The organism is Frankia sp. CgMI4, from assembly GCF_001756285.1.
GTDB lineage: Bacteria > Actinomycetota > Actinomycetes > Frankiales > Frankiaceae > Frankia > Frankia casuarinae.
This window is the reverse complement of record NZ_MAQZ01000014.1, coordinates 1-57,671: the sequence shown is the minus strand read 5'-3', so window position 1 is coordinate 57,671 and position 57,671 is coordinate 1. Positions and strand designations below refer to the sequence as shown.

The window sequence follows — 57,671 nt, the reverse complement described above, 5'->3', positions numbered from 1 at the left end:
CAGGACCGGACCATCGGATCGGTAGGTTACGGGGCGGTGGCCGAGCGGTTCCGCCATCCTGACCGCAACAATGACGTGGGCCGGTTCCGCTGATGCGCCCACCTGCATGAACGGCGCCCGTTGTCCCCGGCGACCGGGCATCGACACGGCAGAGCCACGGACAGGCACCGGTGAACGGCCACGGACCCGGACATGCCCGGCCACAAGGGGGGGTACGGACGATGGACGGTGCCACGGGTGTCGGTACCGGTACCGACGCCTTCGGGGGCATCCCCACCGGCGGGGGTTTCGGCCCGCGTGCCGGCGGACAGCCGGTCGAGGTGTCGGTCGTCATGCCGTGTCTGAACGAGCAGGAGTCGGTCGGCGTCTGTGTGCGCAAGGCCCTTGCGGGACTGGCCACMGCGGGTGCCGCGGGCGAGGTCGTCGTTGTCGACAACGGATCCACGGACCGGTCGGCGGACGTCGCCGCAGCCGCAGGTGCCCGGGTCGTCCGCGAGACCCGGCGCGGCTACGGCAACGCCTACCTGGCCGGGTTCGCCGCCGCCCGAGGCCGGCTGATCGTGATGGGCGACGCCGACGACTCCTACGACTTCTCGGATCTGGGCGTCCTGCTCGCTCCGCTGCGCGCCGGGCGGGCCGACTACGTGCTCGGGTCGCGCTTCGCTGGAGAGATCCTGCCGGGAGCGATGCCCTGGCTGCACCGTTACGTCGGCAACCCTGTGCTCACCGGCATCCTGAACCGGCTGTTCGACGTCCGTTCCTCCGACGCGCACTCGGGCATGCGGGCCTTCAGCCGAGAGGCGTACCTGCGTATGCAGCTGCGCTGCGAGGGGATGGAGCTCGCCTCCGAACTGGTGATCGCCGCGGGCCGCGCCGAGCTTCGGATCGAGGAGGTGCCGATCACTTACCATCCGCGGGTCGGGGCCTCCAAGCTGCACTCCCTGCGGGATGGTTGGCGGCACCTGCGGTTCATGCTGCTGCTGGCGCCGAGGCACCTGTTCGTGCTGCCCGRCCTGGTGCTGCTGGCGCTCGGGATCGTGGGCCAGGCGGCRCTGCTGCCCGGCTCGCTCAATCTCGGCTTCCACCGGCTGGACCTGCACTTCTCGATCCTGTTCGCGCTGCTGGCGCTACTCGGCTGGCAACTGGTGCTGCTGGGGGTCTGCGCCGACGTCCACAACCACGCCCTCGGCTGGCAGGRGCGCCGCCGCTGGCCGCTGCCGCTCATCCACCGCCTGTTCACCCTCGAACGCGGGCTTGCGCTCGGCGCGGGCCTGTTCATCGTCGGATTTGTCGTGGACGTGGTCGTCCTCGTCCGCTGGCTGGTCAACAATCTCGGACCGCTCAACGAGATGCGCCCGGCCCTGYTCGCGATGACGCTGATGGTGTTGGGCGCGCAGACCGCCTTCGGATCCTTCTTCCTGCGGCTGCTGACCGCCGGACCCAGCGGGGGGCATCAGCGGGCGTCGGCCCGCGGTACCCGTGCCGGCACGGGTACCGGCACGGGTACCGGCACGGGTACCGGCACGGGTACCGGCACGGGCCCTGACGCGGGTGCGGGTGCGAGTGCCGGCGCGGGCTCCACCCAGGCCGAGGCGAGCGGTCCACGGGCCGACACGCCCGGCCTCGGCCTGTGCTTCGAGGCGCCGGAACACCCGGCCGAGGTCGTCAGGTTCTGAGAACGGCGGATATTCATCATGGCCGTCCTGGGCAGAATGGTCGTCTCGGGCAGACGCCGCTTTCCACCGCTGCCCGGTGACGCCGCGCCCGTCTCCCTATGCGATCCCGCTGTCTTCGGGGATGACCCCGCCTCCGGGAATGACCCCGCGGATGACCTCGCCGCCCCGGGCCGGGTGCCGTCCGGGGAGCACCCCGGCCCGCTCTACGGCCCGAACGCGCGGCGCCGTGAATCGGGTCCGGCCTCCGCCCAGCCGGCCCGACCCGCCCGGCCGGCCCGACCCGCCCGGCCGGTCGCGCGGCATCTGCCCTTCGCGGTTCTCCTGGTCGCCGGGATGACCCTGCGGGTGGTCACCGGGTACGCCTACCGGCCGGCGTTCGAGTTCAGCGGAGACTCCTACGCCTACCTGCGACTTTCCACCCTGCACGCGCCCGACCCGATGCGGCCGGCCGGATACCCGGCCTTCCTGCGCCTGCTGTCGCACACCGGCGACCTGTGGTGGGTGACGGTGGTCCAGCACGTCGCGGGCCTGGCGCTCGGGGTGGGGATCTACGTCCTGCTGGTCCACCGCCGAGTGGCGGCCCCGGTGGCGGCCCTCGCCGCCGCGCCGGTCCTGCTGGACGCCTACCAGCTGGTCCTCGAGCACTACGTGATGGCCGAGACCCTGTTCGCGGTCCTGCTGGTCGCCGCGATGATCGCCCTGACCTGGTCGGCACGACCGTCGGTGTGGGCGTGCGGGCTCGCCGGCCTGTTACTGGGCGGGGCGGGCCTGGTCCGCACCATCGGGGTCGCCATGGGTGTGCTCGCCGTGGGCTACCTGCTTCTTCGTCGCGTCGGATGRCTCCGGCCCGCCGCCTTCGCCGTGATGCTCGCCGTTCCACTCGTCGGATACGCGGGCTGGTTCYACCACGCGCACGGGAAGTACGCGCTCACCGGTGGGGACGCGGTGTGGATGTACGGCCGGGTGGCACCGATCGCCGAATGTGATCGCCTACACCTGAGCACGCGCCAGCTCGTCCTGTGCTCCCCGCATCCGGTGGCGGGGCGGCCCGATCCCAGCTACTACGTCTGGAACGGCAACAGCCCGCACTGGCGGCTCGACATGCCCGACGACAAGCGGGACGCGCTGCTGCGCGACTTCACCCGCCAGGTCATCCGGTATCAGTTCGGTGACTACGCCCGGATGGTCGGCGGGGAGATCGCGCACTACTTCGCCCCGGGCCGACCGGTCGGGCACCGTGACTGGCCGGACGCGACCTGGCGGTTCCCGACCGGTAACGAACCGCGCTACCTGCACAACGGCGAGCCACTGCTCGGCTTCCACGGGGACGCGCCCAGCCGCGTCATCCGCGAGCCGTCCGCCGGTTTCCTGCGGAGCTACCAGCATCTCGTCTTCACGCCCGGTCCGGCCCTGGCCGGGATGGTGATCCTTGCCGTCGTCGCGATCATGATCCCGGGACGGGACCGCCGTGCGCCGCCGGGGAACCGTGGCTCCCGGCGCCGGAGAGGCCTGCGGGACCGGGCCGCCGAAGATCGACGGCTGCGGGCGGACATGGCCCTCCTCGTGGCGGCCGGGGCCGCCACGCTCATCGTCCCGGCCGCGACGGTGTGCTTCGACTACCGCTACCTGCTCCCCGTCCTCGTGCTCTTCCCGCCTGCCGCCGCGCTCGCGACCCGCCGGTTCGTGCTGCTCAATCGATCGCGCCGGGCGCCCGCGGAGGAGCCGGGGATCAACGGCTCCAGCCGAGCCCCAGCCGGGGTGCCTCCATCGCCGGGCAGGTGTCCATGACGACGTCCAGCCCGGCCTCGCCCGCACGCGCCGCGGCAGCCTCGTCCCGCACACCGAGCTGGAGCMAGACCCCCTTCGCGCCGATCTTCACCGCCTCGTCGACGAGCGGGCCGGCCAGCTCCGACCGGACAAACAGGTCGACGACGTCGACGGGAAACGGGATCTCKCTCAACGTCGCGTATCCCTGCTCCCCCGCGACCACGGGTGCCGAAGGATGCACCGGCACGACGTGCTTGCCGTGCCGTCGCAGGTAGTCCGCAATGCTGTAGGCGGTCCGGCGGGTGTCGTTGGACAGCCCCACCACCGCCCAGACCTCGGTGTYGGTGAGCATGCGGCGAATGGTGTCGTCATCTCCGAAGCGCATACCCGCATAACCGCCCATGCCGCCCGGTTCATCCGGACCGCGGAAGGACTTCTCAGTTCCCGGCAACGATTCCCGGCAACGGGGGCGAGAAGCACGAGCCCCGGTGGAGGCGGGCGCATAGGATCTTCACGTGGAGAACGTGGAGCTTTCCCCGCTTCCGGCCGCCGGGGGACGGCTGGCCGCCGGGGCTGGAGCCGGCGGTGAGTGACAAGCACGAGGTGACGCTGTCCGCCTCGGCCGAGCGGGACCTGTCGAAGCTGGCCGAGCTCACCCGCGGCGAGGTCCGTCGGTTCCTCGACGGTGCCCTGCGCGACGATCCGCGCAAGGCCGGCACTCCGATCCCCGGCGAGYAGGTCGGCATGCACGAGGCCAGCGGGCGGACCTGGCGGATCCTCTACCGGATCGACGCCAACACACGCTCTGTGCGCGTTATGGTCGTCGCGCCGCGAGGTGCCCGCTCCCGGATCGTGCCAACGATCGGCAACGCCCGCCCCGCAACCGGATGGCGCCGGGTCTGAGCCCGGGCGGTCACGAGGCCCGGGCGGTCAGGAGACGTTGACGCCGAAGTCCAAGGCGATCCCGCGCAACCCGGAGGCGTATCCCTGACCGACAGCGCGGAACTTCCATTCCCCACCGTAGCGGTACAGCTCACCGAAGATCATCGCCGTCTCCGTGGAGGCGTCCTCGGTGAGGTCGTAGCGGGCCACCTCCGCGCCGTTCGTCGCGTCCGTCACCCGGATGAACGCGTTGCGGATCTGGCCGAAGGCCTGCCGACGCGAGTCGGCATCGTAGATGGACACGGTGAACACGACCTTCGCCGCMTGCGGGGTCAGCATCCGCAGGTCGACGTTGATCTGCTCGTCGTCACCGCCGCCGCCACCGACCAGGTTGTCACCCAGGTGCTTCACCGCACCGTCCGGACTCACCAGATTGTTGAAGAACACGAAATAGCCGTCGGAGAGGACCTGGCCGGCGTCATTCACAATGATCGCGCTGGCGTCGAGATCGTAGGCGGCACCGGTGGTCTGCCGCACCTGCCACCCCAGGCCCACCGTCACGGCAGTGAGGTTGGGGGCGACCTTACTCAGCGAGACATTGCCGCCCTTGGACAGCGACACGGAGGTCATATCCTCACCTTAGTACGAATGGTCCCCGCCCTGCCGACCGGCGGGCCCTACGGCTCGATCAGGCGCCACCGGTCTGGTGTTCCCGGCTCGGAACGCGCCGCGCCGGTTGCCTCCAGCGTCGCGAGGTACGACATCGTGTCCATCACGGCGTTCTGCAGCGCCACCCCCCGCAGGTTGCGGAACGGCCGATGCCAGGTCACGTATCCGGCGACGTCCCAGACCCGCGAGGCACCCGCGCGCAGTCCCTCGACGACCTCGGACAGCCGGCCGGCGTGATGCGCGTCGAGCTCCGCGAGCCGGCGCTCCAGCCCGGTGAACCGGTACTCGTGCGCCGGCAGCACCTCCTCGGCCGGCAGGCTCCGCAGCCGGGCCAGCGAACGCAGGTAGTCCCCCAGCGGATCAGGAACGGCCTCCTCCGGCGCGGATACCCCGACCGCCGTCGAGGGCAGGACGTGGTCCCCGGAGAACAGCAGCCGGTTGGTCGGCTCCCAGAAGCAGAGGTGTCCCGGCGAATGGCCCGGTGTCCACAGCGCGGTGAGATCCCAGCCCGGGATGTCCGGCCGGTCGCCGTCTTCGAGGAGGATGTCGGGTCGCGATAGGCCCGGGGCCGGCTGCTGGTAGCCCGCCAGCAGCCGCTCGGTCATCTCGGCGGGCGCCCCGGCCCGGATCATCAGCTCGGAGATCCGGTCGGCGTAACCATGTTCGAAGTGCCGGAGCATCGCCTCGTCCAGGCGATGCAACGAGACCCACGCCCCGGATGCCTCCCGGATCCGGTTCGCCAGGCCGTAGTGGTCCAGGTGCGCATGGGTCACCACGACGCCCCGCACGTCGGCCACCGACATCCCGATCATCGCCAGTCCGGCCTGCAGCTCGTCGAACGCCTCGTCGAAGTCCCAGCCCGCGTCCATCAGGAACGGGCCCGTGGAGGTCTCGAAAACGTACACGAACACGTGCGCCGGTTTGGCCCAGGGCAACGGGACGGGAATACTCCACAGTCCCGGACGCACCTGCTCGACCGGTGGCAGGGGCCGACGCCACCGCGCGGCACCGTCCCGGCCGGCCCGCTCCACGGCCGGCTGCGGCCCGGTCTGACGCGGCACACCGACATCCCCGAGAGCAGCGTCCACGACCTCACCCACCCGTTTTCTCCGGCGCCCGACGGCGCGTGCATCGCGTACCGCGGCGCCCCGGGCCTGCGGCACCCGTCTCTGGGCCTGCGCCACCCGACGGAACCTTGGCGCGTCCCGGCCAACCTGTCACGCTATACCGCGCCGCCCGGTACCCCCCGAACCGGGCGGCGCCATACTTTCCCACCGCCGTCACCGCCGTCACCGCCGTCACCGCCGTCACCGCCGTCACCGCCGTCACCGCGCCGGTCAGGAGGGGCAGGGCAGAACGGTGAGGGATCCCGGTGCCCGGGAGCGCCGCCCGTCGAGATCGGTCACCGTGGCCGTGTAGGTGATCGCCCCGGCCACACGGGCCGGGCCCACCGGGCCGGACCACGTCGACCGGTTACCCGTCGCCCGGTCAAGGACCAGCGACACACTAGCCCTGCCTCCGTCGGGGAGGTTCACCACGAGCTCCGCGGCGAAGATGCCGGTCGCGTCCACGACGGACACCGTCACCGTGGACACCGTCACCGGAGACGCGGTCACCGGGGACGCGGTCACCGGGGACGCGGTCACCGGGGACGCGGTCACCCTCGCGGCCAGCGCGCAGCCGGACGGGTACAGCGTCGTCGGCGCCGCGACCATCGACACCACCTGTGGCGAGCCGTCGACCCTGGCGGTGACCCGCACGTCGCCCCCGCCATCACCCTTGCGGGGCCTGACTGGAACGGTCACATCGATCGGTCCGGACGGTGCCGCCGCCCGATCAAGAGTGATCACCAGGGGGACGACGGCCCCCGGATCGATCCGCGACCGGCCGGGCACCACGGTTAGCCAGGACGGGCTGGCGCCGATCACGACGTCGACCGGCGCCGTGCCCTCGCCACGCAGGTCAAGCCGCCAGACGGAGTCGACGTCACCCAGGTCGACCCTGGTCGAGCTCAGGCTTAGGGCCGGGCCGGCGGGCCGCGCAGCGACCGGGACGGCCGGTGACCCGGGCGGCGGTCCGGTCCGCGGCCTCGCGGCGGTCGGGGCAACCCGTGGCGAAACCGACCCGATGCCGGTGCTCGGGGAGGCCGCGGACGCGGTGGAAAGGGCCGGACCGGCACCCGGCCGGGCAGTGACCGGGGCCGCCGTCACGTCCGCCGGCCCGTCCTCGTCACCGGGCGTGGGTGCCGGCGCTGCGACCGGCGCACCCGGCCTGCCTCCGGAGGAACCCGCACGATGGTCGCCGGCCATCCGCCCACGCACAACCACCAGACCCGCAACGATGACGACCAACACAGCCACCACAGCGATGATGCGTCCCCACCGGATCGGCAGGATCCGGCCTGAACGCCCCCAGGGAGAACGGTGACGTCCCGGCGATCCCGGGCCCCCCGCACCATCATGCGTCATCGTGACGAGATTAAGCCGACGGATTCTCGCTAGGGGACCAATTCGCTCGTTTCCGTCACGAAGTACGCCGAGATCTCTCTCGGCCCTCGGGTCGAGACGGGATGCCCCGATTCTCCCCATTGACCCCGTTGTCGCCGTTGTCGCCGTTGTCGCTGGCCTCCCGGCTCTCCCCGGTCCGCCGGCTGCGAGGCCTGCCGGGCGGCCCGCCCCGCAGCCGGCGCCCCCACCAGACCCACCATGCCAACGTCTGGGTCACCAGCGCGAAGCCGAACAGCAGATCCTCGACCGGAGCGTGCGCGATCCGCGGGCCGAGGATCCGGCGGGGGTCGTAGACGACGATGCCGAACCCGGTGAGGATCCCATTGGAGATCAACTGGAACAACGCGATGATCGCATAGGAAGTCCAGAAAACCCGCCGGGTCAGCAGCCGGGTCCGCAGGACCCACAGGTCCATCGCGATCGCCAACGCGACCCCGACGACCGCCAGGGCCGTGTAGCTCACGGCCGATCACCATCGGGAGTCCCATCGGAACGCGTCGCGCTCGGATGGGCGGGCTCGTCGCCGACGTCCCAGCCCCGCACCGCGCGCACGGCCTCCAGCGTCAGGATCGCGCACATCGGCACCACGGCGAAGAACAGCAGCTCCTCCAGGGGAAGGCCCCCCGGAAGCAGGATCCCGGTGATGCGGCGCCGGTCGAAGCTCCAGTGCCCCGCGGAGACGGCGAACAGGTCCCAGACAACGAAGATCACGATGACGGGGGCGAGGGTCAGCAGCAGCCGAACCGGCCGGGCGTACACCCGGGTGCCCAGAAACACCTCAAGCGGCGCCGTTCCGAGCAGGCATCCCGCCAGGACCGCGAGGTAGCTCAGATGGCGCATCGGCGGCTCGGACGGCGCATCGACAACTCTCAGACAGCTCTCAGACGCCGAGCGAGGGCAACAGCGCTCGCGGCCGGATCCTCGACCCCGGTGAGGCCCCGCACGACCRCCACGCGGCGCGCTCCCGTCGCAAGAATCTGATCCAGGGTATCCGGACCGACGCCACCGGTGACGAACCACGGCTTCACGCCCGGAGCGAACGGAGGAGCGTGCCGCGCGGCCAGCCGGGGCAGACCCAGGCCGACCGGCGGCCGGCCCTCCTTGGTGGGCGTGGCGTGCACCGGCCCCACGCACACGTAGTCGACGTCGGGGTCGGCGAGCGCCGCGAGGAACTGGTCGGGATCGTGCGTCGACTGTCCGATCAGCACGTCCGGGCCCACCAGGCGCCGGGCAAACCGCGGCGGGATGTCGCCCTGWCCGACGTGCAGGATGTCGACCCCGGCGAAGGCGGCGAGGTCGGCGCGGTCATTCGCGCTGACCAGCACTCCCCTGGCGCCRGCGGCGGCCTGCACCCGCCGCAGCCCGCCGAGCTCCTCGTCCCATTCGAGCCCCTTCTCCCGGAGCTGGATCAGATCGACCCCGGGGGCCTCGGGCGTGCCGACCACGGCGCTCAGGAAGGCGTCGAACTCGGCCCGACGCGGCGTGCACAGGTACAGGCGGGCGTCGGCCAGCCRCCGCAACCGGTCCGCCCGGGCTGGCCCACCGGCGCGCGGCGACGATCCCTCAACCTCCGGCGACAGCACGCACGATCTCCAAAATGTCGCCGTCGGCGAGCCGGACGGCGGGAATCTCGGACGGCGTCAGAGCCACGCCATTGTGCTCGACCACCACCGAACCAGACGGCAGGCCCAGCTCGGCGAGCAGGTCGGGCAGCGGCTGGCCACCCGGGATGCCCCGCGGCGCACCATTGACGACGACCCGCGCCCGGGCGAGCGGCTCCGRGTGCGCACGCGGGTGCAAGTGCGGCGGACGATCGACCATTTTTCGACCCTACGGGAGCAGCGCCCGCCGTGCGGGCGGTGGGTACGGCCGGGACCGGGCCGGGGCTAGAAGGCCGACGCCTGGGCCCGCCGTTTGACCTCCTTGCCACGGTTCTCGATAAGTGCCTGCATGGGGGTGCCCGGCAGACTCGGATCCTCCCGGAAGATCCAGTCGAGCGCATCCTCATCGGTGAACCCCGCGTCGGCCAGCACCGTGAGCAAGCCGGGCAGCCCCTTGACGACGGCGCCGTCCCGGATGAAATCGGCAGGCACCCGCAGGACGCCCCCCTCCCGCCGGGCCAGTAGCGTCCGGTCGCGCACCATCTGCCGGACACGGGTCACGGGAACCTGCAGCTGATCGGCGACGTCAGGCAGGGTCAGCCAGTCCATGGTCAAGAGTAAACACCTAAGTCTCGATGGCGTCGTATGGTGCCGGCGCGGCCGCGGACGTTGGCCGCGCCCCTCGGCGAGGGGATGACCAGGCGGTTTCCGGCCGGGACGGTCCGGCCGGAACGGGTCAGAGCGCAGCCACCTGGGCGCYGCCCGCGGCCGCCGAGCGCACCGCCGCCTCCAACACCGCGACCACCGGACGGGCGGTCTGCACGCCGTAGCCGGACAGCGGCCAGCCCGAGACGAGACAGTCCGCCAGGTCCCGGTGAAACGTACTGCCCGAGGTGGGTGCCAGCGGGATGTGGCTGCGCACCCCGTCATGGGTGATCAGCACGAGCGACCCCGCCTCCGCCTCGAGTATCTCGGCCTCGGCCTCGACCTCGGACCGACGACCGGCGTGCCGTCCCAACCGCGGCACCAGCTTCCCCTCCCCGTCCCGGAAAGCCCCGCCGTCCCGGAAAGCCCCGTCCAGGATCAGCGAGCCGGTGGACCCGAGCACCTCGAACCGCGGGCGCCGGGCCACCGTCAGATCGGAGACCGTGACCTGCGCCTCGGCCCCACTCGCGAAACGCAGCAGCAGCCGGCTGTGGTCAGCGTTGCTGACGTGGTGCCAGACCCGCTTGACGGTGGACGCGCTGACCCATTCGACGGGCTCGTCAACGAGGGCGAGGATCTGGTCAACGCAGGCGCTGCCCCGATCATGGAGCTGCCCACCACTGATCCGCTCGTCGTCGTGCCAGGTGCCGGCTGGCCGGCGGAAGCCGCCCCGGTGGGCGTCCAGCCGCAGCGGCTCGCCGACGGCGCCGCGGTGCACGGCGGCGCGGACCGCCCGGTAGCCCGGGTCGTCCCGACCCTCCGGATACACCGCGAGCACCAGGGACCGGGCCTCCGCGAGCTCCGCGAGCTGGTCGGCGTCCGGGGTCGACAGGCAGAGCGGGGCGTGCACGACGACGTGCTTGCCGGCCTCCAGCGCACGACCAGCCCATTCGAGACGGGTGTGGGTCGGTGTGGCCACGATGACGACCCCGAGATCCGGATCGTTGACCAGGTCGTCCGGGTCGTCGACGCGGCGCGGCGGGCGACCCGCCGCGTGCGCCGGGAGCCGGCCGGCACCGCCGTCGCAGAGGGCGGCGAGTTCCAGGCCCTCGGTCGCGTCCACCGCCGAGTGGTGCGTCCCGGTGATGTCCGGGGTGCCCAGCAGCCCGACCCTGGCCGGCGCGGCGTCGAGCACGCCGAGGCAGTGYCGCAGCCAACGTCCCACGAGCCGCTGGTAGGCGGGATCGGCGAGCACGGCGGGACCGGTACCCAGGGTGAATATGCCGAGGCCCGTGGAGGGCCGCCAGGTGCAGACGGGATGCTCGCCCATCTCGTGCCGGACCAGGAGCAGYCGCTCCACGTCGTCGGCAATCTTGTCGGGGATGATCCAGCTCTCCCGGGGGCGGAAGTCCGCGGACCGGGCCATGACCGCGCCGCCCTGCGGCCCGACGGTCAACCGCAGGTCGTAGGGCGCGGTGGTCCGCCCCGGGATGAAACCGGACGCCTCGATGAGCGGACTTCCCGGCGGCAGCGCCCGCATGGTCGGCCCGGCGAGCAGGACCGGGACGGTCTGCCGGGCCCGGTCCAGCAACTCCTGCTCGACGTGGTCGAGCGGACGGTCGATGAGCACGAGAAGCGCGTCGGCCGACCGTGCCGAGGTCGGGCCGAGACCCGCTGCCCGCAAATGGTCGCCGAGCGCGTTCACACCGGCCAGGTTCGACACCAGGTGAATGCGAGGCACGTCTCCGCACTCTAGTGACTGTTCCCGACGTTCCGGCGATTGGGGTCATCAAACAAAGATCCAAATAAAGATCCGCGCAAAGATTTACACAAGGATGCATACATAACGCAATGCCGGGCAAGAGTACCAATGATCCTGATATCCAGAAATCCCGCCGTCCGGCCGATCGGAACGCCTGGAACGCCTGGAACGCCTGGAAAATCCGGAGCACCGGGAACACCGGGTCGTCACCGGGCGTCATCGACTTGCCGCGGCCAGTTCCTTCATCGACACGGAGATATCGGCGAAACGCTCCCGATCCGGGATACCGTCGGCCGCCATCAACCGGCGACCGGCGACCATGTCCATCGGGCGCCCCACAGTGACCAGCGCCTCGAGACGGCCGTCCGGGGCGAACCACCCGGCCGACCAGCCAGACGGACGCCCGCCGTCGGGCGGCACGACGACGCCCGGATCGCCCCGGAACACCGGGGCAGCCTCTGCCGAAGGGAGTCCCGCGAACTGCACCATGCGGCCGAACTGTTCCGACCAGAAGTAGGGCACCGGGTCATAGACGGCCTCCCCGCCGAGCAGCGTGCTGACCGCGACCGCGGGCGACTGCTGGGCGCAGTCCCAGTGCTCGACCCGCAGCCGCCGACCGTAGCGACGCGACCACCAAGCAGCACAGTCACCGACCGCGACCACCGGCGGCCGGTCGCCGTCGGCACCGTCGGCACCATGGGTCCACCGGGCGGCGAGATGCTCGTCAACCACGACTCCCCGGTCGAGGGCGAGCCCGGAACCGGCGAGCCAGGYGGTGCCGGGCCGCACCCCGACGCCGACGACAACCTCGTCCGCAATCAGCTCCTCACCGCCAGCCAGCACCAGCCCGTCGGGGGTGACCCGCTCCACGGCCGTGGCCAGGCGCAGGGTAACCCCGGCCCGGGCGTACCACGCGATCGTGCACCGGCCCACCTGCGCGCCGAGCGCGGCGAACAGCGGCGAGGCGGCTGCCTCCACGACGGTGACCTCGGCACCGATCGCTGCCGCCGCCGTGGCGACCTCCGCGCCGATCCAGCCGGCACCAACGATGACGAGCCGGACGCCGGGACGCAGGGCGCCACGCAGATCCCGGGCGTCGTCAATGGAACGCAGGACCCGCTGTGGGCCGTCGCCCGGCAGGGTTACCGGGTCGGCTCCCGTCGCCAGCACCAGGCCGTCGTAGTCCAGCGGCCCCGCGTCGGTCTCCACAGTGCCCGGTCGCAGGCCCGTCGCCCGCCGTCCGAGGCGCACCTCGACCCCGTCGAGGTCGAAGGGCAACGTCGTGTCGTCGATGCGGCCGGAGAGCACCGCCTTGGACAGCGGCGGACGATCGTAGGGCCGGTGCGGCTCCGCCCCGAGCAGGATCACCTCTCCCGCGAAACCACGCGCGCGCACCTCGGCGGCGGCCCGGCCCCCCGCCATTCCCGCGCCCACGACGACTATTCGCTGCATTCGAGCAGACTATCGACGACCCGCGACGCCGGGCCGCCGTCACCGCACCGGGTCGACAAGCGGAAAGGCGTCCTTCCACACCGGCTCGTACCCGGCTTCGGCGAGCATCGCGGCGATCTGTGCCGGCGAACGCTCGTCGGAGATCGAGAACTGTTCCTGGGCCGTGCCGGGCGTGGTGTAGCCGCCGGGTTCGGTGGAGGAGCCGGCGCTCATGGTGGTCACGGCGATGCGGACGAGCCCGTCGCGCAGCACCGCCGGCTCCCGGGTCGACAGCGACAGCGCGAGGTCCGGCTCGAACAGGCGCAGGGCCGCGTACGCCTGGACGAACTCCGCGTCGTCAACGACGACGACCGGCGGGAACCCGCTGGCACTCGGCTTGATGCGCGGCAGCGCGATCGAGACCTCGGTCCGCCAGTAGCGACGGGAGAGAAAGGAGGCGTGCGCGGCCAGCGCGAGCACGTCAGCGCGCCAGTCCGGGGCGAGCCCGAGCAGCGCGCCGATCCCGAGCCGGCGCACCCCGGCCCGCGCGGCCCGTTCGAACGAGGACAGCCGCCGGTCGTAGTCACGCTTCCAGCCGGCGACGTGCACCTCGGCGTAGCGGGCCCGGTCGTAGGTCTCCTGGTAATGGACGACTCCCTCCAACCCGGCACGCACCAGCCGGGCATAGGTGTCGTCCGACCAGGTCTGGGTCTCGATGCTGATCGAGGGGAACATCGGCCGTAGCCGCTCGACCACCGCGACGAGGTAGTCGGCCGATACCTCGACGCGATGCTCGCCGGAGACGAGCAGCAGATGACGGAACCCCCGGTCGACCAGCAGGCGTCCCTCCGCCACCACCTCCTCAAGGTCCAGCGTGCGGCGCACCACCGGCAGGCCCTTGGCGAAGCCGCAGTAGGTGCAGGACGACAGGCAGGCGTTCGACACGTACATCGGGGCGAACAGCCGGACCGCCCGACCGAACCGGAGCAGGGTCGCCTCCCGGGCGGCAATCGCCAGCTCCTCCAACCGGGCGGTGGCCGCGGGTGAGAGCAGGATCGCCAGCTCCGCGAGACCGATCCGGGGGGTGGCCGACCCACCGGATCCGGGCCGAACCCGCCGCAGCACCGTGTCCACCTCGGCGGACGTGGCCCGCCGCGACATCGCGGACAGCCCGGCCAGGTCGTGACCGGCAAGTTCGCGCGYGAACTCCCCTGGCGGGGCGCTCACCTGGACGCCTCGCCCACCACCGCAGCCGGGGACGTCGCCCGGGACACCGAGGGCACGGGCGACGCCGGTGACGGGTGGGACGCCGGTGACGGGTGGGCGCCGAGGAACCCGGTGAGCGGGGAGGAGGCGGACGCCACCGTGGCCGGGCCGGCAGCCCCTCGGCCGGCCAGGAAACCCAACCGGCCGGCGGCGGTGGCGAGCGCGAAGGCCCGCGCCATGCGCGCCGGATCGGCGGCCACCGCGATAGCGGTGTTGACCAGCACCGCGGCCGCGCCGATCTCCATCGCCTCGGCCGCGTCCGAGGGCACCCCGAGCCCGGCGTCCACGACCACCGGCACCCCGGCGCTCGCCACGATTGCCTCGATCGCGTCCCGGGTGCGCAGCCCGCGGTTCGAGCCGATCCAGCTGCCCAGCGGCATCACGGTGGCGCAGCCGACCTCCTCCAGCCGGCGGGCCAGCACCGGGTCGGCCGAACAGTAGGGCAGGACCGTGAAGCCGTCGGCCACCATGAGCTCGGCGGCGCGCAGGGTCTCCAGCGGATCCGGCGCCAGGGTGCGCGGATCCGGGGTGACCTCCAGCTTGACCAGACCGGTGCCCGTCGCCGCCCGCCCGAGGCGGGCCAGCCGCAGCGCCTCGGCCGCGTCCACCGCGCCCGAGGTGTTGGGCAGCAGGGTCATCGACGGCGGGATGAAGTCGAGAACGTCGCCGTCACCGATCCGGCCGATGTCGACCCGGCGCAGCGCCACGGTGACGATGGTGGCACCGGATGCGACGAGGCTGTCCCGCATCACCCGGTGACTCGCGAACTTCCCGGTGCCGATCAGCAGCCGGCTGCCGTAGGCCCGCCCGGCGATGACGAGATCGTCCGCCCCCGCGGCACCGGGTCCGGCCTCACCACCACCCCCGCCGCCGACGGCGGAACCTCCACCGGCGAGGCCATCGGGACAGGAACCGTCGGGGGGAGAATCGCCGGGACGGGAACCGGCAGGACGTAGGGGGTGCTGCGACACGATCTTTCATCCTCCCCACGCGCGCATGACCGCGATCGGGTATACGGGTCGCCGACGGGATACTGGCCAGCCTCTCAGCCCACGTCCGTGGGCTCCCCGGAGCAATCGACAGTGTAACCGCTGCTTCCTGGCCGCGGCTTCGGGTGTCCCGCCGCGACGCCGATCTGCGACGCCGATCTGCGACACTGAYCCACGCCCGTCGACGATCATCGCGGCCTTGAGAACCGATTCAATGTGGGCACCCGGGTTTCACCCGGTGGACACCATGCTGCGCGACGAGGTACTTCTCGCTCGAACGACGTATCCGGGTTAACCTCGCGGGGCTCGGTAGCGGCATCCTTCGACAACGATCGTAAACTCTCCCTCGTGGATGCCACCGTGGCCGACCCCGTCGTAGGTCGGCTTCTCGACGGCCGCTACACGGCGCAGGAACGGCTCGCCGTCGGCGGGATGGCGACGGTGTACGTCGCGCACGACAACCGGCTGGACCGGCTCGTCGCCCTCAAGGTCATGCATCCCACTCTCAATCACGACCCGGAGTTCGTCACCCGTTTCCATCGMGAGGCCAAGGCCGTGGCACGGCTCAACACCCCGCGCGTCGTCTCCATCCTCGACCAGGGTTCCGACCACATCCCCGCCGGTCTGGTCAACTACCTGGTGATGGAGCTGGTGCGCGGCCGGTCGCTGCGCCAGCACCTGGGCGCCCGGGGTCGGCTCCCGGTCACCGAGGCCATCGAGATCATCGAGCCCGTGATCGAGGCCCTCGCCGCCGCGCATGCCGCCGGCATCATCCACCGCGACATCAAGCCCGAGAACATCCTGCTCGGTGACGACGGCCAGGTGAAGGTCGCGGACTTCGGCCTCGCCCGTCCGGTGAGCCAGCCCACCCAGGCACTCACCGGCGGCGTGGTGATGGGCACTGTCGGGTACCTCGCCCCCGAGCAGGTCACCCACGGCGTCGCCGACACCCGCAGCGACGTCTACGCCGCCGGTGTGGTGCTCTTCGAATCCCTGACCGGGCAGCTCCCGCACAGCGGCGCCACCCCGATGTCGGTGGCCTACCAGTCGGTCCACGGCGACGTGCCGGCGCCGTCCACCATGATCGAGGGCATTCCCGCCGAGCTGGACGGTCTTGTTCTCCGGGCCACCGCCCGCGACCCGGCGCGCCGGCCGGTCGATGGTGCGGCCCTGCTGGCGGAGCTGCGGCGCATCGAGCCGTTCCTGCCCCCGCAGGACGCCTACCCGAGCGGGTTCACCGGCGAGATCGAACGGATCGGGTTGGCCGAGCGGCCTTCAGGGGCCCGGGAGCCCGGGTACCCCCAGGAGCCCGGGTACCCCCAGGAGCCCGGGTACCCCCAGGAGCCCGGGTACACCCAGCCGTTCCAGGCCGAGGACTACGACGACTCCCGGGGCGCCGGGCCGGGGGCCGCCGCGGAGCGCGCGTTCGCCGGTGCCGGGCCGGGCCAGCCAGGCACCGGCGCGCTCTATCGATCCGCCTCCCCGCCCTCGCCGACCGCCACGGCCTATCTCGGGGGCGGTGGCGGGCGCGGGCGGCGACGGGCCGCCGCATCGCCACGCTCCCGAGGGCTCATCCCGGTCGTCGTCGGTGGCATGGCCGTCCTGGTCCTGCTGCTCGGGATCCTCGCGTTCCGTTCCCTGTCCGGCGGAGGGACCGAGGTCCCGCTGCTGACGAACCTGAGCAGATCCGACGCCGAGAAAATGCTGCGCGACGCCGGCTTCCAGTTCACCTACCTCGACCCGGTCGCCAGCGCCACGGTACCGGTCGGCCACGTCGCCCAGCAGGATCCCCGGGACGGATCGAAGGTCGACAAGGGCGCGCTCATCACCCTGCGGCTGAGCTCCGGCCCCGCGACGGTGCGCGTGCCGGACCTGGCGAACCTCACCGAGACCCAGGCCAAGGCCCGGCTGGCCGAAGTGGACCTGACCCTCGGCGGCCTGAGCCCACAGTCCAGTGACACGGTGCCGGCGGGCCATGTGATCGGTACGAACCCCGGGGCCGGCACCGCGCTCAAGCCGAAGGACCAGGTCGTCGTGATCACTTCGACGGGCCCCGCGACGAAGCCGGTGCCGGCCGACATCATCGGCAAGTCGTTCGAGGAGGCCAAGGCCGAGCTCGTCGGCCTGAACATCGGCCTCGTGGTGCAGCGCACCGACGCCGTGAACGACGCCGTGCAGCCCGGTGAGGTCTTCGGGGTCTCTCCCGACGTGGGGCAGCCGATCTCACCCGGCGGCACCGTCACCCTCACCGTAGCCGAGGCCGACGGGTTCGACAACGGTGACGGTTCCGGGGGCGACGGCAGCGGGATCCAGGTCCCGGTGCCGAACGTGGTCGGGAAGAGCTACCGGGAAGCCGAGAACATCCTGCAGCGCCGGGGGTTGAAGATTGACCGTATCGGCTGGATCGGCGGGCCGGGCGACCGGGTGACATCGCAGTCCGCCAAGGCCGGGAGCAAAATCGAAAAAGGAAGTACCGTGCACGTCAACACAACGTGGGACCCCCTCGGCTGAGCCGCCATCCTCCACCAGGTTGATCATATTGTGCAACGAATCGCGCGGTGGGCGAAAGATCCGCGACCGCTTCCCCGGGGGGACGACGGCGTGAAGGCAGCGCGTGGTCGTGGCCGGTGGCCCGCCGGCCCGCGGCGGCCGACGTCGTGGTGGCGGGAGTCGTCGTGGTGGCGGGAGTCGTCGTGGCGGGGCATGGCCGGCGGTGGACGGCGGGCCGAGCGGGTCGCCGACCTGCTGGACGGACAGCGCCCCCCGTATGACGAGACCGACGCGCGGCTGATCGACACCGTGGCGGCCCTCCGGGACCTGCCGTCACCGCGGCTGCATCCGGCACGGCACGCCGCCCTGCGCGGACAGCTGTTCGCCGCCGTCACCGGCTCCCCGGCATGCGATCCCGTCCGTTCCCCCGCCGCCGTTTCCCCCGGCACCTCCGTGAAGGGCCACGAGACCGAGGCCCGTCCCACAAGAACCCGTCCCGCACGCACGCCTCCCGAGGGCGTCGATCCTGACCTGCCGGGAAACGATCCGGTCGACGCGCGGTGGGTACGCCGGACCGGTGCCCGCGGTGTCTCTGCCTGCGGTGTCTCCGGCCGGGGCAGGATGACCCGGGCCGCCCGGCCGCTGCTGGCCGGAGCACTCACCGCCGCCGTCACCACGGCGGCCCTCGCGGTCAGCTCGGGGGACTCGCTACCCGGCGATACCCTGTACGGCGTCAAACGACAGGTCGAAGACCTCCAGGTGTCGCTGGTCCGCGATCCGGTCGAGCGGGCGAAGACCCGGCTGGGCATGGYCGGCTTGCGGATGAGCGAACTGCGCACGATCACGGTGAACGACGGCGGGGTGATCGCCCCGGAAACCGGTGCCGGCGCTCCGGAGACGAGCCCGCGGGTGCCGGTGGTGAACCCCACGGCGACCGCCGCACCACCGACCATCGCGGTGTCACCGACCATCGCGGTGTCACCCGCTGCGGTGTCACCCACTGCGGGGACGTGGCCTCCCGGTCCCCGCACACCCGCCGTCTCCGGCGACGCCGGCGAATCCGATGGCCCCGACGCGCCGAGCGACCCGCCCGGCCCCGGCAACGGGGACCGCCTCGACCCCGAGCTGGTCAACGCGCTGCTGCGGGACTGGATCGCCGAGGTGCGCGCCGGCACGCAGGTACTGCTGGCCCGGGTCGCCGCCGGGGACACGGACGCCTGGACCACGGTGAACGCCTTCACCACCGAGCAGTCCCGCGGGCTGAAGAACCTGCTGAGATCGCTTCCCGTGGGCTCGGTCGGACCGGCGCATGCGGCTCTGGATCTCATCGACGACGTCAGGCGCAGGCTCGGCCCGCGGGCACCAGCGCCGGTCCGGGCCCCCTCACCCGTCCGCCAGATCTCTCCGATCGTGCCGACCGGTGACGCCCTCACCCCCCCGCCCTACGTGGCGCCGCTGCTCTCCGCACCTCGGCCCACGGCGACCGGGGCCACCGCCGCGCCCGCCCTCAGCACTCCCACCCCCGGCACTCCCACCCCTGCCGGCACCGGCATCGGCTCGCCGGGGCCCCCGAGCCCGGCGCCGGGTGGTGCCACGAGCGGAACGACCATCCCGACCCCGACCCCCGCCACGACCCCGACCCCCGCCACGACCCCGACCCCCGCCACGACCCCGACCCCCGCCACGACCCCGACAGACGACACGACCCCGACAGACGACACGACCCCGACCCCCGCCACGACCGCATCCGATGTCACGCCGACCACGGTGGGCGCGCCCTCGCCGCAGAGCCCCCCGAACGGGGCGCCGACGCCGGGATCCCGCTAGAATCTGTTCCGAGTTTGGATCATGGGGTTGGCAGGCTGCGTAGCCAGAGGATGGATCCGCGCAGGTGGAGTCCTGCGGCGTAGCTTTCGGGTGTCTTGTCGTAGCGGGTGGCCAGACCCCGCCATTCCTTGATCTTGCTGATGCCGCGCTCCACGGTGTTGCGGTCTTTATAGAGCGCGGCGTCGTGGCGGACCGGGCGACCTCCGGCGCTGCCGCGCTTCTTAYGGTTGGCCGTCTGATCGGCCTTCTCCGGAGGACGAGCCGTGGTACTCGCTCTTCCCAGGACCCCCGCGTCACGGGCTCGGGTCCCAATGCCGCTTCCACTAACTGGATCTTGATGGTCGTCGGTGTGTCGGTTCCGGCTGTTCTGTCTGGTTGCCGGCATGATCGGGGTGTGTGGCGGACAGTGAGGCGGTTGYRGGTAGCCAGCTGACRGACTGGATCTCTCTGGGGGTCCTGACGTCGTTCGTCCCGCGTGATGCGGTCGATGAGGCGATCGAGGCGACCGGGGCGGGTGCCCGGCGCTCCGACACGACGATCCCCCCGCAGGTCGTGGCCTATTTCGTGATGGCGCTCGCGTTGTTCGCGGACGACGACTACGAGACGGTCGCCCGCCGGCTCGCCGCCACGCTCACCGATCTCGACGTGGTGGGGCCGCGGTGGGAACCGACCTCGTCAGGGCTGACCAAGGCCCGCCAGCGGCTCGGTGCGGCGCCGCTGGCCGAACTGTTCGGTCAGGTCGCCGGGCCGGTCGCGGACCTGGACACGGTCGGGGCGTTCCTGAGCCGGTGGCGGCTGATGAGCATCGACGGGCTGGAATGGGATGCCCCCGCCTCGAAGGAGAACATCGCCGCGTTCGGCCTACCGGCCGGCCGCGTCGACGCGCCAGGGGTACTGCCGAAGGTCCGCGCGGTGACCGTGTCCGAGTGCGCCTCGCACGCGCCGGTCCTGGCCGCGTTCGGCCCGGCCGGTGGGGCGAAACCCGCCAGCGAGCAGGCACTGGCCCGGACTGTCTACCCGCGRCTGGCCTCGGACTGGCTGCTGCTCGCGGACCGTAACTTCTACTCGTGGGCGGACTGGTGCACCGCGGCGGACACCGGTGCGGCGCTGCTGTGGCGGGTCAAGGCCACCCTGCGCCTGCCCCCGCTGCGCGCGTTGTCCGACGGTTCCTATCTGACCGTGCTGGTCAACCCGAAGGTCACCGGGAAGGCCCGGGAGACCCTCGTCACCGCGGCCCGCGCCGGCGCGCCGCTGGACCCGACGAAAGCCCGTTACACCCGCCTCGTCGAGTACGACGTCCCCGACCGTGAGGGCGACGGGAAACACGAGATCACCGGCCTGCTCACCACGATCTGTGACCCGCGGGAGGCGACCGCGACCGCTCTGGCCGGGGCCTACCGGCAAAGATGGGAACACGAGGTCGCGATCGAAGACGCCAAACAACTCGTCGGCGTCGGCCAGGCCCGCAACCGGCTCGCCACCGCCGCGCAACGCGCCGTCCCGTTCGGCCTGACCTGCCAGACCCTCGCCTTCRCCTGGTACCTCACCACCGGCCACCACCACGACGACGCCGCGGAGCACCGCGCCCGCGCGCCCTGGTACACCACCAAGACCCGGCCCTCGACCGCCGACCTGCTCGCCAAGCACCGCCGCGTCCTCATCGCCACCAAATACCAGCCCGCTCACCCCGAACAGCCCACCCCAGCCGAAATCCACACCCTCCGACTGGCCTGGGAGATCACCGCCGCATAACTACGAAAGTCGAGGTGTTAGTAGGAGTGCGAAACGCTCCTGGACGGAGGCCGGCGAGCAGGCGAGGGAGGTGTCGAGAGCTGCCTGATTGACCGGCCGGGGGGTGATGGTGTTGCTACCGGCCTCCCACTTCGAGACCATGCGCTCGCTGACGCCGATATGTGCCGCGAATGCTTGCAGGCTCATCCGTTTGGCCTGACGTAKTGCCCGGATCTCTCGTCCTGTCCAGCGGATCACGGTAGCCATCCRTGAGCTTCCTACTCCAGGGAATCGCCGGGGATGGCGATATAGGTGGCATGGAGTTCCCGTAGAATTGGATGGTCGTCGAGAAGGTTCACACCATCAATCATGTGGATCGGGMGGACGCCGATCGAAGTGTTAGTAGCAAAAGCCGCCTGCATGCTGCCGAGCATATCCAGGGTAACAGGGGCGGTGACGTGAGTGCCGACCTGCTGCAGGAGTCCCATGGTTACTCCAGGCAKGACGTCGGCTTTGGGCCAGATGACGTTGTCGCCATCAAAGAAACCGACGTTCCAGGTGGCGCCTTCGGAGACGACTCCTGTGGGATCGGTGAACAGCGCATCATCATAGCCGTCGAGTTGGGCACCGCGGCGATGGTACAGAGAGCCGAACAGGCCGACGTGTTTCACCATCGGAAGATCCCGCAAGTAGACGCAGGCCTTCACGCGTAGCGCCGGCAACACGGTCGGCGCGACCGGTCGAGTGGTCACCAGGATGTGTGGAGCGGCCGTCRCACCCGGGTGCCCGAGTTCCAGTGCTGGGTCGAAGACGGTGACGCGGACGACGAGCGAGCCGGTTCTGCCTCCGACCGCGTGACGGACCAGCTTCAGGACGTGTTCCGGATCGAGGTCGGCTGCAAAGACGATGCGGYAGYCACGGACCAGCCKGCTCAGGTGCAGCGGCAGGCCCCGTACCCGGCCATCATCGACGCGCATCGAGGTGAAGTGCCCGAGGTTGGTCAGGGCCAGCGCCGCGAGCGCCTCAGGGGTGACCGGGTGGCCGTCGAGTTCCGCCATGTCCTGGAGTCTGGCAGCCGGGGGCAGCCCGGCAAGCGGATGGGTGTCTGGGTCCGCCAAGTTCAGTGAAAGTTCGGTACTGGGACGGTGCAGTGACCTTGTGGGTGGAGCTCGTGTCGCGGCAATCTGGGGACTCTCTACAGAGTCATAACCCGCTAGTCCCACCCACTTCCCGATCTTGGACACTGAGCTGGCGGTCGGGATCCCAATGCTGCCTCCACCCGCAGAAGCGGTCCGGGAGACTTCACCTCGCGCCCATTTATCGAGACGCTTGTTCAGAGATGCATGGAGATGACGAAAGCATCTATTCGCCATGGGCCCACGTGACCAGACCCACGAACGAACCCGGGGCCGCCGGCCGGACGCCCGCCGAGGGCCACCAGCCCAGCCCTGACCGGTCGTCGTCCAGCGCCGTGCTGCGTTCCGGAGTCGGACAGGGCGTGGTGGCCGGGGTGGGGAGGGAGCCGGTCGGAGCGGCCGTTGACGGCGCTCACTCCCCACCGCTCCCGATCCGGACGCCACATCCGGGCTGGGGTGTGGTCGAGCTGGACGTGAACRGCCGAGTTGTCCGGATCATCGTCGGTGAGCCGGAGTTCCGCAGCCCTGCCGATGCCGATCTGTACGCCCGCAGCAGAGGTCTTCCTGATCACCGCGTCGCGCCGRTTGACCTCGGCAGTCGGGTGCCGCCCAGGCTCTGAGACAGAGGCTGCCCCGGCCCGTCCATCCCGGCGCAGCTTCCCGGGATCCGAAACGGGGCCGCCCCGTCCACAGACGGCCCGTCCAGCACCCCGCCCACGGTGCGGCCTGCGACCGCGAGCGGGCCCTTGAACGCGCCGTAGCGACGTTCGACGACTTCCTGGCCTTTGTAGCGGGCGAGTACCTCGGCGGGGCCGATGGTGTCGGGCAGGTTGGTCAGCAGGGCGTACCAGCCGTCGGTGGCGGCCTCGGCGTCGAGCGCGGCGGAGTCGAAGTGCCAGGTCAGGGCCGGTTTCCCGGTGTCCGGATCGACGCTGGTGGCGGCGACGAGGTAGCGGGTGACGCGGTGTTTCGTCGCCAGCAGGGTCAGGCGGGCTTTCACCGCGGCTTCGGTGCGGTAGAGGTGGTGGCTGCCCGCGGCGCGGGTGAGGGTGTCGAGGTCGGTGCGGGCGCGGTCGAGTTTGAGTGCGCGGGCGGCTTTGGCGGCCTGGTCGTTCGCGGACGACCAGATGAACACCGTGCGCACGGTGACCGCCGCGTCGGTCTTGCGGGGCCCCCGCAGGGTTGTCACGCCCTCGCGGGCCCGGTAAGTCGCCCGGGCGTGGATCGGCTTGTCCTGGTCGCGCGCCGCGACGTGGTCGACGAGGGTGGYGGTGGCCCAGTCCTGGGCGGCTAGGACCTGCGCGGGCACGGCCGTCGTCGGTGCCGGCGCGAGGAACGTGACCCCAGGCGTGGAGGTCAGCGCGGTCAGGTTGGGGTAGGAGACGAGTTTGCTGTCGCCGACCAGCAGGAACCGCCGTTCGCCGGCGATCGTGGTCAGGGCGCGTATCGCGGCGGTGACCTGGGAGACCTGACTGACCTCACCGGCGCCGCCGTCGTAGGCGCGGTGGACCAGCGGGATCCCGCCGTCGCCGGTGACCGCGGGCCCGGTCTGGACCTTTTGAGGTCGGGGCGGCGGTCCTTGGGATGGCCGTACTTCGGGGTCGCGTAGTCGCCGTCGACCTCGGGGTAGGCGCCGTGCGGCGAGATCGACGTCATGCCCCAGTGGATCCGGGACACGTCGAGGCCGAACGCGGTGATCGCCGCGGCGCCGACCGAGCCGACGACGGCCTCGCAGACCGGGGCGAGCGCGTCCAGCGCCCGACCGACCCGGTCGTCGTTCAACACGTCCGGCGCGAGGCCGAACATCTCCTCGACCGCCCACTGGCGTGCCCACCGTTCGACGTGCAGCAGCGGGGTCGGCGAGGTCAGCCGGTTGGCGACCAGCGCGGCGATCACCTGCCCGTGGCTGGCCCGGTTGACCTTGTCACGCATCGGGGCGAGCCGGTCGATCRTGCCCGCGACATCGAGGCGGGCCAGGTAGTCACGCACGACGGGCAGCGCGCCGAGCGGCTTCTCGACGCTCGGCGGCCCGTAGTCCATCGCGACCGTCACAGCCAGGAACAGTCCCAGACCCGTCACTACCGATCGCGGTCACCCCGACGTGATCCGAACAAGAGATCAAGCAGCTGGCTCATCGCACGCACGCACGTGCGGAAGACAAGTCCAGCTCACGAGGGCCACGGCGCGCCGCGTTCTCCCCGCGTGTTCTGCAGCATCTCGGCGACGAGGAAGGCCAGTTCTAGCGCCTGCCCGGTGTTCAGACGGGGGTCGCAGGCGGTCTCGTAACGGCCGCCGAGGTCGTCTTCCCCGATGAGTTCGGCCCCACCGAGGCACTCGGTGACGTTCTCCCCGGTCAGCTCGATGTGCAGGCCACCGGGGTGGGTGCCCAACGCCTTGTGGACCTCGAAGAAGCCGAAGACCTCGTCGAGGACATCGTCGAAGTGGCGCGTCTTGACRCCGCCCACGTCACGGGTGTTGCCGTGCATCGGATCGCACGACCACACCACTGGCGGCCCGGCGGCGTTGACCTTCTCGATGATCGGGGGCAGCGTGTCCCGGACCCGCTTTGCCCCCATCCGGGAGATCAGGGTGAGCCGGCCGGGGACATGGTCGGGGTTGAGCCGCTCGGCAAGCTCGAGGACCTCGTCCGGGCCAGCCTTCGGCCCGATCTTGCAGCCGATYGGATTGCCCACCCGGGACAGCAGGTCGACGTGGGCACCGTCGAGGTCCCGGGTCCGCTCGCCGATCCAGATCATGTGGGCGGACAGGTCGTACGGGTCGCCGGTGGCGTCCTCGATCCGGGTCAGGGCACGCTCGTACTCCAGCAGGAGGCCCTCGTGACTCGTGAACAGCTCGACCCCGGTCAGCGCGGCGGTCCGATCGAGGTCGATRCCGCAGGCGGCCATGAAGGCGAGGGCACGCTCGATGTCCGTCGCCATCACCTCGTAGCGGCGACCCGCCGCGGAATCCCGCACGAACGCCTTGTTCCACTCGTGGACCTTCGACAGGTCGGCGAAACCTCCGGTGGCGAAGGCCCGCACGAGGTTCAGCGCGACTGCGCTCTGGTGGTAGGCGGCGACCATCCGCATCGGATCGGGCTGCCGCGCGGCGGCCGTGGGCGCGATGTCGTTGACGGCGTCGCCCCGGTAGGAGGGCAGCCCGGTGCTGGCCTCGATGTCCGCGGACCGCGGCTTGGCGTACTGCCCGGCGATGCGGGCGACCTTCACCACCGGCGTGCTCGCGCCATAGGTGAGGACGACCGCCATCTGCAGCAGCGTCTTGACCTTGTCCCGAATCTTGTCGGCGGTGTTCGCCACGAAGGTCTCGGCGCAGTCACCGCCCTGCAACAGGAACGCCTCGCCCCGAGCGACCAGCGCGAGACGGTCGGTCAGGGACCGGATCTCGGGCGCGGTGACCAGCGGGGGGAGGGCCGCAAGCTGGTCATGGGCGGCTCTCAACTCTGCCGGGTCGGGCCAGGACGGCTGCTGCTTGGCCGGAAGGGTCCGCCAGAGATCCAGTACGCTCACCACACCAGGGTACGGCCCAGGTCGAGCTCGAGCGGTCACCATCGCCCGACATCTTCCCGGGAATCGGCGTCTTCCCTTGGACAGGCATCCGCCCGGAACTCGGCACCCGGCCCTGGCTCCCGAATCGGGACCGGATCCTGGACCGAAATCAGATCCTGGAGCGGGATCGGTTCCCGGACCGGGATCGGTTCCCGGACCGGATCCGGCCCGACGGCCCGCCCCTCCCCCGGTCAGCCGAAGAAGATCTCGGCCTCGTGGTAGAGCTCCTCGGGCACCGTCTTGAGCTCGCGGGTCGCATCCTGCAGCGGAACCCGGTCGATGCGGGTGCCGTGCAGGGCGACCATCACCCCGAAGTCGCCTTCGTGCAYGGCGTCGACGGCGTGCAGTCCGAAACGCGTCGCGAGCCATCGATCGAAGGCCGTGGGCGTGCCGCCGCGCTGCAGATGCCCGAGCACCGTCGCGCGCGCGTCACGACCGGTGCGGGCGCGGATCTCGGTCTCCAGGACCGCCCCGATGCCCTGCAGGCGGACATGCCCGAAGGCATCGACYTCACCCTCCCTGGCGACCAGGGTACCCGTGATCGGGACGGCACCCTCGGCCGCGACGATGATCGGCGCGTAGTGGGTGGCGAACCGGGCTTCGACGAAGGCGCACACCTTGTCGAAGTCGAACGGCCGCTCCGGGATGAGAATGACRTTGGCTCCCCCCGCCATGCCGCTGTGCAGAGCGATCCACCCGGCATGACGGCCCATGACCTCAACGATCAACACCCGGTGATGRCTTTCCGCGGTGGTGTGCAGCCGGTCGATCGCCTCCGTGGCGATGTTGACCGCGGTGTCGAAACCGAAGGTGTAGTCCGTCGCGGAGAGGTCGTTGTCGATGGTCTTGGGCACTCCGACCACGGGCAGTCCCTCGGCGTGTAGTTGGGCGGCCACCCCCAGGGTGTCCTCCCCGCCGATCGCGATGAGCGCGTCCACCTCGGCTGCGGCGAGGTGCTCGCGCACCAGCGCCGGCCCGTCCACGGCGGCGTAGGGATTGGTGCGGCTGGAGCCGAGGATCGTGCCGCCACGCGGGAGGATCCCCCGCACGGCCGCGATGTCCAAGGGGACCGTCTCGCCGGTCAGCGGCCCTCGCCAGCCGTCCCGGTACCCGACAAAGCTGTGGCCGTAGACGCTCTCTCCCTTGCGCACGACGGCCCGGATCACCGCGTTGAGTCCCGGGCAGTCGCCGCCGCCGGTCAGTACGCCGATCCTCATCCCGAGTCCTCTCGTCGACCGTACACCGCTTTCTCCGGCGGCAGCGTAGCGGGAGAGCCACACTTCAGGACAACAGCGCGGTCACGTGGCGTGGCAATGACGAGGCCGCCACGGCCACGTCATCGACTCATCGGGATGGGTTCGACACGGCGGCGACCTGGGCGCGCAGCGGGGCGAGAACCCGCCACCGGGCGAGGTTGTGCAAGGCGTCGGCGAGCGCATCGTGGGCGTTGGGCGGCGGTGCGGGAAGAACCGGCCGGCCCACTTCCTMCCACAGCTGACGCAGGTCCCGGGTGAAGCGGGGCAGCTGGGCGGGCAGGGCGGTCATCGTGCCAAAGAGCTGGCAGAGCACCACGTGGTCATAGGCCCCGTACCAGGCCCACAGCTMGGGGGCACCGCCCGCGGTCAACAGCGCGGCGACCTCGTCGCGGATTCGGGCCCGCGGCTTCCACGCCTCGTCCGATGGCGACGGCAGCTGGTCGAGGACGTTGCGACGGACCCAGGGCACAGCCCACGACGGGTCGAACTCGGTCGACACGGCATAGTACCGCTGTGTGCCGTCCTCGCTGACGATTCCGACGCTGACCAGATCGAGCCAGTGATGACCGGTGTCGGCGCGTTCGATGAACTCGGTGTCGTAAAAGAAGCGGGTTCCCACCGGCTCAGTCTCCTCCGGCCGAGGTGTCCGCCATGGTCGGCCGCTCGACCGCGGACCACCCCGGGCCGGGGCCCGAGCGCCGGCGCCACGGGCGCAGCAAGGCCCCGAGCAGCAGCGCCGCCAAGGCGGCACCGACCAACGGCAGCAGCCACAGCAGCGGCCCGGAGTACTCCTCCGTGGCGTCATCCCCGGACGCCGCCACCCGCGGACCGTCCGGTCCCGGCGACCGCCCTCCCGCCGGGACGATCGCCGGCGTCGCGCGGCAGCCGGCCGAACCCGCGACGGACGGCGGAGTCACCGCGGGACCGGTCGCCGGAGAGACCCGGACCTCGACCCGGGCGGCGCCGGGATCACTGACGAGGCAGAGCAGACCCGCCCCGGGCGCGGACGTCACCCGCGCCCCGGTGACCTGCACCTGGTAGCCCGTCGGATAGGACCAGGCCGGCACGCTGATCGCGGTCGCCGTGCCGGCAGCGAGGGGCGGCCCGGCCGACGGCGCGGTCCGATAGGCCACCGTCAGCACCCGCGACGCGTCGAAGCGCAACACCTCCGGTACCCCGGCGATGGCCACGGGGTAGGGGCGGACGATGTCCGCGGGCGGGGCGGGCGCCCGGCGTTCGGCGCCGCCGAGCCCGACGGGCGCGGCGGTGCCCACCGTGCCCCCGGTCGGGCTCGGGACGTCGTAGAACCAGCTCAGGCCGAACGCGTCGGCGGAGGCGACGAGACCGCGGACACTGACCGCCGACCCGTCCTTCCAGCCGACCAGGTATCCGGTCGGATCATTGACCGCCACCGTCGATGCGGCGTCGAACGGGGCAGGCCGCTCCCGCCACAGCAGGTGCGCGCCGTCATGCGCGGYCACCGCCGCAACGAGACCCGCACCGCCGCCACCACCATCGGGCACCTCGTAGCCGAGCAGGCCCGGCACATCGCGGAACCGCGTCGCCAACCGTTCGAGCCCCGCGGCGAGGCCGGCGACGGAGGGCACGTAGCCCGCCGAGGAGGGCACGATCCGCAGCGTGACCCGCAACCCGCGGTCGGTGAACATGCGGGTGAGGGCGGCGGCCTGGTCGAGTCCGGGGTCGGCGGGCGTGGTCGCCGCGCCGGCACCGTCGAGGACCGGCCCACCGGAGGTCGCCGGGAAGCGGCCGCCGCTGGCCATCGGGACCGCCAGGCGCACCCCGGTAAATCCGAAGCCGACCCAGGTGTCGATGTCCCCGGCGGTGGGCGTCACCCCGGCCGGCACCGTGATTCCATGCAGGACGACCACCCGGCGATCACTGTCCGTAAGATACGTTCCCGAGCGACCGATCGTATCGGCCGGGGCAGCGCCCACGGACGGTCCAACGGGTCCAGCAGGTGCGGCGGGTCCAGCGGGGGAACCGGCCGCCGAGGCCCCGGGCACCGGGCCCGTTCCCGCGAGGCAGCCGACGATCAGGCCGAGCGCGACCAGAAGTGGACGCCGTCCCGGGAATCGCCGGGGATGTTCGAAGCCGCCGCGACGCCGACCGATCGCCGTCCAGCCAGGAACGCTGTCACCACACACCGGACCATCCTGCCGTGCCCACCGCAAACGGGTCAGACCGCCCGGTCGATCCGGTCTTTGGTGGCACGTGGGTTCGCCGGCGCCGTGACCGGCAGCCCGAGCTGATCCGGAGACCGAGCCGGCGTCGCCGCCCCAGGGGAACCCGGCGCTGTGCCGGTGGACGCCGGGGAGACCGATGCCGTGCCAGTAGACGCCGCGGCCGCCCCGGCAGCCGCCTGTGCCCGGGCGGCCGCGAGCTCCTCCTTGGCCCGCTTCGCGTACAGGTCCACGTACTCCTGGCCGGACAGGGCCATCAGCTCGTACATGATCTCGTCGGTGACCGAGCGCAGGACGAAACGATCATCTGCCATGGCCGCGTAGCGGCTGAAGTCGAGCGGGCGGCCGATGCGGATGCCGACCCGACGGATCTTCGGCACCAGCTGGCCCGGCGGCTGAACCTCGAAAGTCCCGATCATCGCCACGGGGATGACCGGGACCCCGGCCTCCAGCGCCAAGCGCGCGACACCGACCTTGCCGCGGTAGAGCCGGCCGTCCGGGGATCGGGTGCCCTCCGGATAGATCCCGAGCAGGCGGCCCTGGCGGAGCACCCGGACCCCCGAGCGCAACGCGCCCTCGCTCGCCTTGCCGCCGCTGCGATCGATCGGGATCTGGCCGACGCCGCTGAAGAACACMCGCTTGAACCACCCCTTGACGCCCGCCTCGGTGAAGTAGTCGCTCTTCGCCAGGTAGGTGACACGGCGGGGGACGACCAGCGACAGGAAGAGGTGGTCCAGGAAGGAGAGATGGTTGCCGGCGAGGATCGCGGGCCCCTCCAGGGGGATGTTCTCCGCCCCCTCGACCCAGGGACGCCAGAACAGTCGCAGGACAGGTGTCAGGAATACCTTGACCACCCAGTAGAACAAGACAGCTCCCACCTGGTCACCGCCGCACGACGACGGCCCGCCGGGGGCGCCCGTGGCCAGTCGCCCGTCTTCATCCGCCGACGCCGATCACACCTGGCCCGAACCTCCCACGAACCGACCGGCCGGTCGGGCACCGGGGCGCACGCCGCCGGTCCACGACCCGCGGCCTCGTCGGGGTCCGCCACGGAGACCCCGACGATCCTTGCGACCCCACCGCGCCGGGTCGCCCAGGGCCGGGTCGCCAGGATGATGGGCTTGTTCGAGCCTAAGGAGAGGTCATCACGACGTCCACCGAACGGGGTCTACCCCGCTCGGCGTGTCATTCTCCGGTGCCGGCCAGGAAACCTGACGGCGGGCCCCCAACCCCCCGCGGACCGCGCCTCGATCCCGATGTCCCGCGCGCGTGGCCACCCATCACCGATATCATCAGGCGGAGACTTTCCGTCCGGCGGCTTCTGCGCAGCGATGTTGCGCAGCGATGTTGCGCAGCGAGTGAGACACGCACGACCGTGGCCTCAGCCCGCGGACCGTGCGAGCATGCGTTTACCGGCGTTTTCCCTCCGCGCGTCGCCGGACCCGCATCGCGGCATACGGGCGGGCGCGCGAGGCACGAAGGGCGGATCACGATGGCGGGTGTCACCGGTGCGGCCGTCCTCCCGGGCGCGGAACCGTTCGAGTTCGAGGGTGGGTCGGTCGGCGTGCTGCTGGTCCACGGGTTCACCGGCTCCCCRGGCAGCATGCGGCCCTGGGGCGAGTACCTCTCCGCAGTCGGACTGACAGTCTCGTGCCCGCTGCTGCCCGGCCATGGCACCCGCTGGCAGGACATGGTGCCCACTACCTGGCCGGACTGGTACGCTACGGCGGAGACCGCGTTTCTGCGGCTGCGGACCACCTGCGAGCAGGTCTTCGTCATGGGGCTGTCGATGGGCGGGACCCTGGCCCTGCGGCTGGCCGAGCAGCACGGCGGGGACCTCGCCGGCCTCGTCACGGTGAATCCCAGCCTCACCACCGACCGGTGGCACGCGGCGTTCGCCCCGCTGCTGAGCCGGGTGATCCCCGCCGTGCCTGGCGTGGCTGGCGACGTGAAGGCCGAGGGCGTGCCCGAGGTCGGTTACGACCGGGTACCCCTGCGCCCGTTCGCGTCGCTGCGCCAACTGTGGGCGGTGACCCGGCCGGAGCTCGGTCGGATCGTCTGTCCGGTCCTCACCTACCGCAGCGTCGTCGACCATGTGGTGGAAGCCAGCTCCGGCGCGATTCTGCTGGCCGGGCTGCGCGCCCCGGCCGAAGAACGACTGTTGGAGAACAGTTACCACGTCGCGACGCTCGACAACGACCGAGAAACGATCTTCGACGGAAGTCTGGAATTCGTCCGGCGGCACGCGCCACGCGCGCTCGTGCCCGACGCGCCCTGCGGCGATGACTGAGCGGTCACCGGGTTCAGGACCCGGCGAGCACCGGCCCTCGCCGGCGGACGGCGCCGCGCCCGAGGGGGCTCCCCTCGGCGGGCCGGGCGGCGCCCCCGCCGGTGGCGGTGGCACCTCCGCGAACCGCGAGGAGCCGACCGGCGGCGGATCCACGCCCGGTGCCGCGCCCACGGCCGGCCGGGGTGGCGGCGGTCTCGACGGCGACAGCGACGGATCCGCGACAACCGCGGGGGGCGACGCACCGCGGCCCTCCCCGCGCTCCCAGAAAGCCGACGACGCCGCGTTCTTCGAACTCATCGCGCGCTTCGACGAGGAGCCCGAATCCCACCGGTGGCCRGCTGCGGAGGATCTGGACGACACCCGCCGCCCCACTGTGATCATCCTACGTCCGCCGTTCGAGCCGGCTGCTCCGCCCGTGTCGGAGGACCGGACCGAACCCGGGCTCGACCAGTTGCCGTTCCCGTCCGCGGGCGGCGAGGGMGGCCGACGGGGACGCGGCGGCACCGAGGACCTCGTCGTCGACCTCGGCGATCTGCCGGGTTCCGGCCAGCTCCCGGAGGGTCTGGACGACCCGGATCTGGATCCGGATCCGGATCTGGACCCGGACGGYGAGCACTACGAGCCGCCACCCCCGCCACCGCTGCCACGGATCAGGCCCGTGACACGCTGGGCGCTCGGTTCGATCGCCCTCGGTGTGATGTTCCTCGTCGTTCCGGACCTGATCGACTTCAACCAGTCCCGAACCCAGAACGTCGCCGGGGTTCTGCTGATCCTCGGCGGGGTCGGCACGCTGGTCGCGCGGATGGGAGACCGTCCGCCCACGGACTTCGACGGCCCCGACGACGGCGCGGTGGTCTGAGCGCGGCGTGGCAGCCGTCGTACCGGCACCGAGATGGAAGGGCGTGGGGCGTGCAATATCACGAAAAGGTCGAAGTCCACGGACATCTCATGGATACGGGCGTGCTGGCCCGGGTTCTCGATGACGTGCTGGACTATGGCGGTGACTATCGGGTCGTTCGTATCGACCTGGGGCGCAGCCACGATGACGAGTCCCACGCGGTCATCACGGTGGGGGCCGACTCACCGAGTCAGCTCATGCGCATTCTGATGCGGATCCAGGTCCACGGCGTGAACAAGATCGAGTCTGRCACGGCCCGGTGCGAGCCGGCCGACCGCGACGGCGTCTTCCCCCCGGACTTCTACTCCACCACCAATCTGGAGACCGTCGTCCACCTCGACGGCCAGTGGGTGCCGGTGGAGCATCCCGAGATGGACTGCGGCCTGGTGGTCTCGCACGGCCGGGTGCGAACGGTACCGGTCACCGACGTGCGCGCGGGAGACATGATCGTGTGCGGCGTGGACGGGGTGAAGGTCGTCCTGCCGGTCACCGCCCATTCCAGCCGGATCTACGAGGAGTACGAATCCCTGGCCGCCCCGCTGCCGAGCTCCACCCAGCCGCAGGCGGTCCTGGTCCGGGCGATCGCCCGCCAGATCCGCGAGGTGAAGGCCGAGGGCTCGCAGGTGCTCTGGGTGGCGGGTCAGGCGGTGGTGAGCACCGGAGCCGGGCCGGCGCTGGTCGCCCTCGTCGGGGCTGGCTATGTCGACGTGCTGTTCGCCGGCAACGCGCTGGCGACACTCGACGTGGAGGCTGCCCTCTACGGATCGCCGCTGGGGCTCGGGCCGCTGCGCAGCGGCCGGGTGCAGCGCGGCAGCGAGCAGCACATCCGCGCGGTCAACACGATCCGCCGGGAGGGATCCATCCGGGCCGCCGTGGAGTCCGGCGTGCTCACCCAGGGGATCATGCACGCGATGGTCAAGGCCAACAAGACCTTCGTGCTCGTCGGATCGGTCCGCGACGAAGGCCCGCTGCCCGACGTCCACACCGACGTCCTGGCAGGCCAGCGGGCGATGCGCGCCGCGCTACGGGGGGTGGCGTTCGCCCTCATGATCGCCAGCGCCCAGCACTCCGTGGCCACCGGCAACATCCTGCCGGCCTCGGTCCCGGTGGCCTGCGTGGACGTCAACCCCTCGACGGTGCACGCCCTCATCGAACGCACCAGCGCGCACGCGGTCGGCGTCGTCGCCGACACCGGGCTGTTCCTCGAGGAGCTCGCCGCCGAACTGGTACCCGACTACCGGGCCTCCCCCGCGTAGCGGCTTCGCCGCGACGCGGGGACCCCTGTCACAGGGCGCCGTACGGGGTCTCCGCCGAATCGCCTTCGGCGACCCTCCTGGGATCGCCGTGGGGGTCGGGTCAGAACCGGGCGAGGTCGGCCGCGCCTACGAGGCCCGCTTGGGATCCGAGCTCGGCGATGACGATGTCCGGCTCGGAACGGTAATCCCGCCCGGGCATAGCGGCCAGGAGGCTCTGYCGGGCCGGGCCGAGCAGCAGCTCGCCGGCGTCGGAGACGCCGCCGCCGATGACGAAGCGGTTCGGGTCGAGCGCGGCGACCAGCGTCGCCATGCCCTCGCCGAGCCAGTGGCCGATCTCGGTGAAGCACCTGATCGCCGCCGGGTCCCCCTTGCGCGCCGCCTCGGTGACGTCCGGGCCGGTCAGCGCGTCGACGCCACCGCCGCAATGCTCCAGCATGGGCACGGCCGCACTCGGATCCACGGTGGCGATGTTCTTCGCCAGCCGGACCAGCGCTCGCCCGCTCGCATACTGTTCCCAACACCCTCTGTTACCACAACCGCACGGATACCCGTCGGGTACCACCCGCATGTGACCCATCTCGGCGCCGATACCGGACGCGCCCCGGTAGAGCTCACCGCCCAGGACRATGCCGCTGCCGATGCCGGTTCCCACCGTCAGGCAGACGAGGTCACGCCGGCCACGGCCGGCCCCGAAACGGTACTCCGCCCAGGCCATCGCGTTGGCGTCGTTCTCCACGACGACGGGCAGGCCGATGCGCCCCCCGACCTCGTCGCGCAGGGGTTCGTCGCGCCAGGCGAGGTTCGGTGCGAACAGGACGCGGGACCGGTCCGAGTCGACCCACCCGGCCGCGCCGATGCCGACCGCGCGCACGGCGTGGTCGGCACTGAGCTCCGCGACGACGCTGGCGATGGTGTCCGCGACCTCGGCGGCCGAATGGCCCGGGGTGGGCCGACGCAGGGAAGTGATGATCGTCCCCGCACCGTCCACGACGCCGGCGGCGACCTTCGTCCCGCCAACGTCGATGCCGATCGTCAGGCCCTCCATCCGGTTCTCCGCCGGCAACGGGCCGGGGGCCGCGCCGGCACGCTCGGCGCGCGGAACCGTCAAGCTGCCCGGAATATCCAGGTTCTTCGAACTATCAGGAGTAGCGATGCTCACGTGATATCGATCCTCTGCACGCGGGGTCTAAGCGCGGTGGCTGGTTGGGTGCCGGTGGTGTCCCCCGGCCATGGATGATCTCCGGATGCGGGGCGCGCCGTCTCGCGCCGTCGCGGCGTGGCGGGCCCGGGAGCGCCCTCCCCACCGGCACCGAGGGCGGCGCGGAACGCCGCGGTCAGGGATCCGGCCGCCGCGAGGAGATGGCCAACCACCTCGGGGCGGTCGCCAGCGAGGCTCGACAGGAGCCGGCACAGTGGGCACACGGCGCAGGGCCAGGTGTGATCCGCGGGTCCCGGCGCCGGATCCGCCTGGGGATCGGGCATCGCCGCCGCATCGTCGGCAGCGGGTCCCGCCGCCGACGATGCGGCGGGCGACGATGCGGCGGGACCGGGATGCCCGGCGGGACCGGGGGGCAGATGCGAGGCGGCCCAGTCCCGCAGGGCGTCAGCGAGCAGGGCGGCTTCGACCGCGAGCGACCCGCGGCCGGGCAACGCGGACGGGTCGGGGGGAGGCGTGCCGGGGGGAGGCGTGGTGAAGTCGGGCCCAGCGCCGGCGGGCCGGCCCGGGGTGGACCGCTGCGTGGTCATACCCGCACCCACTGCCGCGGGTCCGGAACGAACGAGACGACCAGCCGGTCGTCACGCAGCCGGGCRGTGCTCACGTCGCAGCGACGCAACGCCGCGGGCAGCGGAACAGCCCGCCGGTACGACCCCACGGTCACCACCAGGTCATCACCCAGCCGGGCCAGATCGATCTGGGAACTGTCGACGAACGGCAGGCCGAAGGACAGCGCGAACCCGTCCTCGGTGCGTTCCACCCGCGGCTGGCCGCTCGGGCCGATGAGCGGCTCCCCGAGAACACTCCCCGGATCGAGCTCACCGTAGGTCGCCGCGCCGAAAGCGGCCAGCTCCTCCAGGCCGATCGGTTCGCCCGCCCGGTAGCCGACCGGGAGGACCGGGGTGGGCATGAAGGCCGCGGTGATGTCGGCGAGCTGCTCGCGGTGAACGGCGGCCCACCCCGCCCGCCAGGCGTCCGCGTTCGCCGGCGGAAAGATCCGGTTGACGACGACGCCGTCCAGAGTGAACCCGTGCAGCGACAGCGCCGTAAAGCTGCCGCGGGCCGCGGCGAGCGCCGAGCTCTCGGGGGTCGCCACCAGCCGGACGCTGGTGGTGGCGTGGTCGGTGAGGATCGCGCGCAGGTCGACCGCCGCCCGGTGCAGGCGGGAGACGGTGTCGTAGGCGGGGGCCGCCAGCGCGCTCCACCGCCCGCCGAGCGCCGCCGCCCAGCCGAAACCGGGTCGCAGCCAGCGCGCGAAGGCACCGTCGGGCGGCAGCAGCCGGCGGCAGTACCACGACAGCGTCTCGGGAAAGGCCAGCAGCCGCACCAGCGCCGCCGCCGGGCCTCCGTCGACCACCACCAGGTCGTAGTTCTCGCTGGTGAGACCGTCGCGCAGTTCGAGCAGCGTCAGGGTCTCGACGGCCCCCGGCAGGAAGGCCAACTCCTCCAGGTCGAACGGATCGACGTTGATGGCCGGCCAGGTGCCCGCCAGCACCTCGCGTACGGCCGGCCACCGGGTCTCGACCGCGCGGCGCAGGTCGACCTGCTGGCCGTGCAACCCCGGTTCAAGCTCGGTCGGCTCGGCGCCGATCGGGTGGTCGAGCGCGCCGGCGAGCCCCGCGGCCGGGTCGACCGACAGCACGAGGGTCCGGTGACCCCGTTGGGCGGCGAGGATCGCGGTCGCCGCCGCCACCGTGGTGGTACCGCCGCCGCCCTTCCCCGTGAAGAGCACACACCGCACGTGCGCTCAGCTCTCGACGTACTTCTTGAGGTCCTTGAGAGCGGCCTCCACGATGCCGCTCTGCACCTTCCGCCGGAGCAGACCAGGAATCTTGATCTTCGTCTCGGCGGTGAGGTCGTAGGTCACCTCGGTGCTACCGTCACCCAGGTCGCGCAGGGTGTAGCTGCCGTCCTGCGATGACATCGCCTGGCCCTCGACCATGATCCAGACGACCTGATCATCGCCCTTCCAGGTGTACTCGTTGACGAACTCGTCCTTGATGACGACGGCGTTGATCCGAAACCGGGCGCGCCGGGGACGGCCGTCCGGGCCCACATCGAGGATCTCGGCCTCCTCGATCTGGCCGATCCAGGTCGGATACGCGKAGATGTCGGCGATCGCCCCCATCACCGCGGCGGGCCGGGCGTTGATGACGATCGTCGATCGGGCGTGGTCCGCCATGGCAGACAGCACCTCCACATTCTTCGAGCGCGGCTGAAGAGCACGGCGTCGCCGGCCCACCGGCAACCCGGATCTCTCCGGGGCCCGGGAACAATCCCCGACCGATCGCCTGAGGCTACCGGAACACCGAGCGCGCCCGGCCGAGCGGCCGGCTACCACTCAAGAACGAAGGGCGTCCCCCGAGCATGGAAATGTCCGACGTTCACGCAGCGTGTGCCGTCGATCTCCAGGCTGGCCGTCAACGGCTGGTGCACATGCCCGAAGAGCACGTAGCGCGGCCGGGTCGCGTGAATGGCTTCGAGGATCGCCACACTGCCGCGCTCGAAGCGGCGTGCCTCGATGTCGTAGACCAGCTCGGGGATGTGCGGGGGGATGTGGCAGCACAGGACGTCGACCTCGCCCACCGCGGCGACCTTGGCGGCGAAGGCGTCGTCGTCAATCTCGTAGGGGGTGCGCATCGGGGTCTGTAGCCCCCCGCCGACGAAGCCGAACCGCAACCCCCCGATCGTGGTGGTCTGCCCGTCCAGCAGGGTGACGCCGTCGCGCAGGTACTCGGGATACAGGTGCGGCAGATCGACGTTGCCGAAGGTCAGGTAGGTCGGGGTCGGGAACGCCGCGAACAGCGCCTCGTACTGACGGCGGATGGCCGCCTCCACGATCTGCGTACGGTCCCCGCCCAGGCTCGCCCACAGCGTCCGGGACCATTCCCGGGCCTCGTCGAACCGCTGGGCGTTACGCAACTCGATCATGCGACCCACGGCCTCGGCGCCGAACAGGTCGCCCATGATGCCCCGGCCGTGATCGTGGTAGTCGATGAAGAGGATGAGATCACCCAGACACACGAACGCGTCGGCCCCCTCGCCCGCCGCCGCCAGCGCATCCGCCCGCCCGTGCACGTCGCTGACCACGTGGACCCGCATGGCTGGAAGCTTAGGCGSCGACAGGGGTCCGTCGCCCCTACTCGAACGGTCCATCCGGCCGATGAGGGATGCCGTGYGGATCCCGGGCATATCTCAGGACGTATCCCCGGCGGTCGCGCTCACCGGCGAYGATCACCGGCCGGACACCGTCGAAGGGAACCCTTTGCACCCCGCAAGGTCGCAAACCGCCTGCCCGGAGGCTAACGTCTGATGCCCTGGCCTGGCCTTCCGTTCTTCCGTTGTTCCGTGCTTCCGTTGTTCCGTGCTTCCGTTGTTCCGTGGCGTCGTCCTCCGGCGCGCACAAGCCATCTGGTAGGAGTAGCAGTGCGCGAGTACACCTCCCCGCCCCTGGTCACCATCGCCGACGATGCGACCCTGACGGACGCCGTGTTCCGCAACGCGGCGGCACATCCGGRCAGTACGCTTATCCAACACAAGATCGACGACGAGTTCGTCGGCATGACCGTCCGCGAGTTCCACGATCACGTCGTGGCCACCGCCCGGGGCTTCATCGCCCGCGGGGTGCGGCCCGGGGACCGCGTCGGTCTGGCGAGCCGGACCCGGTTCGAGTGGACGATTGTCGACTACGCGGCGTGGCTGGCCGGAGCCGTCTGCGTGCCGATCTACGAGACCTCCAGCCCGGGCCAGATCGAGTGGATCCTGCGGGACGCCGGCGTCGAGGTTCTCGTGGTCGAAAACGACGAGCTCGCCGAGCGGGTCGCACAGATACGCGACGGCGTCCCCGCGCTGCGGGAGGTCCTCGTCATCGAGCACGGGGCGCTGGCCGGTCTCGCCGTGGACGGCGCAGGCATCGCGCCGGAGCGGCTGACGGCGGCCCGGGCGTCCGTCAACGCCGACAGCCTCGCGACGATCATCTACACCTCGGGGACCACCGGCCAACCGAAGGGCTGCGAGATCACCCATCGCGCCCTGCTGTTCACCGCCGAGGCGGCCATCGCCACGCTGCCCGAGCTGTTCGCGCCCGGTGCGTCCACACTGCTGTTCCTCCCGCTGGCGCACGTGTTCGCCCGCATGCTCCAAGTGGGCGTGGTCCAGGGGGCGTTCACCCTCGCCTACACCCCGGACTCGCGGACCCTGCTGCCCGATCTCGCCAAGGTACGCCCGACCTTCCTGCTCTCCGTGCCCCGGGTGTTCGAGAAGGTGCACGCCGGGGCACGCCACAAGGCGCACGCCGAGGGCAGGGGTTGGATCTTCGACGCCGCCGAGAACACCGCGGTCGCCTACAGCCGGGCTCTCGACGGCGGCGGCCCCGGCCTGCTCCTGCGGCTGCGGCACCGGCTGTTCGCCGCGCTGGTCTACGGCAAGCTCCAGGCTGCGCTCGGTGGGCGGGCCCGCTACGCGGTCAGCGGCGGGGCGCCGCTGGGTGAACGCCTCGGCCACTTCTTCCGCGGGATCGGGTTCACGGTGCTCGAAGGCTACGGTCTGACCGAGACCAGCGCGCCGGCCGCGGCGAACCGGCCGGGCAACGTCCGCATGGGYACCGTCGGCCAGCCCTTTCCTGGCGTGACGATCGCCATCGCCKATGACGGGGAGATCCTCATCCGCGGTCCCCTGCTGTTCCGCGGCTACCGCAACAACGAGCTCGCGACGAAGGAGGCGCTCGACGCCGAGGGCTTCCTGCACACCGGCGACCTCGGCGACCTCGACGCCGACGGCTTCCTGCGGATCACCGGCCGCAAGAAGGAGCTGCTGGTCACCGCCGGTGGGAAGAACATCGCACCGGCGCCACTGGAGCACATCATCCAGTCCCATCCCCTGGTCAGCCAGGCGATGCTGATCGGGGACCGGCGGCCCTTCGTCGCCGCCCTCGTCACGCTCGATCCCGAGGCGTTCGACCGGTGGCGGTCCTCGGCGGGCAAGCCGGCCGGCGCGACGGTTGCCGACCTGATCGACGACGCCGGCCTGCGCACCGAGATCCAGAATGCGATCGACGCCGCGAACGCGACAGTGTCGCATGCCGAGAGCATCAAGAAGTTCGCGATCCTGCCGCAGGACTTCACGGTGGAGACCGGCGAGCTCACCCCGAGCCTGAAGGTGCGCCGCTCGCTGGTGCTCGACCGGTTCAGCCAGGCGGTGGAGGACATCTACGCTACCCCGCGCTAACCGTCCGGGCCGGCGAGCAGCGTGCGCAGGTCCTGCGCGAGGACGTCCCACCGCCAGCGCAGCTCGACCCACGCCCGCCCCGCGGCACCCATCGACGCCGCCCGGTCGGGGTCGGCAAGAAGATCACCGATGGTCGTCACGACCTGCGCCAGATCGGTACCGTCGATCACGATGCCGGTGTGCTGGTGCAGGACGGCGTCGGGGGAACCCCCACTGCGGCCGGCCACCACCGGCAGGCCGGTCGCCGACGCCTCGAGGAAGACGATGCCGAGCCCCTCGACCTCCAGGCCGGCGAGGCGGGAGCGGCAGGGCATCGCGAACACATCGCCCGCCGCATAGTGCGCCGGCAGTTCCTCCCACGGCACCGAACCAGTCATGATCACATGCTCGGCGACGTCGTTCTCCCGGGCGAGCCGTTCAAGGTCACCCCGCCGGGGACCGCCGCCGACGATCAGCAGCGCGGCGTCCGGTACGCGGCTCCGTACCATGGGCAGCGCCCTGATCAGCATGTCCTGGCCCTTGCGGGCGACCAGCCGGCTTACGCACACCACCACCCGGCGGCCCGTCAGCCCGTGGCGCCGGCGCATCTCCTCGCGCCCGTGACCGGGATGGAACAGCGAGGGGTCGACTCCGCTGGGCAGCCGGGCGAAGGTGGGATGGCCGCCGAAGGCGGGCCGGATCCGGGCCCGGGTGTAGTCGGTCAGATAGGTGATGACGTCGGCCGCGGTGCCGATGCTGTGCAACGCCTGACGCGCCCCCGGCAGCGCCGCCCAGCCGACCTCGTGACCATGGGTGCTCGCGACCATCCTGCGCATGGCCGTGTCGCGGCGCAGCCGGGCTCCAAGCAGCCCGAGCGGTGCCGCGGCGCCGAACCACATCGTGTCGCATCCCTCCGCCCGGGCGATCTCTCTGGCTCGGCGCAGGACGTCCGGTGTCGGCAGCATTAGCGACGTGGTGTGCCGCACGACCGGGAAGTTCTGTTCGGCGTCGAAGGCGGCGGCGTTCTTCCAGGCCGGGGCGTAGACGACGATCTCGCCCTCGGGCAGCCGCGAGGCGAAGTTGTGCACGTAGGCCTGGATCCCGCCGGGACGGGGCGGGAAATCGTTCGTGACGGCCAGCACGCGCATCCGCTCATATTCTCCCACGGTCCCACCGCGTTTTCCCACGGCCCCACCGACGCCCGCGCCGGAATCCCCCGGCCGGGCGGGCTAGCCGGCGCGGCGACGCCGCGGCGTCTGGTCCGGCCGCGGCGCCTGGTCCAGCAGGGCCGTCCGCACGTCGGCGAGCGGGGGCAGCAGACCGGCGTCGGCGAGCAACCGCAATGCCTCGAGCTCCTCGGCGTCCCAGCCGACGGGCGGGCCCGACGCCGGGAGCAGGACGGTCATCATGCAGCCGGCGCACCTGACACCACGGGCGGTGCAGGAGTCACAGTCGATCAGCATCGTGCGCACCTTCCGGATCCGAACCGGTGGAGGTCGGCGACGACAAACAATCCGAGCACCGATCTCCCGACTTCACCGACGGTAAGTCCAGGGTCCGACAATTCTCGGCGGACAAGTCCCGCCCGGCGAAAGTCCCGCCCGGCGGATCCCCTACCGGTCGAGGCGGGCCAGCAGAGCGGCCGAGGGCACCGCCCGGGCTCCGGCTGCGACGCAGTTCTCCGCGACCTCCCGGTCGGAGGTGATGACGAAGACCGGGCGGCCTTCCGGTTCCATCCGCGCCAGCCGGACGATCTCCTCGTCAGCGAGCTGCCCGGGCCGGCTGAACAGCACGCGCACCCCCCGAGGCATGGCGACACCCACCGGCCGGGCCACGACGGCGGTGGCGTCGAAGACGACCGTGACCTCGCTGTCGGGATTGCGGCCCGCGAGCGCACCGAGTCCGGACAGCAGCCGCTCACGCTGGGCCTGCAGGGTGAGGCGGCCGTAGCCCCGCTTGGTCACGTTGTACCCGTCGATGATCAGATGGACCCCGGGGACGGCCAACACCTCGTCGATCAGGGAGGGGTCGTCGTCCGGCCGCCCGCGGGCCCCGACGAACGCCTGCGGGCCGTTACTCGGACCGGCTCCGCCGCGAGCGATGAGATCCGCGGGCCTCGCGACCATCGTCGGGAGGTCGAGTTCGCGTCGCAGGCCGTGCGCCGAGGCGATCAGGGTGTCAAGTAGAACGCGCAACCGGGCGTCATCGACGCTGCGGGACTCGCGGCTGTCCCGGCGGGTGGAGGCGAGCGCGCTCTCCAGCTCCGCCACCCGGCCGCGCAGCCGCCGGGTCTCCGCCTCGGCATCCCGACTGGCGGCCAGGGCGGCGTTCCGGGCCGCCTCGGCCGCGGTCAGGGCCTCCCGCGTGGCCTGCTCGGCCTGCCGGATCCCGGCAGCGGACGAGCGCAGCCGCCGGCGAGCCTCGTCCGCCTCCGCCCGGGCCGCCTGCAGCTGCTCGCGCAGTTCCTCCTGCTCGGCCGCGGCGATGCGCTTGCTCGTCTCGAGTTGTTCGGTGAGCCGCAGTATCGTCCGCCCGGCCTCGTCAACCTGGCTGCGGGCCGCCGCCTCCGACGTGGACGCCGCGGCGACCTGGACCAGCTCCTGCCAGCCGGAGACCCGCAGCAGGTACGCGACCGCGGCGATCTTCTCGGGGGGCGCCGCGGGCGGCGGTCCGTCCGGCGAGCTGACGGCTTCGACAAGCTCGGGATGATGACGGTGGATCCACTCGGCGACCCGGCCGCGGAACACGTCACCGTCCACCGCCGCGGCCAGCGGGACGGCCCCCTGGCGGACACGGCGGGAGGGCTTGAAGCGGCGCACCGCGACCAGCGACGGCGGGACCTGCGACTCGGGAAGATCCGCCAGCGTCCGCTCGGCGAACTCGACGACATGCGCACGCACCGGCGCCGGAAGCGGCTCACGCATGCGGCGAACCCGAGGGTGGCGACGAAATGTCCGTCATCACGCGCACGACGGAAAAACTGGGCGGGCCGTATCTCCAACGGCTCGTCCAACCGGCCAGACAGCAAGGCACGCGGGACTCCGGAGCCGATGGGGAGAACGATGACAGTACAGCTTATCGGGAGAGCTCAGGGCACTCACAGCCGCTACCGGCCGGATCGGTACGTCRCGGCCTACGGCTGGGCGGTCATTGTCTTAGGTGAAAGTCGGCTTATGTAGCCTCGCGAGGCGCGCCCCTTATGCTCGATTTCTTCCGAACGCGGCCCTGGCTGCGCCTGAGAGGATCATCGTGACCGACCAGAACCCGCCTCACCAGCCCCCCAGCGGTGACGGGAGCCAGGAGGCGTGGAGGCAGCCGAGTGATCCCTGGCACCAGCCCGCGGACGCCGGCAGCACCCCCACCTCCGGTTCGTCCTCTACTCCCCCGGCGGCCCCGGTCCCATCGTGGGGAGCGCCCCAGCCCGGCCAGCCGAACCAGCCCGACTCGGAGGAGACACGCCTCGCCTGGCCAGGCACCGCCCCACAACCGGGTGGGCAGCAGTGGGGCGGGCAGCCCGGCGGCCCGCAGCACCCCGGCGCCCCACAGCACCMCGGCGCCCCACAGCACCCCGGCGCCCCACAGCACCCCGGCGCCCCACAGCACCCCGGCGCCGCGCCAGGGTGGGGACAGCCCGGCGAACGGCAGGGCTGGGGACAACCGGGCGGCTGGCAACAGCCGGACCATCCCCCGGCCGCGGCTGCCGGGCCCTACCAGGGTGGGAGTGCCCCATACCCGGGGACGGTCGGCTACCAGGGCGCTCCCGACGCCTACCAGAGCCCCCCGGGGGCTTACCACAACCTCCCGGGGGGCTACCCGCCGCCCGGCGGCTGGCAGCAGGGCAGCCCGCTGCCTCCGCCCCGGCAGCGGGCCAATCCGCTGTTCATCATCGTGCCCCTCGCCGTGGTCGCCGCCATCGTGCTCGGTGTCGTGATCGCCCTCGCGGTGCGCGGCGGTGACGGCACCGAGATCGCCTCCCCGCCGGCCCCGACGGTGACCGTGCCCGACCTCCCGAACACCACTGCGACCGCGACCGCGGCCGCCCCGACCGCGACCGCCCCGAACGGAGTGCCGAACTGCGTTCCGGTGACGCCACAGCACGCGCCGGCGGCCGGCACCGCGACGATCGGCGGGTCCGGCACCGCCGTCGGCCGGGCCACCTCCTCGGTCAGCGACTTCGAAGCCAGGGTCACCCTCAACAGCGTCTGCTCCACCACCGGCAAGGTGACCCAGTACGGCGACGCGCCCACCCAGGGGGCCTACTACGTCATTAACGTGACGGTCGAGGTGAGCCGCGGGTCGACGTCCGCCTCGCCGTCCGACTTCTACATCCAGACCTCCGACGGCACCCGGTACGACGGCAGCTACGAAAACGTCGCGCCACGGCTGTCGGTGTCGACTCTCAAGGCCGGGCAACGGGTCCGGGGCAACATCGTCATCGATGCGCCGCCCGGGCACGCCATCCTGAACTGGGAACCGCTGTTCGCCGTCGATCCGCCGAAGTTCCAGCTCTGACCGCCGCGTACCCCTACGAACCGCTGAAACCGCCAGAACCCCTGAAACCGCCAGAACCGCGCCAGACCGGTACCCGGCTCAGCCGAGGGCGGCGCGGATCCGCTCGGCCACGGCATCGAGCTCGGCCGAGTCGGGGTTGTGGTCGGCGAGCCTGAAGTCGATCTGCGTCTCGTCCTCGATCGGCAGGAGATGCACGTGGACGTGCGGGACCTCCAGCCCGGCGACGAGCGCGGCCACCCGCCGAGGTCGGAAGGCCGCGTCGATGGCGCGGCCCACCGTCGCCGCGGCGCTCCACAGCGCGGTCTGGAGGTCATCGGGTAGATCGATCCAGTGGTCGATCTCGGTGCGGGGAACAACCAGGGTGTGTCCCGGCCGGATCGGCGCGATCGTCAGGAACGCCACCACATGCTCGTCGGAGTAGACGATGYGACCGGGAAGCTCGCCGTTGATGATCCGGGTGAAGACGCTCGGCATGGGTGCGACCCTATCGACCGGGTCGTCCGGCACGTGACGACAGCACCCGATGGCCGATGGCCGTTCACCCGGCCGTCGAGCTGTCACGTTTTCCGCTGGGCGCGCCGGGAGTCCGGCCCCGCGGGAGTCCGGCCCGCCGGGGTGTCAGACGAAGGGGCGCGCAAATCCCGCTGGCCCAACCGTCATCACCCGGAACTCATTACCCTCCGGATCCTTGAGAACGTATCCGCTCTCCCCGTCGTCGTCGTACCGGGATACCCGGCGGGCACCGAGGGTCGACAACCAGCCGATCACACGCTCCGCGTCGACGGCGTAGAGATCCAGATGAAGCCGGTTACGGCCGGCATTGCGCTTCGCCCCGGGCCTGAGAAGGAGCTTGGGTCCCGCGCCGGCCGGGTGACGCAGGATCGCCCCGTCGTCACGCCGGCTCACCTCGTATCCCAATGCGGCGGACCAGAAGCGCACCATCACGTCAACGTTCAAACAGTCGACCGCGACCCGCGCCACTCGAATGCCGTTCGTCTCGAACCATGCCACCTGGGCATGATTCCGCATTCGACGCACGCAGGCCTGCCGAGTGGGCCGCACGCTTGAGCGCACGCCCCGACAGAAGCACCAGACTGCCCCGACGGGACCATGAACGGGACAACCGCGGAGAATTTCGTGGCCAATACCGGCCCGTGGCACACCCGGCACCCTACGGAGCAGGTAGCGTTAGTCGTTTTCCACCGGCCCGCGACCCGGAACCTCCATGACCCGGAACCTCCATGACGACGTGCGGCGARGCGGACCTGCTTTCGCATCCRGGTCCGCGGACGATCCCGGGCGCAAAACTGTCGGGGGTGGGACCTACCGTGACGCCGTGCGCCCAGATCCCGCCCCGGACCGTCCCCGGCCGCCCCGACAGGGCAGGCTGGATGATCTCGGTCGTCCGTTGGCGGACGTGACCTTCGTCGTGTTCGACCTGGAGACGACGGGCACCTCCCCGGGACGCGACGAGATCACCGAGATCGGCGCGGTCCGGGTCCGCGGCGGCCGGATCCTCGCCGAGATGGCCACCCTGGTCCGGCCGGGCGTCGGCATCCCTCCGATGGTCTCGGTGCTCACCGGCATCACCGACGTGATGGTGGCGACGGCGCCGCCGGTCACGCAGGTGCTGCCTACCTTCCTGGAGTTCGCCCGCGGCGCCGTTCTCGTCGCCCACAATGCCCCGTTCGACCTCGGCTTCCTGCGCGCCGCCGTCGAGCTCTGCGGCTATCCGGTACCCGTCTGGGAGTATCTGGACACGTTGCGTATCGCCCGGCGGGTGGTCACGAGAGACGAGAGCCCCGACTGCCGGCTCACGTCGCTGGCCTCGCTGTTCCGCAGCCCGGTCGAGCCCCGCCACCGGGCGCTGGCGGACGCCCGGGCCACCGTCGACGTGCTGCACGGGCTGTTCGAACGGCTCGGCAACGCGGGCGTGACCACCCTGGAGGACCTGCACGACTACAGCTCCCGGGTGTCGCCGGCCCAGCGACGCAAACGGCATCTGGCCGACGGCCTGCCGACGGGCCCGGGTGTCTACATCTTCCGGGACGCCGACGAACGAGCCCTGTATGTCGGCACCTCGCGTTCGGTGCGCTCCCGGGTCCGTACCTACTTCACCGCCAGCGAGCCCCGGACGCGGATGGCGGCGATGGTGGCGCTGGCCGAGCGGGTTGACGCGATCGGATGCGCGCACGCCCTGGAGGCCGAGGTCCGGGAACTGCGGCTGATCGCCGAGTACAAGCCGCCGTACAACCGCCGATCCCGCTTCCCGGAGCGCTCCGTGTATCTCAAGCTCACCGACGAGCCATTCCCACGGCTTTCACGGGTGCGCGCCGCCCGTGACGACGCGACCTATCTCGGGCCGTTCGGCAGCGTCCGCGCCRCCGACGCCGCCGCCGAGGCGCTGCTGGCCGCGGTGCCGCTGCGCCAGTGCTCCGGGCGCCTGTCCCCGCGCGTGCGCCGGTCCGCCTGTACCCTCGCCGACCTCGGCAGATGCGGAGCGCCGTGCGACGGCCGGGAGGACGTGGCGAGCTACGGCCGGCACGTCGCCGCCGCCCGGGCCGCCATCACCGGCGATCCGGGCCGGGTCATCGCCGCCTCGACGCGGCGGATCGACCGGCTGGCCGCCGAGCGGCGCTACGAGGAGGCCGCCGTCCAGCGGGACCGGATGATCGCGTTCGTCCGCGCAGCCGCACGTGCCCAGCGGCTGTCGGCCCTCACCGGGGTCGCCGAGCTCGTCGCCGCGGCCCCGACCGCCGAGGCCGGCTGGGATCTGGCCGTAGTGCGTCACGGTCGGCTGGTGTCGGCGGCGAGCGTGCCGCCCGGTGTCGATCCGCGGCCCTGGGTCGACGCCGCGGTCGCCAGCGCCGAGACGGTGCGGCCGCGGCCCGGTCCGGCCCCGTGCGCCTCCGTCGAGGAGACCGAACGCATCGCCCGTTGGCTCGGTGGGCCTGGGGTGCGGCTCGTGCGGCTGGAGGGCGAGTGGAGCTGGCCGGCCGCGGGCGCCATCCGCGCCGCAGCCGGATTCGGTACGGCCCCCGGCCGGTCGGTACGTGCGTATGACGGTGACGGATGGTTCCCGTCGGCCTGACGTGACGTGCTCCGTCAGGCCGGGCGGCTACTGCCGGCCGCCGCCGGGTGGCTGCTTCTCCTCGACGAAGAACCCGGTCACGGCCTTGCCTGCGCGGCGCGCAAGCCCCTTGCCGTGACCGTCGCCATGCCCGTTGGCCGCCGGCAGCTCGAACCGGTCCGTCGGGACGAGCGGATGGTCGGGGACGGGAGTCGGCTTCGGGCGGTGGTCCTCCACGAACTCCCCGCTGGGAAGCTGGCGGATGATCCCGGTCTCGATGCCGTGATGCTCGATCTCGGCGTCCTTCTGGTTGAGCGCGATGCAGATCTTCTTCGTCACCGCATAGGCGATCGGTGGCACGACGATGAGCCCGATGCGGCCGGCCCAGGTCATCGCGTTCAGCGAGATGCTGAAGGTCTTGGCGATGATGTCGTTACCACCGGAGATCATCAGCACCAGGTAGAAGCTGATCGCCATCGCGCCGATCGCGGTCCTGGTCGGCGCCTCCCGTGGCCGCTGCAGCAGGTTGTGCGGCTTCGTGTCCCCGGTGAACCTGGCTTCCAGCGCGGGATAGAGCGCCGCCAGCGTGAACAGGATGCCCGGCAGGACGGCAGTCGGCCAGAACACCKCGGGGATGGTGTGCCCGAGCCCGCGGAACTCCMAGGGCGGCATGAGCCGGGTCGAGCCGTCGAGGAAGCCGATGTACCAGTCMGGCTGGGAGGCCGAGCTGACCTTCGACGGGTCGTACGGGCCGAACATCCAGATCGGGTTGATCTGGGCGAGACCGCCGAGCAGCGCGAGCATCGCGAAGACCAGCATGAAGAACCCGCCGGACTTCACCGCGAACACGGGGAAGACCCGGTGGCCGACGACGTTGTCCTCGGTCTTGCCCGGCCCGGGGAAGTCCGTGTGCTTCTGGTGCCACAGGATGCCCATATGCGCGCCGATCAGGGCGAGCAGGACACCCGGCACCAGCAGGATGTGCGTCACGTAGAGCCTGGGCAGGAAGTTGACGCCCGGGAACTCCCCGTTGAACACGAGGAASGACGCCCACGTCCCGATGATCGGGATGGACTGGGCGATCGAGGCCGCGATCCGCAGACCGGTGCCGGAGAGCAGGTCGTCCGGGAGCGAGTAGCCGGCGAAGCCCTCGAGCATTGACAGGGCGAMCAGACCGATGCCGATCAGCCAGTTGGTCTCACGGGGCTTGCGGAACGCGCCGGTGAAGAACACCCGGAACATGTGCACGATCATCGACGCGACAAAGACCAGCGCGGCCCAGTGGTGGATCTGGCGGAACACCAGACCGGCCCGGGTGTCGAAGCTGATGTCCAGCGTCGAGGCGTAGGCCCGGCTCATCTCCACGCCCTTGAGCGGGACGTAGGAACCGTTGTAGATGACCTCGRTGTTCGACGGGTCGAAGAACAGAGTCAGGTAGATGCCCGTCAGCAGCAGCACGACGAAGCTGTAGAGGGCGATCTCCCCGATCATGAACGACCAGTGGTCGGGGAAGACCTTGTTCAGGTTGCGCCGCAGAAAGGCCTGGTTGCCGAACCGTTCGTCGAGCTCACGGTTGGCCTTCCGGATCGGGCCCGGCCGCTTGACGAACTCGGGGGCGGATGCGGTGGTCATGAGCGCTCCCAGAAGGCGGCACCGACGGGCTCGTGGTAGTCACCGTCACGGGCGTAGAGGAACCCGTCCTTGTCCGCGGCGATGGCAAGCTGTGGCAGGGACCGGCTGGCCGGCCCGAAAATCGCCCGACAGCCGTCCCGCACGTCGAAGACGGACTGGTGGCAGGGGCAGAGCAGATGATGGGTCTGCTGTTCGTACAGGCTGACCGGGCAGCCGGCGTGCGTGCAGATCTTGGAGTAGGCGACGTGGCCGTCGACGCCCCAGTCCTCCCGGCCCTTGCGGGGGCGGTCGACCCCCGGTGGCAGCCGGATGAGCAGCGTCGTGCTGTCGGCCTTGGTCTGGACATCGGTCTTCGGCTGGTACGCAACGGTGCCGTCGGACTCGGTCACCGGAACGGCCGGGAACACCGTCTCGATGCCGCCGATGGCGACGTCGCCGAGCTTGACGTAACGGCCGTCCTCCGTGACGAGGCGGGCACCCTTCACCCAGCTCGTGTGGTCGAGCTTCTTGCCCGGCTTGGTGTTCGTCAGGTTCAGCAGCGGCACCACGATCAGCCCGCCGAGCACGGTGCCCGCCCCGAGCAGGGTGCGGCRCAGCAACGGGTAGCGCGCGAGGCCGGTGTCGGCGAACCCGGCCGCGATCTCCTCCTCRGTGACGGCGATCTCCTCCTTGGAGGAGGCGAACGCGTGGCGCTCCTGCACGGCCTGCTCGTGCGGCATCAGCCGCTTGGCCCACAGGATCAGGCCGATGCCGAGCCCACCGACGGCGAGGCCCAGCGCGGCCCCGAGGGAGGGGGTGTAGTACGCCTTGTACTTGTCACCGACGAAGTTGGTGACAACGAACCCGACGGTGCCGATCACCGAGATCAGGAACCAGCCGGCAATCAGCCGCTCCGCCCGCCGCTCGGCCCGGCGGTCCACGTCCTGCGCGCGCGGCGGACGGACGGTCACCCCACCGGCGGCCCGCTCCCCGTAGGTCGGCTGGATGACCCCCGCCTGCGGGCGAACGGCCGTGGTCGCGGGCTCACGGGTCGAATCGGTCTGGTGGGGCGGCGTGCCCAAGGCCTCCGGGCCGTCCGACGTCCCGGCCGGGACGTCCGGGCCGCCGGCGGACACCCCGGATCCCCCGGCGGGCTGGCCGGAGGTGTCCACCGGGTGTTTCGCCCTTCTGAAGATGCTGCTCATCGAGTCCTGGTCAGATTCGTCGGCCGGTTCGCCCTGGTAGCCCGGGTAGTGCATGCGCCGGTCCGTCGGAACGGACGGCTGGTCCGCACCGGAATCCGCCGGCCCCGGCGTGCCCCGGCCCGTCTGGTCACTCATACCTTCTGCCTCGCTCCGATCCACAGGCACACACCCAGCAGGGCACCGACGCCCACCAGCCAGGCCAGCAGTCCCTCGGGCACCGGACCGTAGTTACCGAGGCTGTACCCACCGGCGCTCGGCGCTTCCTTCATGTGCTTGATGTAGGCCGCGATCGCGGTCGCGTCCTCCTCGTTGAGCTGGCGCGGGCCGAACACCGGCATCGACTCCGGCCCGGTCCGCATGGCCTCGACGACCTGCACCGGGGTGGCCTCGCTCAGCGAGGGGGCGAACTTGCCGTAGGTCAGCGGCGCGCCCTGCCCGACGGCCTGATGGCACTGCGCGCAGTTGGCCCGATACAACTCGCCGCCGTGCGACAGGTCGGCGTCGTTGAGCGCCGCGTCCGTGACCTTCGGCACCTCCTCGCCGCCGCCAAGGCTCTGGATGTACGCGGCGAGCTGGTCGATCTGGGTCGCCGAGTAGATCGGGGGCTTGCGGTCGGCCTGCGCGGCGGGGGCGGCCAGCGGCATCCGGCCGGTCGACACCTGGAAGTCCACCGCGGCGGCGCCGACGCCGATGAGGCTGGGCCCGGTGTTCGTGCCCTGCGCTCCCAGCCCGTGGCAGGTCGAGCAGCCCTGCAGGTACAGCGCCCGGCCCTGCCGGACCGCCTCGTTGGCGTCCGGGGTCTGCGCGGCGTTGCCGCCCGGCGCCAGCACCGTCCACAGCACCCCCGTGGCCAGCAGGCCGAGGACCATGACCAGCGCGGAGGACCTCCGGCGGCGGCGCGCGGACGAACGGCGTCCGCGCGAGAACCGCTTCGTGGCGGCGACCGACACCGAGGATCGCGACGCCGCAGTGCCCGACGCCGGGGTGCCCGACGGTGGGATGCCCGACGGCGTGTCCGAGGATGACGAGGTGCCCGAGGATGCAGTCATGTCGCTCACTGGAGGAGGTAGATGGTCGCGAAGAGGGCGATCCAGACAACGTCGACGAAGTGCCAGTAGTACGACACGACGATCGCCGAGGTCGCCTTCTCCGGTGTGAAGCGCCCGTACGTCGATCGGCCCAGCACCATCAAGAAGGCGACGAGACCGCCGATCACATGGAGCCCGTGGAAACCGGTGGTCAGGTAGTACACCGATCCGTAGGCGTGCGATGCCATCGTGAACTTGTTCTCGCTGAAGTACTCGTTCGCCTGGCCGCCGACGAACACCAGACCCATGATCAGCGAGATCAGGTACCAGCGCCGTAGCCCGTACACGTCACCACGCTCGGCGGCGAACACGCCGAGCTGGCAGGTGACGCTGGACAGGACCAGGATCACGGTGAAGAACAACGCGTACCCGACGTGCAGCTCCACGGGTCCGTGTTCGGATCCGGCGGGGTCGCCGGTGACCGGCGGCCAGTTGCCGCTGTTGACCGAACGGATCGTGAAGTACATCGCGAACAGGGACGCGAAGAACATCAGCTCCGACGACAGCCACACGACCGTGCCAACCGAGACCATCGAGGGACGGTTGGCCGTCGGGTGTGGTGGAGGAGCCTTCTCGAGGACGGGGGCTGAGGCCACGTCGGTCATTCTGGCACGGGACGGCCCACGCGCCACTGTAGGTTCGACGTTCGGTAGGACTACGACCCGTCGATGACCGCCCCGAATCATCGTGGCGGCTGCCTCGCCTGCCCGGCAAAGCCCTGCCGTAGCTGGAAAAACGCAGGTCACAGCGATGTCAGTTGGCCTACGAACGACGCGGAGCGACAAGRCTGACCCGGCCGATGTTGCGTGCCTCACCCGCGACACACCGGCCCGCCAGCGCCCTCCGGCGGGCACAGTCGAGCCAACACGGACACCCCCGACCGCGCCGTGACCCCCGACCGTGACGTGACGTGACGCCGGGCCGGGGCGGGCCTCAGCCGGACATCGCGGCGAGCGCCCGCAGGCCGTCCGCCGGCAGGGCGATGCCGCCCTCCGAGCCGGGATCGACCGCGAGCAGAAGATCGTCGGACGGCCAGATCCGGCCCAGGGCCGCCACCTGGACCGTGCGGTAACGCGCCACCTCCGGCAGCGCCTCGGCCAGGCGTTGCTCAGAGGTGAACGTCGGGACGAACTGGGTGCCGTCCTGCCGTTCGGCCACCGGCAGCTGCAGGAGGCTGTCGTCCTCCTCCGACAGATCGGTGATGTCGTTACCGAGGTCGGGCAACAGGACCTCGGCGGCGGCGAGGTCACCGAGCGCGGCCCACTCGTCCTTGCCCTCGGCGAGGYGGTGCAGCGCGGCCCGCGCGGCCGTGCCCTGCGCGGAGGGGACGCCGGGCGGGACGGCGGCGCCGGGGCGGATGCGGTCGGGACGTAGCTGGTCATCGGTCACGGGTGGCTCCCTGACGTGGATGAACGTGCTGACGTTGACGGGCGGACGGACGTGCCGACACGGACGCGTGCCCTAGATGTTCCGCCTACCCATCCCGCGGCGCGCGAACCGACTACCCGCGGATGCGTCCGACCTCACCCGCGACGGGGACCCGCGGCCGTGACCGGCCGTGGCCAGCCGTGGCCAGCCGTGACCGTGACCGGCAGGCAGCGGCCGGGTGAGCCGGTCAGGACCGCAACGCGAGATCCGCGATGAGGACACGCCGGGTAGCTCCGGTCAACGGCGTCGCCTCGCTGTACTCCGGGTGTTCCACGACAAGCTCGACCGGCACGCCGGGGTCGCGGAAGGCGTCCCGGAGCGAATCGGTCAGCGCGAAGCGCACCATGTGCACGGAGACGGTCTCGGTGGGCATGTCGGGATCCTCGTCAAGGCCGGGGATCTCCTCGCCCGCCACCCGGATTCCGCCGATCTCCAGGGCGAGACTGTGCTGCAGCCCGGCAAGCCGCCCCAACTCCTCGCGGACGGTCTCCAGAACCGAGAGCTCGATGAACACCGTCGCCGTGAGGACGTGGCTGGAGGGTAGCAGGCGGGAGTAGGCATCGATCTCGTGGGCGACGTCGGCGGAGGCGGTCAACCGCTCGGTGTAGACCATCTCCTGCACCTGGTAGCGCAGCGTCTGCTCGTTTTCGAACTCGAGGACGACGATGTCCCCGACCCGTACCCGGCGTTCGGCGCGCACCAGGATCATCTGGCTGCGCAGCCGCAGCCGGCKCTCCGCGTACGCCTGGTGGTCGGTGGTGATGTCGGCGATGGTCAGCGCCACCGTGCGATCTCCTGTCCGGAAATGCTGGGATCCGTAAACGGGCGGGCGGTCCAGGAACGGCCGAGGGCCCACGAATCGGCCGAGGGCCCACGGCGCGGGAGCGACGATGCGAGCCGGGGTGGCGACGAGGGACTACTGGCATCGCCCCCGCCACCCCGGCCCGGTAGATCGAGAAACCCCGACGATCAGGCGTCGRCCGTCTCCTCGGCCGACAGCGCGTCGAGGGCCTTCTTGAACCGACCGGCGTGGGTCTTCTCCGCCCGGGCGAGGGTCGAGAACCAGTCCGCGATCTCCTCGAAGCCCTCCTCGCGGGCGGTCTTGGCGAAGCCCGGGTACATTGCGGTGAACTCGTAGGTCTCGCCGGCGACGGCGCTGGCCAGGTTCTTCGTGGTCGTACCGAGGGGCTCGCCCGTCGCCGGGTCGCCGACCTCCGCGAGGAAGTCCAGGTGCCCGAAGGCGTGACCGGTCTCGCCCTCCGCGGTGTCGCGGAACAGCGACGAGGCGTCGGTCAGCCCCTCGATGTCGGCCYGGCGGGCAAAGTAGAGGTAACGCCGGTTCGCCTGGCTCTCGCCGGCAAATGCCTCCTTGAGGTTCTCGTGGGTCTTGGTGCCGTCAAGCTTCGGCATGAAGCGCTCCTTGTGGATGGGTGTTCACTGTTGGCCGGTCCCGGCCGCGCCGCGGGCCGGGCCGGAGCCGTTCGCCTGACAGTCCGGGCACAGCCCCCGGAACCGCAGGTCGTACCCGGTGATGGCGAATCCCGAGCGACACGCGATCTGGGCCATCATCCCGTCGAGGACGGGATGATCAATATCGACCRCCCGACGGCATCCGTCGCAGACCACGTGGTCGTGACGACTCGTGTTGGCGTCGTACCGGGCCGCCGTGCCGTCGCCCAGGTTCAGCTCGAGCGCTCGGCCGGCGGATACCAGCAACGCCAGTGTGCGGTACACGGTCGCACTGCCGATCCCCGGGGATAYGGTCCGCACCCGCTCGTGGACCTCGGCCGCGGTCGGATGGTCGCGGGCGGCAGCCAGCACCGCCAGCACGGCCATCCGCTGCGGAGTGAGACGAAGATCGGTCTGGTCGTTCATAGGATCACGCCCGTCGTACGGCGGTGGAACGCCCCAGGCCGCCGGCGATCACGCTCGAGGCGTCACATGGTCCGGCCGGCATCAGGATCCACCGGTTGAGAACGATTCTCAGTATCACTCCCGGGACGATCCGAAGGCAACCAGGGAGCTGTGATCCCGACCTCACCCGGCCCGGCGAGGGCCAGTCGGGCGATGCGACACGGGTCACGTCCAACGGTCCGCGGGAGGTAGCCTGCACAGGACAACTCTCACATGGCAGCGTCCACTTCCGAGGCGCCCGGAGCTCCGGGTGCCTGGAGTTCCGAGGTGCCTGGAGGGCGGTCCGCAGTTCACCGCTGGTCGGCTCGCCGCCGGTCGGCGGTGGTCACCTCTCGCGAAAGGCCCGCGGACGACATGAGCACCGTCCTCGTCTACGCCGACCGAGCGGATGTGCGCGAACACGTCCGGAACGCGATCGGCCGTCTCCCCGCCGCCGACCTCGGTCCGATCGAGTTCGTCGAGGCCACCGACGCCCCCGAGGCGATCGGCGTAGTCGATCATCACGAGGCGGATCTGTGCGTCTTCGACGCGGAGGCCACCCCCAGCGGGGGCATGGGGCTCTGCCGGCAGCTGAAGAACGAGGTCACCAACTGTCCGCCGACCATCCTGCTGGTCGCCCGCCCGGACGACCGCTGGCTCGCCACCTGGTCCCAGGCGGATGCGGTGGTCACCCATCCGATCGATCCGGGTCTACTCACCGAGGCGGTCGTGACACTGCTGCGGGCGCGTGCCGGCGGCGCCGTGGCCCGTCGGCCGCTCACCGGCGCCCAGCTCGCCCACTGAGATCCAGGGCTTCCGAGGTATGACCACCGTTGGCGCATCCCACTCCCACACCGGCCGCTCCCCCGCCGGGGCGTCCCCCGCCGGGGCTCTCCCGACCGCCGGGACGAGCTGGCCGGAGCTGATAGGAGCATTGCTAGCGGGCGAGTCCCTGGACTCCGCGCGCACCGCCTGGGCGATGCAGCAGATCATGGCGGGGGTCGCCTCGCCCGCGCAGGTGGCCGGGTTCGCGGTGGCGCTGCGGTCCAAAGGGGAGACGCCGGAGGAGATCGCCGGCCTGGTAGAGGCCATGCTGGCCAGTGCCACGCCCCTGAGCCTGTCCGAGCGGGTACGGGCCCGCGCCGTGGACACCTGCGGGACCGGTGGCGACCGTTCCCACACCGTGAACCTGTCGACGATGGCCGCGCTGGTCGTTGCCGGCGCGGGTGTGCCGGTGGTCAAGCACGGAAACCGGGCCGCGTCGTCATCCTGCGGCTCGGCGGACCTGCTCGCGGAGCTCGGTGTCGTGGTCGACCTGTCGCCGTCCGGCGTCGAGGCGTGCCTGGCTACGGCCGGCATCGCCTTCTGCTTCGCCCAGGTCTTCCACCCGGCGATGCGGCACGTCGGCGGGGTCCGGCGCGAGATCGGCGTGCCCACCGCGTTCAACATCCTCGGGCCGCTGAGCAACCCGGCCCGCCCCGGCGCGCAGGCAATCGGCGTCGCCGACGCGCGGCTCGCTCCCGTCGTCGCCGGGGTGCTGGCGGACCGGGGCACCCGGGCGCTGGTGTTCCGCGGCGACGACGGGCTCGACGAGCTCACCCCGGTGACGACGTCCGCCGTGTGGGTCGTCGCGGCCGGCGCCGGACAGCCGCGCCGCGAGCGGTTCGACCCCCGCGACGTCGGCATCCACGTCGCGGACCACGCCGCGCTGCGCGGCGCGGACGCCCGTTACAACGCCGCCGTCACCCGGTCGGTGCTCGCCGGTGAGCCCGGACCCGTCCGCGACGCGGTCCTGCTCGCCGCCGCCACCGCCCTGGTCGCCGCGGCCGGCCCCTCCGATGCCCCCGTCACCGAGCAGATCGCCGCCGCCCTGCCCCGGGCGGCCGAGGCGGTGGACTCCGGTGCCGCCCGGGCCGTCCTGGAGCGCTGGGTGACCGCGAGCCAGAGCGCCGCAGCGGTTGACGCGGCGGCGGCCACGGCTCTCTGATCCCGCCCGGGTCGGGGCCCCCGAGGGAAGGGCGACCCCGACCCGGGCGGGATCAGTCCTCGGGCACCGGCGGGTGCCAGAAGTTCTCGAAGACCAGGCAAGTCACGAACACCACGACCAGAAGCGCACCGAGAATGATCATCCAGACGCCGAAGACGAGGCCCATCGCCGCCGTCACCGAGCTGGCCCCGATGAAGAACGGATAGTAGCTGCCCGGGGTGAAGTGCCCGAGCTCCCCAGCCCCGTCGGCGACCTCCGCATCCGGCAGGTCCTGYGGGCGCATCCCGATCCGCCGGCCGGTGAAGATCAAGTATCCGCCGACGAGCAGGCCGAGCCCCGTGGTGAGGGTCAGCGCGGCCGTGCCGGTCGGGTCCTTCGACCAGAACCAGTACACCAGCGCGGCGGCCCCGGCGAAAACTCCGAAGAAGTTGAAGATGATGCCTTCCACCTTCATGCCATGGCCGCCTTAACTGATCTCGGGAGTCGCGTGGTAGTCGATCCGGCCGATCGTGGCCGGATAGTGCAGGTCGAACGCCGGGCGTTCGGAGCGGATGCGCGGCAGCGTCCGGAAGTTGTGCCGCGGCGGGGGGCAGGAGGTCGCCCATTCCAG

The 57,671-nt window shown here is 71.4% G+C and carries 54 protein-coding genes, 2 pseudogenes and 1 riboswitch; of the genes and pseudogenes, 14 read left to right on the top strand and 42 right to left on the bottom strand.

The window, feature by feature from the left end:
• Positions 1 to 221 precede the first annotated feature (221 nt).
• Both Manayef4_RS02415 and Manayef4_RS02410 read left to right on the top strand, forming a co-directional pair.
• Complete coding sequence (locus Manayef4_RS02415; protein WP_070130485.1) at positions 222 to 1,676, top strand: glycosyltransferase family 2 protein; 1,455 nt, start codon at positions 222 to 224, stop codon at positions 1,674 to 1,676.
• An 18-nt stretch (positions 1,677 to 1,694) separates the two neighbouring features.
• Entirely contained in the window at positions 1,695 to 3,464 is a 1,770-nt protein-coding gene (locus Manayef4_RS02410) for a hypothetical protein (RefSeq protein ID WP_070130484.1), read from the top strand.
• Here Manayef4_RS02410 and Manayef4_RS02405 read toward each other — a convergent pair.
• Entirely contained in the window at positions 3,406 to 3,795 is a 390-nt protein-coding gene (locus Manayef4_RS02405; protein ID WP_254665424.1) for a CoA-binding protein, read from the bottom strand. The two genes, Manayef4_RS02410 and Manayef4_RS02405, sit on opposite strands and share 59 nt — an antisense overlap.
• 233 nt (positions 3,796 to 4,028) lie before the next feature.
• Here Manayef4_RS02405 and Manayef4_RS02400 point away from each other — a divergent pair, with 233 nt between their 5' ends.
• Positions 4,029 to 4,346, top strand: coding sequence for a cytotoxic translational repressor of toxin-antitoxin stability system (locus Manayef4_RS02400; protein WP_070130482.1), 318 nt, complete (start codon positions 4,029 to 4,031; stop codon positions 4,344 to 4,346).
• 27 nt (positions 4,347 to 4,373) lie between these two features.
• Here Manayef4_RS02400 and Manayef4_RS02395 read toward each other — a convergent pair whose 3' ends face one another.
• The 12 genes and pseudogenes from Manayef4_RS02395 to Manayef4_RS02340 form a co-directional block, all read right to left on the bottom strand.
• Positions 4,374 to 4,955 carry a TerD family protein gene (locus Manayef4_RS02395; RefSeq protein ID WP_070130481.1) on the bottom strand — a complete coding sequence of 194 codons (582 nt, stop codon included), beginning with the start codon at positions 4,953 to 4,955 and terminating at the stop codon, positions 4,374 to 4,376.
• A 47-nt stretch (positions 4,956 to 5,002) separates the two neighbouring features.
• Complete coding sequence (locus tag Manayef4_RS02390; RefSeq protein ID WP_011437451.1) at positions 5,003 to 6,094, bottom strand: MBL fold metallo-hydrolase; 1,092 nt, start codon at positions 6,092 to 6,094, stop codon at positions 5,003 to 5,005.
• A gap of 237 nt (positions 6,095 to 6,331) precedes the next feature.
• Positions 6,332 to 7,354, bottom strand: coding sequence for a hypothetical protein (locus Manayef4_RS02385; RefSeq protein ID WP_254665423.1), 1,023 nt, complete (start codon positions 7,352 to 7,354; stop codon positions 6,332 to 6,334).
• Positions 7,355 to 7,670: 316 nt separating this feature from the next.
• Positions 7,671 to 7,964: pseudogene (locus tag Manayef4_RS02380) on the bottom strand (lycopene cyclase domain-containing protein); the annotation flags it as partial.
• Positions 7,961 to 8,341, bottom strand: coding sequence for a lycopene cyclase domain-containing protein (locus Manayef4_RS02375; RefSeq protein ID WP_011437454.1), 381 nt, complete (start codon positions 8,339 to 8,341; stop codon positions 7,961 to 7,963). The gene Manayef4_RS02375 and the pseudogene Manayef4_RS02380, both read right to left, overlap by 4 nt.
• Positions 8,342 to 8,370: 29 nt before the next feature.
• Positions 8,371 to 9,084 (bottom strand): thiamine phosphate synthase, encoded by a 714-nt coding sequence (locus Manayef4_RS02370; RefSeq protein ID WP_070130479.1) that lies wholly within the window; start codon positions 9,082 to 9,084, stop codon positions 8,371 to 8,373.
• Positions 9,065 to 9,322: a sulfur carrier protein ThiS gene (gene thiS, locus Manayef4_RS02365; RefSeq protein WP_070130478.1), complete on the bottom strand. Its 258-nt coding sequence runs from the start codon at positions 9,320 to 9,322 to the stop codon at positions 9,065 to 9,067. The genes Manayef4_RS02370 and thiS overlap by 20 nt, the downstream gene beginning before the upstream one ends.
• A gap of 65 nt (positions 9,323 to 9,387) precedes the next feature.
• Entirely contained in the window at positions 9,388 to 9,711 is a 324-nt protein-coding gene (locus tag Manayef4_RS02360; protein ID WP_023841271.1) for an Rv2175c family DNA-binding protein, read from the bottom strand.
• A 127-nt stretch (positions 9,712 to 9,838) separates the two neighbouring features.
• On the bottom strand, positions 9,839 to 11,488 hold the full coding sequence (locus Manayef4_RS02355) for a Gfo/Idh/MocA family oxidoreductase (RefSeq protein WP_070130477.1): 1,650 nt from the start codon (positions 11,486 to 11,488) through the stop codon (positions 9,839 to 9,841).
• Positions 11,489 to 11,725: 237 nt separating this feature from the next.
• Positions 11,726 to 12,961, bottom strand: a complete 1,236-nt coding sequence (locus tag Manayef4_RS02350; protein WP_070130476.1) for an FAD-dependent oxidoreductase — start codon at positions 12,959 to 12,961, stop codon at positions 11,726 to 11,728.
• Between the two features lie 39 nt (positions 12,962 to 13,000).
• Entirely contained in the window at positions 13,001 to 14,167 is a 1,167-nt protein-coding gene (gene thiH, locus Manayef4_RS02345) for a 2-iminoacetate synthase ThiH (RefSeq protein ID WP_070130475.1), read from the bottom strand.
• Entirely contained in the window at positions 14,164 to 15,021 is an 858-nt protein-coding gene (locus tag Manayef4_RS02340) for a thiazole synthase (RefSeq protein WP_232235029.1), read from the bottom strand. The genes thiH and Manayef4_RS02340 overlap by 4 nt, the downstream gene beginning before the upstream one ends.
• A gap of 151 nt (positions 15,022 to 15,172) precedes the next feature.
• A riboswitch (TPP riboswitch) is annotated at positions 15,173 to 15,286 on the bottom strand.
• Positions 15,287 to 15,555: 269 nt separating this feature from the next.
• On the opposite strand from Manayef4_RS02340, the gene Manayef4_RS02335 reads away from it, so the two are divergent.
• Entirely contained in the window at positions 15,556 to 17,706 is a 2,151-nt protein-coding gene (locus tag Manayef4_RS02335; RefSeq protein WP_240724102.1) for a Stk1 family PASTA domain-containing Ser/Thr kinase, read from the top strand.
• A 90-nt stretch (positions 17,707 to 17,796) separates the two neighbouring features.
• Positions 17,797 to 19,512 (top strand): hypothetical protein, encoded by a 1,716-nt coding sequence (locus Manayef4_RS02330; RefSeq protein WP_175443299.1) that lies wholly within the window; start codon positions 17,797 to 17,799, stop codon positions 19,510 to 19,512.
• Positions 19,513 to 19,531: 19 nt separating this feature from the next.
• Here Manayef4_RS02330 and Manayef4_RS02325 read toward each other — a convergent pair.
• A pseudogene (locus Manayef4_RS02325) lies at positions 19,532 to 19,765 on the bottom strand (transposase); the annotation flags it as partial.
• A gap of 143 nt (positions 19,766 to 19,908) precedes the next feature.
• Here Manayef4_RS02325 and Manayef4_RS02320 point away from each other — a divergent pair.
• Positions 19,909 to 21,264, top strand: a complete 1,356-nt coding sequence (locus Manayef4_RS02320; protein WP_139139967.1) for an IS4 family transposase — start codon at positions 19,909 to 19,911, stop codon at positions 21,262 to 21,264.
• Here the strand turns inward: Manayef4_RS02320 and Manayef4_RS02315 are convergent, their stop codons facing one another.
• The 9 genes from Manayef4_RS02315 to Manayef4_RS02275 form a co-directional block, all read right to left on the bottom strand.
• Positions 21,265 to 21,510, bottom strand: coding sequence for a helix-turn-helix transcriptional regulator (locus tag Manayef4_RS02315; RefSeq protein ID WP_070130472.1), 246 nt, complete (start codon positions 21,508 to 21,510; stop codon positions 21,265 to 21,267).
• An 11-nt stretch (positions 21,511 to 21,521) separates the two neighbouring features.
• Positions 21,522 to 22,301, bottom strand: a complete 780-nt coding sequence (locus Manayef4_RS02310) for an aminotransferase class IV family protein (RefSeq protein ID WP_070130471.1) — start codon at positions 22,299 to 22,301, stop codon at positions 21,522 to 21,524.
• Between the two features lie 646 nt (positions 22,302 to 22,947).
• Entirely contained in the window at positions 22,948 to 23,688 is a 741-nt protein-coding gene (locus Manayef4_RS25600; protein WP_254665422.1) for a hypothetical protein, read from the bottom strand.
• Between the two features lie 125 nt (positions 23,689 to 23,813).
• Complete coding sequence (locus Manayef4_RS25595) at positions 23,814 to 24,458, bottom strand: DUF4277 domain-containing protein (RefSeq protein ID WP_254665421.1); 645 nt, start codon at positions 24,456 to 24,458, stop codon at positions 23,814 to 23,816.
• An 89-nt stretch (positions 24,459 to 24,547) separates the two neighbouring features.
• Positions 24,548 to 25,948: a 3-deoxy-7-phosphoheptulonate synthase class II gene (locus Manayef4_RS02295; RefSeq protein WP_011437469.1), complete on the bottom strand. Its 1,401-nt coding sequence runs from the start codon at positions 25,946 to 25,948 to the stop codon at positions 24,548 to 24,550.
• A gap of 188 nt (positions 25,949 to 26,136) precedes the next feature.
• Positions 26,137 to 27,162, bottom strand: coding sequence for a 6-phosphofructokinase (locus Manayef4_RS02290; protein ID WP_070130469.1), 1,026 nt, complete (start codon positions 27,160 to 27,162; stop codon positions 26,137 to 26,139).
• Between the two features lie 127 nt (positions 27,163 to 27,289).
• Entirely contained in the window at positions 27,290 to 27,820 is a 531-nt protein-coding gene (locus tag Manayef4_RS02285) for a polyadenylate-specific 3'-exoribonuclease AS (RefSeq protein WP_070130468.1), read from the bottom strand.
• A 4-nt stretch (positions 27,821 to 27,824) separates the two neighbouring features.
• On the bottom strand, positions 27,825 to 29,090 hold the full coding sequence (locus tag Manayef4_RS02280) for a hypothetical protein (RefSeq protein ID WP_254665420.1): 1,266 nt from the start codon (positions 29,088 to 29,090) through the stop codon (positions 27,825 to 27,827).
• Positions 29,091 to 29,398: 308 nt separating this feature from the next.
• Positions 29,399 to 30,268, bottom strand: a complete 870-nt coding sequence (locus tag Manayef4_RS02275) for a lysophospholipid acyltransferase family protein (RefSeq protein ID WP_035731772.1) — start codon at positions 30,266 to 30,268, stop codon at positions 29,399 to 29,401.
• A 626-nt stretch (positions 30,269 to 30,894) separates the two neighbouring features.
• On the opposite strand from Manayef4_RS02275, the gene Manayef4_RS02270 reads away from it, so the two are divergent.
• From Manayef4_RS02270 to Manayef4_RS02260, 3 genes are read left to right on the top strand one after another with little or no spacing between them, the layout of a single operon-like run.
• Complete coding sequence (locus Manayef4_RS02270) at positions 30,895 to 31,692, top strand: alpha/beta fold hydrolase (protein ID WP_011437474.1); 798 nt, start codon at positions 30,895 to 30,897, stop codon at positions 31,690 to 31,692.
• Complete coding sequence (locus tag Manayef4_RS23770) at positions 31,685 to 32,551, top strand: hypothetical protein (protein ID WP_011437475.1); 867 nt, start codon at positions 31,685 to 31,687, stop codon at positions 32,549 to 32,551. The genes Manayef4_RS02270 and Manayef4_RS23770 overlap by 8 nt, the downstream gene beginning before the upstream one ends.
• Positions 32,552 to 32,601: 50 nt before the next feature.
• On the top strand, positions 32,602 to 33,846 hold the full coding sequence (locus Manayef4_RS02260; protein ID WP_070130467.1) for a hypothetical protein: 1,245 nt from the start codon (positions 32,602 to 32,604) through the stop codon (positions 33,844 to 33,846).
• Positions 33,847 to 33,946: 100 nt separating this feature from the next.
• Here the strand turns inward: Manayef4_RS02260 and Manayef4_RS02255 are convergent, their stop codons facing one another.
• From Manayef4_RS02255 to Manayef4_RS02235, 5 genes are all read right to left on the bottom strand, one after another.
• Entirely contained in the window at positions 33,947 to 35,005 is a 1,059-nt protein-coding gene (locus Manayef4_RS02255; RefSeq protein WP_023841262.1) for an ROK family glucokinase, read from the bottom strand.
• A complete protein-coding gene (locus Manayef4_RS02250) occupies positions 35,002 to 35,592 on the bottom strand; it encodes a hypothetical protein (protein ID WP_235187022.1) in 591 nt (196 codons plus the stop codon). The genes Manayef4_RS02255 and Manayef4_RS02250 overlap by 4 nt, the downstream gene beginning before the upstream one ends.
• On the bottom strand, positions 35,589 to 36,794 hold the full coding sequence (locus Manayef4_RS02245) for an ArsA family ATPase (RefSeq protein ID WP_277870082.1): 1,206 nt from the start codon (positions 36,792 to 36,794) through the stop codon (positions 35,589 to 35,591). The genes Manayef4_RS02250 and Manayef4_RS02245 overlap by 4 nt, the downstream gene beginning before the upstream one ends.
• Before the next feature lie 15 nt (positions 36,795 to 36,809).
• Positions 36,810 to 37,244: an SRPBCC family protein gene (locus tag Manayef4_RS02240; protein ID WP_070130493.1), complete on the bottom strand. Its 435-nt coding sequence runs from the start codon at positions 37,242 to 37,244 to the stop codon at positions 36,810 to 36,812.
• Positions 37,245 to 37,396: 152 nt separating this feature from the next.
• A complete protein-coding gene (locus Manayef4_RS02235; RefSeq protein WP_023841261.1) occupies positions 37,397 to 38,164 on the bottom strand; it encodes a metallophosphoesterase in 768 nt (255 codons plus the stop codon).
• A gap of 324 nt (positions 38,165 to 38,488) precedes the next feature.
• Here Manayef4_RS02235 and Manayef4_RS02230 point away from each other — a divergent pair, with 324 nt between their 5' ends.
• The gene (locus tag Manayef4_RS02230) at positions 38,489 to 40,288 is read left to right on the top strand and encodes a long-chain fatty acid--CoA ligase (protein WP_070130465.1); all 1,800 of its coding nucleotides are present in this window, start codon (positions 38,489 to 38,491) and stop codon (positions 40,286 to 40,288) included.
• On the opposite strand, the gene Manayef4_RS02225 is transcribed toward Manayef4_RS02230, so the two are convergent.
• The 3 genes from Manayef4_RS02225 to Manayef4_RS02215 form a co-directional block, all read right to left on the bottom strand.
• Positions 40,285 to 41,415, bottom strand: coding sequence for a glycosyltransferase family 4 protein (locus Manayef4_RS02225; protein ID WP_035731677.1), 1,131 nt, complete (start codon positions 41,413 to 41,415; stop codon positions 40,285 to 40,287). The genes Manayef4_RS02230 and Manayef4_RS02225 overlap by 4 nt on opposite strands.
• Before the next feature lie 81 nt (positions 41,416 to 41,496).
• The gene (locus tag Manayef4_RS02220) at positions 41,497 to 41,730 is read right to left on the bottom strand and encodes a hypothetical protein (RefSeq protein ID WP_011437484.1); all 234 of its coding nucleotides are present in this window, start codon (positions 41,728 to 41,730) and stop codon (positions 41,497 to 41,499) included.
• 150 nt (positions 41,731 to 41,880) lie between these two features.
• Complete coding sequence (locus Manayef4_RS02215) at positions 41,881 to 43,191, bottom strand: NYN domain-containing protein (protein WP_011437485.1); 1,311 nt, start codon at positions 43,189 to 43,191, stop codon at positions 41,881 to 41,883.
• A gap of 325 nt (positions 43,192 to 43,516) precedes the next feature.
• Between Manayef4_RS02215 and Manayef4_RS02210 the strand changes: the two genes are divergently transcribed.
• A complete protein-coding gene (locus tag Manayef4_RS02210; RefSeq protein WP_070130464.1) occupies positions 43,517 to 44,779 on the top strand; it encodes a DUF4352 domain-containing protein in 1,263 nt (420 codons plus the stop codon).
• A gap of 78 nt (positions 44,780 to 44,857) precedes the next feature.
• On the opposite strand, the gene Manayef4_RS02205 is transcribed toward Manayef4_RS02210, so the two are convergent.
• Both Manayef4_RS02205 and Manayef4_RS02200 read right to left on the bottom strand, forming a co-directional pair.
• On the bottom strand, positions 44,858 to 45,253 hold the full coding sequence (locus Manayef4_RS02205) for an HIT family protein (RefSeq protein WP_070130463.1): 396 nt from the start codon (positions 45,251 to 45,253) through the stop codon (positions 44,858 to 44,860).
• Between the two features lie 144 nt (positions 45,254 to 45,397).
• Entirely contained in the window at positions 45,398 to 45,808 is a 411-nt protein-coding gene (locus Manayef4_RS02200) for a VOC family protein (protein ID WP_011437488.1), read from the bottom strand.
• 307 nt (positions 45,809 to 46,115) lie between these two features.
• Between Manayef4_RS02200 and Manayef4_RS02195 the strand changes: the two genes are divergently transcribed.
• Complete coding sequence (locus Manayef4_RS02195; protein WP_070130492.1) at positions 46,116 to 47,870, top strand: DEDD exonuclease domain-containing protein; 1,755 nt, start codon at positions 46,116 to 46,118, stop codon at positions 47,868 to 47,870.
• A gap of 27 nt (positions 47,871 to 47,897) precedes the next feature.
• Here Manayef4_RS02195 and Manayef4_RS02190 read toward each other — a convergent pair whose 3' ends face one another.
• The 8 genes from Manayef4_RS02190 to Manayef4_RS02155 form a co-directional block, all read right to left on the bottom strand.
• The gene (locus tag Manayef4_RS02190; RefSeq protein ID WP_070130462.1) at positions 47,898 to 49,481 is read right to left on the bottom strand and encodes a ubiquinol-cytochrome c reductase cytochrome b subunit; all 1,584 of its coding nucleotides are present in this window, start codon (positions 49,479 to 49,481) and stop codon (positions 47,898 to 47,900) included.
• Positions 49,478 to 50,800, bottom strand: a complete 1,323-nt coding sequence (locus Manayef4_RS02185; RefSeq protein ID WP_070130461.1) for a Rieske 2Fe-2S domain-containing protein — start codon at positions 50,798 to 50,800, stop codon at positions 49,478 to 49,480. Before Manayef4_RS02185 ends, Manayef4_RS02190 begins: the two co-directional genes overlap by 4 nt.
• Positions 50,797 to 51,714 carry a c-type cytochrome gene (locus Manayef4_RS02180; protein ID WP_011437492.1) on the bottom strand — a complete coding sequence of 306 codons (918 nt, stop codon included), beginning with the start codon at positions 51,712 to 51,714 and terminating at the stop codon, positions 50,797 to 50,799. Before Manayef4_RS02180 ends, Manayef4_RS02185 begins: the two co-directional genes overlap by 4 nt.
• A gap of 5 nt (positions 51,715 to 51,719) precedes the next feature.
• Positions 51,720 to 52,358 carry a heme-copper oxidase subunit III gene (locus Manayef4_RS02175; protein WP_035941687.1) on the bottom strand — a complete coding sequence of 213 codons (639 nt, stop codon included), beginning with the start codon at positions 52,356 to 52,358 and terminating at the stop codon, positions 51,720 to 51,722.
• 328 nt (positions 52,359 to 52,686) lie between these two features.
• Positions 52,687 to 53,142, bottom strand: coding sequence for an SseB family protein (locus Manayef4_RS02170; RefSeq protein WP_083282236.1), 456 nt, complete (start codon positions 53,140 to 53,142; stop codon positions 52,687 to 52,689).
• 226 nt (positions 53,143 to 53,368) lie between these two features.
• Positions 53,369 to 53,965 carry a DUF3501 family protein gene (locus Manayef4_RS02165; RefSeq protein WP_070130460.1) on the bottom strand — a complete coding sequence of 199 codons (597 nt, stop codon included), beginning with the start codon at positions 53,963 to 53,965 and terminating at the stop codon, positions 53,369 to 53,371.
• 185 nt (positions 53,966 to 54,150) lie between these two features.
• Positions 54,151 to 54,591, bottom strand: a complete 441-nt coding sequence (locus tag Manayef4_RS02160; RefSeq protein ID WP_070130459.1) for a rubrerythrin family protein — start codon at positions 54,589 to 54,591, stop codon at positions 54,151 to 54,153.
• Positions 54,592 to 54,615: 24 nt separating this feature from the next.
• A complete protein-coding gene (locus Manayef4_RS02155) occupies positions 54,616 to 55,056 on the bottom strand; it encodes a transcriptional repressor (protein WP_070130458.1) in 441 nt (146 codons plus the stop codon).
• A gap of 393 nt (positions 55,057 to 55,449) precedes the next feature.
• On the opposite strand from Manayef4_RS02155, the gene Manayef4_RS02150 reads away from it, so the two are divergent.
• Positions 55,450 to 55,878, top strand: coding sequence for a response regulator (locus Manayef4_RS02150; RefSeq protein WP_011437498.1), 429 nt, complete (start codon positions 55,450 to 55,452; stop codon positions 55,876 to 55,878).
• Positions 55,879 to 55,897: 19 nt separating this feature from the next.
• Positions 55,898 to 57,061: an anthranilate phosphoribosyltransferase gene (gene trpD / locus Manayef4_RS02145; RefSeq protein ID WP_011437499.1), complete on the top strand. Its 1,164-nt coding sequence runs from the start codon at positions 55,898 to 55,900 to the stop codon at positions 57,059 to 57,061.
• A gap of 52 nt (positions 57,062 to 57,113) precedes the next feature.
• Here trpD and Manayef4_RS02140 read toward each other — a convergent pair whose 3' ends face one another.
• Positions 57,114 to 57,515: a cytochrome c oxidase subunit 4 gene (locus Manayef4_RS02140; protein ID WP_011437500.1), complete on the bottom strand. Its 402-nt coding sequence runs from the start codon at positions 57,513 to 57,515 to the stop codon at positions 57,114 to 57,116.
• Positions 57,516 to 57,671: the final 156 nt, after the last annotated feature.

Coding starts and splice junctions, on each gene's coding strand:
- Manayef4_RS02375 (WP_011437454.1), bottom strand. CDS start 8,341: ATGCGCCATCTGAGCTACCTCGCGGTCCTGGCGGGATGCCTGCTCGGA.
- Manayef4_RS02360 (WP_023841271.1), bottom strand. CDS start 9,711: ATGGACTGGCTGACCCTGCCTGACGTCGCCGATCAGCTGCAGGTTCCC.
- Manayef4_RS02250 (WP_235187022.1), bottom strand. CDS start 35,592: ATGACCACGCAGCGGTCCACCCCGGGCCGGCCCGCCGGCGCTGGGCCC.
- Manayef4_RS02235 (WP_023841261.1), bottom strand. CDS start 38,164: ATGCGGGTCCACGTGGTCAGCGACGTGCACGGGCGGGCGGATGCGCTG.
- Manayef4_RS02225 (WP_035731677.1), bottom strand. CDS start 41,415: ATGCGCGTGCTGGCCGTCACGAACGATTTCCCGCCCCGTCCCGGCGGG.
- Manayef4_RS02220 (WP_011437484.1), bottom strand. CDS start 41,730: ATGCTGATCGACTGTGACTCCTGCACCGCCCGTGGTGTCAGGTGCGCC.
- Manayef4_RS02215 (WP_011437485.1), bottom strand. CDS start 43,191: ATGCGTGAGCCGCTTCCGGCGCCGGTGCGTGCGCATGTCGTCGAGTTC.
- Manayef4_RS02200 (WP_011437488.1), bottom strand. CDS start 45,808: ATGCGGAATCATGCCCAGGTGGCATGGTTCGAGACGAACGGCATTCGA.
- Manayef4_RS02180 (WP_011437492.1), bottom strand. CDS start 51,714: ATGACTGCATCCTCGGGCACCTCGTCATCCTCGGACACGCCGTCGGGC.
- Manayef4_RS02175 (WP_035941687.1), bottom strand. CDS start 52,358: ATGACCGACGTGGCCTCAGCCCCCGTCCTCGAGAAGGCTCCTCCACCA.
- Manayef4_RS02150 (WP_011437498.1), top strand. CDS start 55,450: ATGAGCACCGTCCTCGTCTACGCCGACCGAGCGGATGTGCGCGAACAC.
- trpD (WP_011437499.1), top strand. CDS start 55,898: ATGACCACCGTTGGCGCATCCCACTCCCACACCGGCCGCTCCCCCGCC.